Origin of the sequence: Sphingomonas sp., assembly GCF_019746665.1 — a bacterium.
Classification (GTDB): Bacteria; Pseudomonadota; Alphaproteobacteria; order Sphingomonadales; family Sphingomonadaceae; genus Sphingomonas.
In genome coordinates, this window is record NZ_JAIERS010000015.1 from 55,447 (window position 1) to 98,164 (window position 42,718).

Below are 42,718 nucleotides of genomic sequence, written 5' to 3' on the forward strand. Positions count from 1 at the left end.
GCCGACCGGCGCGTGCTCGCCGGCGTTTCGCTCGGCCGGCTCTATCCGGGCGAGGCTGCGTTGGAGCACGGCCTGGTGGTCGCCGTTACCGAGACGGCGGCGCCCGAAGACATCGAAACCATGGCGACCGCGCTTGAGGAGGTGCTCGCATGACCCTGAACCCGTCCGGCTGGCGCCCCGAGCGCCCGGCGACTCCCGCCGACTTCGCCGCCACCACCACCGGCAACCGCGCGCTGATGCTGGAGGAAGCGCTGATCTTCGAGATTGGCAGCATCGAGACCTGCGGCGTCGATCTGGAGGAGGCTCCCGACACCCCTTCAAAGCTCGGCGGGCTTGAGCGCCGCGCCCCGATCGGTCTGCCGGGCCTCTCCGAGCCCGAGACGGTGCGGCACTATACCCGCCTCTCGCGCCAGAATTACGCGATCGACCTGGGGCTCTTTCCGCTCGGCAGCTGCACGATGAAGCATAATCCGCGCCTCAACGAGAAGATGGCGCGGCTCCCCGGTTTCGCTGATATCCACCCGCTCCAGCCGGTCGATAGCGTGCAGGGTGCGCTTGGAGTGATCAACGAACTGGCGGTTTGGCTGATCGAGCTTACCGGGATGCACGGTGTCGCGATGAGCCCGAAGGCAGGCGCGCATGGCGAACTGTGCGGCATTCTGTGCATCCGCGCGGCGCTCGAAGCGCGGGGCGAGGGGCATCGCAAGGTGATCCTGGTGCCCGAATCGGCGCACGGCACCAACCCCGCCACCGCCGCCTTCGCCGGTTATAGCGTGGAAGACATTCCGGCGACGCCCGAGGGCCGGGTCGATACCGCCGCGCTCAAGGCGCGATTGGGGCCGGACGTGGCGGCGGTGATGATCACCAACCCCAATACCTGCGGCCTGTTCGAGCGCGACCTGAAGGAGATTTCAGACGCGGTCCATGCCGCCGGCGGCTACGTCTATTGCGATGGCGCTAACTTCAACGCGATCGTCGGGCGGGTGCGCCCGGGCGATCTCGGCGTCGACGCGATGCACATCAACCTCCATAAAACCTTCTCCACCCCGCATGGCGGCGGTGGGCCGGGTTCGGGGCCGGTGGTGCTGTCGGAAGCCCTGTCGCCTTTCGGCCCGCTGCCTTTCACCGAGCGCTATGCCGATGGCCATATCACGCTGGTCGAAGAGGAAAGCGTGGGGGACCGCCATCCGCACAGCTTTGGGCGCATGACCGCGTTCCACGGGCAAATGGGCATGTTCACCCGCGCCTTGACCTACATTCTCAGCCACGGCGCGGATGGCCTGCGCCAGGTGGCGGAGGACGCGGTGCTCAACGCCAATTATGTGCTGCGGAACCTTGAGGGTGTGCTCGACGCGCCGTTCGCCGCTTCAGGCCCCTGTATGCACGAAGCGCTGTTCAGCGACGACGGCTTCCCGGAAGGCTTTTCGACGCTCGATGTCGCCAAGGGGCTGATTGACGAGGGTTTCCACCCGATGACGGTCTATTTCCCGCTCGTCGTTCACGGCGCGATGCTGGTCGAGCCGACCGAGACCGAGAGCAAGGCGGCGCTCGATCAGTTCATTGGGGCTTTGCGCTCGGTCGCCGAGCGGGCGAAGGCGGGCGACCCGACGCTCAAGAGCGCACCGCACTTCGCCCCGCGCGCGCGGCTTGACGAGACGCTCGCGGCGCGCAAGCCGGTGCTGGTGTGGAAGGAAGCGGTCGCGCAAGCGGCGGAGTAGGCGCTCAGCCGATTTCCGCCCGCAACTGTTCGATCAGTGGCTGCACGCTCGTCAGCCGCTCAACTTCCTCGTCGAGGATGGCGTGGAACGCCGCGCGCTTGATCTGCGCGATCCGACCGGGCTTCATCCGCATCCCGCCTGGTAGCGCGGAGACGATGATGTCGATCAGCCGCTCGGCGCCGTGGAGGCGACCCCAGAGATAATCATTCTCGCGGTAAGCGCGGCTGAAGAATGCGCCGAACGCGCCGAACTGAATGCCTTTCAGCGTTGCCTCGGCGCCACCGGCGCGAATGGAGGTAGCGTCGTCGGGCGCGATGCGATCGACCTTGATTGGGTCGAACTCGTCGAGCCCCTCGCCCTGGAGCAGCGGCAGCGTCGCCACGTCGAAGAACGGGAAGCCGAGATAAGTGAGCAGCAGCGCGCGTCGCGCCTCCTTGTTCGCGCTCGCGAGCGCGACCGACAGGCGGATCTCGGTTTCGTCGTCGAGCGTCTTGAGGTTGAGCGAACGCGCCAGCTGCTGGAGCAGCACGCTGGCATCGCCACGCAAAGCGCGCACGTCGCGGCGCAGATGCGCGTGCGGCTCGGTGCGCTTGGCGTCGAGATAAGTGGCGAGCGAGGCGTAAACCGCCTCGCGCAGCGGGGCGAGCGTCGCCTCGTCATGCTGCGCCTCCAGCTCGGTCAGCCGGCGCGCGAGCAGGCGCAGGCGGCGGATGCGAAAACCGAGATCGTAGTTCCGCAGGAAGGCGATCATCTCCGCGCTCGTGCCGCCGGTGAAGCTGGGGCGGTTCTCCGCCATGCCGAGCGCATCGACCGCGCGCTGGATCGCGGCATGAATGTCGTGCCAGCGCTGCTGGCTCGCCTCGCCGCCGACCGTGAACAGCATGTGGGTGAGCGTCTCGATCACCCCGGCGAGCTTCAGATGACCATAAGCGGCATAACCATAGCCCGCCTTGCTGGCCGCCGCTGTCTGCGCGCGGCGGCGCCAATTGGCGAGGCGCTGGACGGTCGGGTGATCGAGGAACAGCGTGTAGCCGAACAACCCCTCCACCTGCCGCTCCACCTCGGGGCGGATGTGCGCGATGATTTCGGCGAGCCGCTCGATCCGGCGGCTGCGCGTGGCGATCGACTCCAGATTGTCACGGATCGGCTGCTGGCGCGGCAGTTCGGAAATCGCGCCGATGATCGTCTGGAAAAAGCCGGGCAATTGCTCCGGCCCCGGCGCGCGGCCCATTTTGCCGCCGGGATAGGGTTCGATATAGACGAAGCGGCGGTCAACCTGGCGCCGCGCCGGGCGTTCACGCAGGGCGCTGATCGCGGGGCCGAAGGGGGCGTTGACCAACACCGACCCATCGATCAACGGGGTGTGCTCGGCGGCACCCGCCGCGCTTTGCCGGGGAAGTGCCTCGGTGATGAAGGCACCGCGTTCGGGCCAGCTATGGTCGCGCGCCTTTAGCACGCGGTCGAGCTCGGCGACCGTCGCCGCCGGAAAGGCGCCGGGAAAGCTCGATGTAGCCCGCGCGGCGAAGGCGAGCTCGGGGATCGGTGCCAGCGTTGGCCGCGCCTCGCCGTGATCGCTGAACGAGAAGATCAGCCGGTGCTCGGTCTCCATCACCTCGCATGGCGAGTTTAGCGCCAGGCGCTCGGGATGACCGTGAAAATCAGTGACGGTCACGAACAGGTCGAGCGGTTGCCCCTCGGGCAAGAGCCGCGCCTCGACCGGGGCGGCGGCCATCGCCTCGAACGCATCGAGCACGAGATTGAGGAACCGCTCGCCGCCAAAGGGGGGCTCGAACCAGCGCGAGCGGACGAATTTGCTGAGCTTCGCGCGCACCTCGTTACGCGTCGCAGGCTCGACCAGGCTGTCGACCGGATCACCCGCGCGCCGCTGCGCCGCCCAGGCGATCGGGAGCGCCCACATTTTCGAGAGGGCGCTGGCCGGCGCCTGCGCCGGATCGAGCAGCTCCTCGACATCGGCTGAATCGAACCAGAGCTGGGTCAGCGGCTCGAGCGACTGGCCGGTGGTGATGGCCTGCGCCAGGAAGACGCCGTTGATCCCGCCCGCGCTCGCTCCCGCGATGATGTCGACCAGCACGCGCAGCTTCAGCTGGTGCTCGTCCTCGATCTCCTGGAGCAGCGCGCGGTACACGCCTTGGCTGCCCTTGGCGGGGGTTGTACCTTCGAGAAACGCCTTGCTGGCGCGCGCCAAGCGCCAGATTTCCTTGGTGATGCCGTGCATATAGACGGCAAGGCTGATGCCGCCGTAGCAGACGAGCGCGAGCCGCAATTCCTTTTCGCGCATGGCATCCTCTCGCCGTTGCGTGGCAAGCCTAGGGCGTTGAGCGACGGGGTTCAATATTCTCGCCCAGAGGGGGCTGCGCGCCTCCATCCCCCTCCCTCTTCCCCGGCGCAGGCCGGGGCCGAGCATCCCGCGGTTTATCGCGTCACGCTGGCCTAGCGGGCGTTCCGCGACTGGGCCCCGGCCTTCGCCGGGGAAGGGGTAAGTTTTAAGCGTGGCTGGGGTCTGGTGCCGGTTGCAGGGATCGAACCCGCGACCTTCGGTTTACAAAACCGCTGCTCTACCAGCTGAGCTAAACCGGCGTCGGGCGGCTCTTGCGTCAAACCACGCCGAAGGTCCAGCCCTCGGTCGCGGCGATCGCGGGGTTTAGGCCCGCAGGATGCCACAGTGCCTCGCGGCTGGCGGCCGCGCGCAGCCAGGCGGCGCTGAGCAGCGCGTCGCTGCGATGATCGTCGATCGGCCCGTGGCCAGGCACCGGCGCGCTGCCGAGCGTGGCGAGGGCGGTGTTAAGCTCGGCGAGCGAGCGCATCTTGGCGCGGTGCGGCGGGCGGCCTGCGTCGCGCGCGGCGAGCGCGGTGTAGATTTCGACCAGCGCCGAGCCGCGCTCGGGCAGCGGATCGAACGGCCAGAGTGGCAACCGTCCGCCGAGCGCGTGGAACAGCCGCATCCCGGCGAGGCTTGCCTTGCCCACCTGCGCCGCACCAACGAGGTTGAGGTTGCTATAGGGCTTCAAGCCCTGCGCTGCCTGGGCATATTCGGTCACGCGAAAGCGGCCCCGTCCGCCACCGAAAGCTTCGCCGGTACGTCCGCCATGCCGTCGAAAATGCGGTGCGGCCCCAGGGTGGTCGGCAAAGCCCGCCGCGCCGAGATCGGGTTCGCCGCCGCATAGCGTCTCGACGAGCGACCAAAGGCCCCGCGCATCGCCCGGACTGGCATCCCAGCCCGGGAAGAAAGCGCCACGGTCAGCAAAGGGCAGCGATGGGCCGAGATCGAAACCGATCAGCGCGTCGGGCGGCGCCGCGCGCAGCAGCCAGTCGAGCACCGCCATCCGCGACCAGAGCCCGTGCGGCGGCGAGACAAGCCGCGGCGCCGCGCGCCCGATGCCACACCAGGCGAGCGCGATGCCCCGGTGCCGCGATCCCCGCGCGCCCGACCAGTCGATCGCGACGAAATGCGCGAAGCGGCTCACCGTTTGGGGCGGACCGGGCGCTTGGCGGCGGCCTGATCGCGCGCGCGTTCGATCATCGCGGCCACGCGCTCGGGATCGTCGCTGCCATAGCGAACGAGCACCGCCCCATAGCCCGCATAATGGGGCGTCTGGAAAAAGCTATCGGGGTCGGTTTCGAGCAGCAGCGCGATCGTATCGGTATCGAGCTGGAGGCAGAAGCTTTCCGTCGCCTCATGCCCGGGCGAGAGGAAGGCCCGGCCATTGGCGCTTACCTTCGCTGCTTCGTGCCCATAATGCCGCCCAAGCTCGACGCCGGGCAGCGCGAGGGCGAAGGCGAGGGCTTCTTGCCAGTCCTTCACTTCGCCTCCGCCAGCACATCGGCGGTGAACTTGCCGATATCGAAATTGCTGTTCGCCGGGTCTTCGCCGCGCCGGACGATCACGATGCCGCGGGTGGGGACGATCACGACGAACTGTCCGCGATTGCCGTTGGCGGAGAAGGCATCGTCGGGTACCCCCGGCGTGCCGCGCATCAGCCAGAAGGTCGCGCCATAGCCGAAGCCGCTCGCCGGCTGCGGGCCGCTCGGGCGCGTCACATAGCTTCGCCAGCCTTCGGGGAGCAGCCGCGCGCCGTTCCACACGCCGTCATTCAGGTAGAGCAGGCCGAAGCGGGCGAGGTCACGCGTGGTGGTCCATATCTGGCTGGAGGAGACGTAGTTGCCGCGCCAATCCACTTCCGCGACGGTATGGCGCATCCCGAGCGGGCCGAACAACGCGCGTTGCGGGAAATCGCGATATGCGTCCTCGCCCAGCGCGGTGCGCAGGCTGAGCATCGCGAGCAGAATGTCGTTGTTGGCATAGCGGAAGCGGGTGCCCGGCTTCACCTCCAGTGGCCATTGCGTCATCTCCTCGGTCACGCTGGTGCCGCCGAAATAGATCGCGTCGGTGCGGTTGCCGGCGGTCGCGCTGTGGAGGCCGGAGGCCATCCGGAGCAGCTGATCGAGCGTGATCGCCGAGCGCGGGTCGCCGGGAGTGCGCCATTCGGGCACTTGCGCCGGCGCGTCCACCTTCACCGCGCCCGCTTTCACCGCGATCCCGGCGAGCGTTCCGGTGATGCTCTTCGCGACCGACCAGGTGCGATTGGCGGTGAACGGCCCGAAACCGGCTGCGTAACGCTCGGCGATCATCCGGTTCTCGCGCAGGATCACGACGCCGGTGGTACGCCCCTGATAGCCACCAGCAAAAGCGCGCTCGACCGCCGGGATCGCTTGGAAAGCGATCTTCGGCAGCGCGTCGCCAAGCGGCCAAGGGCGCGGATCGGCGGGGGCCGGGGCGGGCGGGGTCGTGCCTACGGATGGGACTGTGGCGCCGATCGGCAGGTTGGTGCAGCCGGTCTCGCCACGATAGGCGGCGACGCGCGGTGGCAGGTTGGGATCGAAGCGTACCGTCACCATGCCGGCGGCGCGGTTCACCTCGGCGGGGAGGGTGGGGACGATCTTGTCATATTCGGGGTAGATGCCGGTCAGCTCCAACGCTTCTACGTCTGCTTGGGCGCGACCGCCGATGAACATCGCCGAGCAGAGCACCGCCGCCTTGTACCCCGCCGCGATCGCCCGGGTGTAGGGGGCCGGGGCTTGCGCCTGTTGCGCAAGTGCCGGGGTAGCGATCAACAGCGCTGCCAGACTAATCCCGCGCATTCTTCAGCCCCTCCCAATAAGCCAGCCGCTCGGCGATCTTGCGTTCAAAGCCGCGATCGACCGGCGCGTAAAAGGTCTGCGGCGCCATGCCCTCGGGCCAGTAATCCGCCCCGGAAAAACCGGCTTGCGTGTCATGATCATAGGCATAGCCCGCGCCATAGCCGATGTCCTTCATCAGCTTGGTCGGCGCGTTGAGGATGTGCGCGGGGGGCATCAGCGAGCCCGTTTCCTTCGCCGATCGCCATGCCGCCTTCTGCGCCTCGTACGCGGCATTCGATTTGGGCGCGGTCGCGAGGTAGAGGCACGCCTGGACGATCGCCAATTCCCCCTCGGGCGAGCCTAGGAACTCATAGGCATCCTTGGCGCCGAGGCATTGCGCCAGCGCCTGCGGATCGGCGAGGCCGATATCCTCGCTGGCGAACCGCGTCAGGCGGCGAAGGACGTAAAGCGGTTCCTCACCCGCCACCAGCATCCGCGCGAGGTAGTAGAGCGCAGCCTGCGGGTCCGATCCGCGCAGCGATTTGTGGAGCGCGGAAATGAGGTTGTAATGCCCCTCGCGGTCCTTGTCGTACACCGCCACGCGGCGCTGGAGGAACCCGCCAAGCCCGGCCGGATCGAGCGGCGCTGGTAGGTCGACCGAAAAGAGCGTCTCGGCCTGGTTGAGCAGGAAGCGGCCATCGCCATCGGCCGCCGCGATCAGTGCCCCGCGCGCTTCGGGGGTGAGGGGCAGGGGGCGCCCGATCAGCGCCTCCGCCCGGTCGAGCACGGTGCCCAATGCCTCGGGACCGAGCCGATGGAGGATGAGCACCTGCGCGCGGCTGAGCAAGGCGGCGTTGAGCTCGAACGAGGGGTTCTCGGTCGTCGCTCCCACCAGCGTGACGGTGCCCGCCTCGACATAGGGCAGGAAGCCGTCTTGCTGCGCGCGGTTGAAGCGGTGAATCTCGTCCACGAACAATAAGGTGCGCTGGCCGCGCCGGGCGTGCGCTTCGGCCTCGGCAAAAGCCTTTTTCAGATCGGCGACGCCGGAGAACACCGCCGAGATCGCGACGAAGCGCAGGCCAACCGCCTCGGCGAGCAGCCGCGCGATCGTCGTCTTGCCGGTGCCGGGCGGGCCCCACAGGATGATCGAAGCCAAGCGACTCGCCGCCACCATCCGCCCGATCGCGCCTTCGGGGCCAGTCAGATGCTCTTGCCCGACGACTTCATCCAGTGCCTGCGGGCGCAGCCGCTCGGCGAGCGGCGCGGTGTCGGCGGGCGGGGGTGTGGGAGGATCAGCGAAGAGGTCGGGCATCGTCGCGCCAGTTTAGGCGGGATGGGCACGGTTGCCAGCCCCCAACGCCCGCGCCTGACTCAGCCGCCGCGCCGCGCGATCACCTCTAGATATTTGTCGAGCACCGCTTTGTTGATCGCGTCCCAACTGAACGCGCCAGCCTTGGCTTCGCCCGCCATGCCGTGATCATCGGCGAGATCGCGGTCCAGTGCATAGGCCTGGAGCGCGTCGGCATAGCCGGCGATGTCATCGGGCGCGACGAGCCGGCCAGTGACGCCGTCCTCGACCAAACTCGACGTTCCCGTCGCGATCGCCGCCACCACCGGCACCGCGCACGCCATCGCCTCCAGCGTCACATTGCCGAACGTCTCGGTCGTGCTGGGGTTGAACAGCACGTCCATCGAGGCGACCGCGCGGCCCAACTCGCTATTCGCCAGAAAGCCGGTGAACACCGCGCTCGGCACGCGTTCGGCGAACCAGGCGCGGGCCGGGCCTTCGCCGATCACCATCACCCGGTGCGGCACTTGCCGGCGTTCAAGCTCGGCGATGACATCGGCGAACACGCCAAGTCCCTTTTCGAGCACCAGTCGGCCCAGAAAGCCGATCACTACTTCCTGGTCGCCAATCCCGAGCGAGCGGCGCCAAGGCAGCGAACGCACGGCGGGGCTGAAGATCGTCCGATCGACACCTCGTGACCAGATGCCGATATCGAAGTTCATCCGTTCGGCGCGCAGGATTTCAGCCATCGACGGCGCGGGTGCGAGGATCGCGTCGCAGCGGCGATAGAAGCGGCGCTGGATCGCTACCGCCGCCGGTGCGAGGAAGCCGAGGCCGTAATAAGCGACATAGGTATCGAAGCGGGTGTGGACCGAGGCGACCGCCGGCACGCTGCCGCCTCGGGCCCAAGTGAGGGCGCGGTGCCCTAGAATGTCGGGCGCGGACAGATGCACCATGTTCGGCCCGAAGGCCTCTAGGTCACGCCGCGTCTTGGCGGGAAGGCCCAGCGCGAGCCGATATTCACCGCGGCCCGGCACGCCCAGCGCCGGCACGTCGACCAGATCGCCGGTAGGTGGAAATGCTGGTGTCTTAGTGGTCGGAGAATAGACCCGCACCGTCGCGCCCTGGCCGAGCAGATAACCAACCAGCCGGTTGAGCGCCTGATTGGCGCCATCCCGCACATAATTATAGTTGCCGCTGAACAGCGCGACGCGCAGGCGATCGGGGGTCATCGCGCGCGCCCTAGCGAGCGATTGCGGCAAAGACTAGCCCGCTCGCCTTGCGTTCTTTCTTCGTTCCTGCGAAAGCTATTGAGATGGCGAAACCCCAGAAGCGTTATGTCTGCCAGGCGTGCGGTTCGGCGACGCACCGCTGGGCGGGGCAATGCGGCGATTGCGGCGAGTGGAACAGCCTGGCCGAGGAAGCGGCGCTGGCGGCGACGCCGTTCCAGGCCAAACATCATCTGCGCAGCGGCGGGCAGAAGGTGACTTTGGTCGGTCTCGATGCCGAAATCCCGCTTCCCGCGCGGCTCGCGACCGGGATCGCCGAGTTCGATCGCACGCTGGGTGGCGGGTTCGTCGAGGGATCGGCGACCTTGATCGGCGGTGATCCGGGGATCGGTAAATCGACGTTGCTGCTCCAGGCGGCGGCGCGACTTGCGCAGGGTGGGCACCGCGTCGCCTATGTCTCTGGCGAGGAAGCGGCCGATCAGGTGCGGCTGCGCGCGCGGCGGCTGGGGCTGGGCGCGGCGCCGGTGCAACTCGCCGCCGCGACATCGGTGCGCGACATCCTCACCACGCTCGGCGACGGGCCGGCGCCGCGCCTGCTCGTGATCGATTCGATCCAGACGATGCATTCGGACATGATCGAGGGCGCGCCGGGCACCGTCAGCCAGGTGCGGGCGAGCGCGCAGGAGCTGATCCGCTTCGCCAAGGAGCGGGGCTCGGCGCTGGTGCTGGTGGGCCATGTCACCAAGGATGGCAGCCTCGCCGGGCCGCGCGTGCTGGAGCATATGGTCGATACCGTGCTCGCCTTCGAAGGCGAGCGCAGCCATCAATACCGGCTGCTCCGCGCGATCAAGAACCGTTTCGGTGGCACCGACGAGATCGGCGTGTTCGCGATGGCGGACAGTGGCTTGAGCGAGGTCGCGAACCCAAGCGCCTTGTTCCTCACCCAGCGCGATGAGGGGGTGAGCGGCACGGTCGTGTTCCCCGCGCTGGAGGGTACACGGCCGGTGCTCGTCGAGATGCAGGCGCTGGTGGTGCGGCTGGCGAGCGGCGCGACGCCGCGCCGCGCGGTGGTCGGCTGGGATTCGGGGCGGCTGGCGATGATCCTCGCCGTGCTGGAGGCGCGGTGCGGGCTGAGTTTTTCGTCGGCGGAAGTCTATCTGAACGTCGCGGGCGGCTACCGCGTGCAGGACCCGGCGGCGGACCTGGCGGTGGCGGCGGCGCTCGTCTCGGCGCTTAGCGAACGCCCCGTGCCGGTGGGCGCGGTCGCGTTCGGCGAAGTCGCGCTTTCGGGGGAAATCCGCCCGGTCGCCCATGCCGGGCTGCGGCTGAAAGAGGCGGCGAAGCTCGGCTTCGACCGCGCTTTGCTGCCTGCCTCGGCGGCAGGAGAAAAGAGCGCGCTCGCGCTCGCCGGTTTCAAGAACTTGCTGCGCTTCGTTGACCATCTGCTCGGGCGTGGCTAGCGCTGGGGCGGGTTGCCGACCGAGGGAAAGATGGGGCTGACCGCACTCGACATTATCGCGCTGGTGCTGATCATCGGCGCGGCCGTTCTGGGGGCGATGCGCGGGTTCGTCACCGAAGTGCTGTCGCTCACCACTTGGCTGTTCATGGTCCTCGCGTTGCGGGTGCTGCAAGGACCGCTGTCCGGGATGCTCACCGGCACGATCGGCACCAACGCTGGCGCGGCGGTGCTCGCCTTCGTGGTGATCGCCGGGCTCACCTATTTGGGCGGGCGCTGGGTGGCGCGCGCGATCGGCGAACGCACCCGCACCTCGATCCTGGGGCCGGTCGACCGCGCGCTCGGCTTCGGCTTTGGCGGGCTCAAGGGATTGATCTTCGCCAGTCTTTTGTTCCTGTTGATCACACTGATCGTCGATACGATCAGCGGCGGCCCGTTGCGCCGGCCGAGCTGGATCACCAGTTCACGCACCTATCCGTTGCTGAGGGTGACGAGCGCCGGGGTCGCCGATTTCGTCGATCGGCGGCGGCGCGGCGGACCGGTGTTCGGCAATGAGGCAGCGCCGGGGAACGAGAATGATGAACGCCCCGCTCTATAACCAGCAAATCCTCCGCCTCGCCGCGCGGGTGCCGCCGGCGCGGTTGGCGGCGCCGATGGCGACGGTGGAGAAACGCTCGCCGATCTGCGGCAGCCGGGTGACGGTCGACGTGGATGTGGACGGCGAGGGACGGCTGCGCGAGCTGGGGATGTTGGTGCGCGCTTGCGCGCTGGGCCAGGCATCGGCGGCGCTGTTTGCCGAGCATGCCGGGGGCAAGGACGCGGCTGAGCTCACCACGGCGCGGGACGCGCTCATCAGGTGGCTCGCTGGTCAGGGCGGGATACCCGATTGGCCGGGAATCGAGGTCTTTGAACCCGCCCTGCCGCACAGCGCGCGCCACGCCTCGATCCGGCTCGCGTTCGAGGCGGGGGCCGAAGCCGTCGCCGCCGCGCGCCTTGCTGCCGCTGCATGAACGAGCATCTGCTCCGCGACGGTGTGACGCTGCTGGGCTTCGCGCTCGTCTTCGTCCTGCTGTTCCGCAAGCTGGGGCTCGGGGCGACGCTCGCCTTCCTGGTCGCCGGCGCGGTGGTGGGGCCGCAGGGACTCGCGCTGGTCGGCGATGTCGAGGGCAAGCGCGGCGCGGCCGAACTGGGGATCGTGCTGCTGCTGTTCCTGGTCGGGCTCGAACTTAACCCGTCGCGGTTGTGGCGGCTGCGCGAGGAGATTTTCGCGGTCGGCACGCTGCAGGTCGTGGCGTGCGCGGCGGCGTTGACCGGGGTGGTGGCCTGGTATGGTGGCTTTTCCTGGGCCGCGGCGGTCGCGGTAGCGCTGCCGCTCGCGCTCTCGTCGACCGCGCAGGTGCTGCCAATGCTGCAATCGGCCGGGCGGCTGCGCACCCCCTTTGGCGAACGTGCCTTTTCGATCCTGTTGTTCCAGGATCTGTCGATCGTGCCGCTGATCACGATCATCGCCGCCTTGAGCCGGGCGCCGGCGCCCCCCGGGGCTTCTCCGGGCTGGCTGCTCGCGCTTTACACCGTGCTGGCGGTGGGCGGGTTGGTGCTGGCGGGTCGCTTCCTGCTGCGCCCCATGTTCCGCCTGATCGGTAATCTTGGCGAGCGCGAGATGTTCATCTTCGCCGCGCTCTTCACGGTGATCGCCGCCGCGACCTTGATGGAGTCGTTAGGGTTGTCGACCGCGCTCGGCGCTTTCGTCGCCGGCGTCATGCTGGCGGACAGTCCCTATCGGCACGAGTTGGAGGCTGACGTCGATCCGTTCCGATCGATCCTGCTGGGGCTGTTTTTCCTGAGCGTCGGCATGATGCTGGATCTCGACGCCATTGCCAGCCGGCCATTGTTCGTGGGCGGTATGGCGTTGCTCTTGGTCGCGACCAAGGCGGGGGTGATCGCCGCGATAGGCCTCGCGTTCCGGATGGAATGGCGCGCCGCGCTGAAGCTTGGTTTGCTCCTGAGCCAGGGCGGCGAGTTCGGCTTCGTGCTGTTCGCCCAGGCGCAGCAGGCGATGCTGATCGCGCCCGCCGCCGCAAGCTTGTTCGGCGCGGTGGTGACGCTGTCGATGGCGACCACGCCTTTCCTGATGGCGTTCACCAAGCGCGTGCTGAGCGCGCCGCCCAAGCGGACCGACGGCCTCGACGGACCCCAAGCCGATGGCGCGAGCGCGCTGGTGATCGGCTATGGCCGCTTCGGCCAGACGGTCGCTCAGATGCTGATCGGCCAGGGCGTGCGCACGACCGTGATCGACCGGAACCCCGAGACAATCGAGGTCGCCGGCAGTTTCGGGATGAAGGTTTATTTCGGCGACGGCTTACGCCTCGATCTGTTGCGCCAGGCGGGCGGGCACGAGGCGCAGTTGCTGGTGTTTTGCATCGATGGTGACCAGATCGACCGGGAGTTTCTGGTATCGATCAATCATGCCTTCCCACAGGCCGCGCTGTTCGCGCGCGCCTATGACCGGCGCAGCCTGATCAAGATGGCGGGCGCGCCACTGGCGGGCACGGTGCGCGACGTGTTCGAATCGGCGATCCAGATGGCCCGCCAGGCGATGGAGCTGCTCCAGATCGACAGCGAGCAGATCGCCCGCACCGAGGACGAATATCGCCGCCGCGATGCGATTCGGCTGAAGGCGCAATCCGAAACCGGCGATTTGCGCGCGGCGGTCGATCATATGTTCTCGCACCGCACCCTGGCTGAAGCCGTCGCCGCGCGAGCGGAGGAGGAGCGATGATCCTGGTGCTGGCGGCGCTTTCGGGCGCGCTCGCCGTGGCGGCGGGAGCGTTTGGGGCGCATGGCGCGGAGGGGAAGGCCGCTGAGTGGCTTCGCATTGGCGGGCAATATCAGCTCGCGCACGCGCTCGCGGCGATGGTCGCGGTGCAGCTGCGCGCGGGTGGGGCGGCGTGGTTGTTCGTCGCGGGCGGGGCGCTGTTCGCCGGGACGCTCTATCTGATGGCGCTGGGCCTGCCGCGCTGGCTGGGGGCGATCACCCCCATCGGTGGCGCGCTGATGATCGCCGGCTGGCTGTGGCTCACGTGGAGCCTCTGGCGCGCGGGATAGCCGCTAACGCCCTGTTTTTCGGCACTTGTCCGAGCAATAGACGACATTGTCCCAATCGCGCGCCCATTTCTTGCGCCACGCGAAGGGGCGCGCGCAGACCGGGCAGGTCTTGGTCGGCAGGTCGCGCTTATGGACGCCTTGGGGCATCGCACACCTCCCGCTCTTCATCGAGGAACGCCGCCACGTCGTCGAGCGCCACGTCGCGCGCGACGAAGGTCTGCCCGATGCCGCGCGCGAGGAGGAAGGGGAGGGTGCCGCCCACCATCTTCTTGTCGTGGCGCATATGATCGACGAGGCGGGTGCCGGGCGCATTCACCCCCGCCTCGGCGAGCCCCGCGGGCAGTCCCAGCGCGCGCAGGTGCGCTCCCACGCGCGTCCCATCCCCGCCCGGGCACAGCCCGCGCCGTGCCGAGTAGCGAAAAGCCAGCGCCATCCCCGCCGCGACCGCCTCGCCGTGCAGCAGCCGGTCCGAAAAACCCGCTTCGGCCTCCAACGCATGGCCGAAGGTGTGGCCAAGGTTGAGCAGCGCGCGCAGATCGCCCGTCTCGCGCTCATCGGCGGCGACGATGCGGGCCTTGGCACGGACCGAATGGGCGATGGCTTCCACCCGCGCCACCGCATCGCCCGCGAGCAACGCCGCGCCGTTCGCCTCACACCAGGCAAAGAAGTCGGCGTCGTCGATCAGGCCATATTTCACGACTTCGGCATAGCCCGCGCGCAGCTCCCGCAACGGGAGGGTGGCCAACGTGTCGGGGTCGATCAGCACTAGGCTCGGCTGATGGAAAGCGCCGATCAGGTTCTTGCCGCCGCGCGCGTTGATCGCGGTCTTCCCGCCGACCGACGAATCGACCTGGGCGAGCAAGGTCGTCGGCAACTGCACGAAGCGGCACCCGCGCTTCAGGATCGCGCAGGCGAGCCCGGCCAGATCGCCCACCACCCCACCGCCGAGCGCGAGCACATGATCGCCGCGCTCCACCCCGCGCGCGAGCAGCGCCTCGCACAGCGTCTCGAGCATCGCCCAGCTCTTGCTCGCCTCGCCCGACGGGATGGCGACCGGGTCGAGCGCCACGCCGTGTTCGGCAAGCGCCGCGCCGAGCGTCGCGAGATGCCCTTCGACCGCCGCGTCATACACCACCACCAGCCGCCCGCCGCGTGCGAGTGGCGCGAGCCGCTCGGCACCCGCCGCCCCGATCAGGCCGGGCGCGATCACCACCGGATAGGCGCGCGCGCCCAACTCCACCCAGATTTCGATCACGCCCCGATCGCCTCCAAAATCGCCTTCACCGTCACCTCGTGGGGCGCGTGATGGCTCGGCACCCGGATCGGCGCCAGCGCGTAGAAGGGATTGCGCTGCTGCGCCAGCTCGCGCAGCACCTGATGCGGATCGCGGTTACGGAGCAGCGGGCGGGTGTCGCGCCGGGTCACGCGCTCGGCGAGCACGGCTGGGTTGGCATCGAGCCACACCGCGAGCGCGCGATCGAGGATCAGCGCGCGCGTCTCCTCGTTCATGAAGGCGCCGCCGCCGGTCGCGATCACCTTGGGGGTGCCATCGATCAGCCGGGCGATCACCCGCCGCTCGCCATCGCGAAAATAGGGTTCGCCGAAGCGATCGAAGATTTCCGCGATCGTCATTCCCGCCGCCGTCTCGATCTCGGCATCGGCGTCGACAAAGGGCAGGCGCAGCCGCTGGGCGAGGCGCCGGCCGACCGTCGTCTTGCCCGCGCCCATCAACCCCACCAGCACGATCGGCTGGCCTTGCCAGTCTGCTTTTTGTTGATTTTGCAACATGTGGGCACAGGCTATACAGCGCGCCCACGCCTCGGGCAAAAGGCGCGTGGCGGGGATAGTCGAGCAGGGGCGTGAGGGTAGAGATGCGGTTGGTGATCGTTGCGCTGGTGGTGCTCGTGGTGCTGGGCGGCGGGATGGCGGCGCTCGGCGGTTTGGCGCGTGAAAAGCCGTTGCAGCCGGTGGAAAAGGTCGTCCCGCTTGCCAATCTCAGCTAAGCGCAAGGCCCTGCTGCTGCTGGTCGCGGGGGCGAGCGTGCTCCCCGCGCTGGCGCAGGAGCGGCCCGAATCGATCCTGCCGCCGGGCTTCAACGAACAGACCCCGCCGCCCAGCCCGACGCCCTCCGCGCCGGTCGTGCCGACGCCCGCGCCCGTACAGCCGAGCGCGCCGCTGCCGGGGACGCCGGTGCCCGACGATCTGGGGCTCGACAATTTGCTGTCGAACGATCTGGCGGCGACCGCCGAGCCCGATCCTGCGGCGATGCAGGCCTATGAGCTGCCGGCCTATGCCCGCCGTTCGCTGGCCCGCGTAGGGGTGGTCGGCACCGATCAGGGCGGGCTCGCGCCGGGTGCTTTCGGTCGTACCGATGGCCGTTTCCTCCAGATGCTGATGGCGCGGCTCGACGCGCCTTTGCCCTCGCGCTGGCTGTCGATCGCGCTGCGCCGCGCGCTTGCCTCGCAGGTCGATACCCCGGCGCAAGTGAACGGCGCCGATTTCGCCGCCGAGCGCGCCTGGCTGCTGGTGCGGATGGGCGAGCCGCACGTCGCCCGCGCGCTGATCGAGGCGGTCGATACCGATAACTATACGCCCAAGCTCTATGAGGCGGCGCTGCAGACCGCGCTCGCCGCAGGCGATCCGGGGCTGGTCTGCCCGGTGATCGGCCCGGCGCAGCGCCAGTCGGGCGACCGGGCGTGGGTGCTGCTCGACGCGGTGTGCGCGGGGCTTTCGGGCATCGCCGGGCAGGGCGGGCCGCAGCTGGAGGCGGCGCGCAAGCGGCGGGTGGCGAGCGGGGTCGATCTGCTGCTCGCCGACAAGGCGGTGGGCCTCACTAACAAACGCCGCGCGGTGACGATCGAGTGGGACAGCGTCGGCGAGCTGACCGCGTGGCGCTATGGCATGGCGATGGCGACCGGGGTCGATGTGCCCGCGCCGTTGCTCGCGACCGCGGCGCCGCGCGTGCAATTCTGGCGCGCGATGGCGCCGGCGCTGAGCCCGGTCGCGCGGCGCCCCTCGGCCGAGCTCGCCGCCGCGCAAGGCGTGCTGTCGAGCGCGGCTCTGGTCGACCTCTATGGCGCGATCGACCAGAGCGAAGACCCGTCGAGCCCCGATGCCGCCGCCGCGCGCGACCTGACCGCCGCGTTCAGCGCCGCCGCGCGCGAGGATCGGGTCGCGGCGCTGCGCCGGCTGTGGGAAGCGCCCGAAGGCCCACGCGCGCGCTATGCCCGGCTGGTACTCACCGCCCGCGCCGCCGCGCTGCTGCCGCCCGCCGCCGACGAGGCGACCGAGCGCGCGATCGCTGCGATGCTCAGCGCCGGTTACGATCAGGCGGCGTTGCGCTGGCGCGGGGTGGTGACGCGGGGGAGCGACGGCTGGGCGATGCTCGCGCTCGCCAATACCGGCTTTGGCGCGCGCTACAGCCGGGGCGAGGTGCGCGGCTATGGCGGCGGCCAGGGAGACAGCACGCTCAAGCGCCAGCTGTTCTTCGCCGCGCTCGCCGGGCTCGATCGGGTCGATGCCGCGACCGCGCAGTCGCTCGCCGGCGATCTGGCGGTCGATATCGCGCTCGACAATCCGTGGACCCGCGCGATCGACCAGGCGGCGCAGGCGGGCGAGCCGGGCACCGTGCTGCTGCTCGCGGGCGTGGGGATGCAGACGGGCAATTGGCACGGCGTACCGCCCGCCTATTTCTATCGCATCATCGCCGCGATGCACCGTGTCGGGCTCGATGCCGAGGCGCGGATGATGGCGATCGAGGCGCTTACCCGGCTTTGAGCGATGGGTTGAACGACGCGGGGCTGATCGACCGCTTCCTGGAGATGCTGAGCGCCGAGCGCGGCGCGGCGGCGAACACCATCGCTGCCTATCGCAGCGATTTGTCCCTGGCCTCGGGCGCGCTCGACGGCGCTCTGGCGGGGGCGGACGCGACCGCGCTCCAGCGGCTGGCGGACGGGTGGGCGGCGCTGTCCCGCGCGACCGTGGCGCGCAAGGCGGCGGCGCTGCGCCGCTTCTTCGCTTTTCTGCACGAGGAGGGGCACCGCGCCGATGATCCAAGCGAGGCGCTGCCCCGCCCGGGCACCGCGCGGCCTTTGCCCAAGACGCTGTCGGTCACTGATGTCGACAGGCTGTTCGCCGCCATCGCCGATCGGCTCGCCAAGCCCCAGCCGGCGCCGCGCGATCTGCGGCTCGCGGCGCTGGTGGAACTGCTCTACGGCTCCGGCCTGCGCGCAAGCGAGCTGGTGTCGCTGCCGCGCGCGAGCATCGCCCCTGACCGCCCCTTCCTGATCCTGAAGGGCAAGGGCGGGCGCGAGCGGCTGGTGCCGATCTCCGACCGGGCGCGCGCGGCGGTGAGCGCGTGGCGCGCGGTCGCGCCACCCAGCGCCTGGCTGTTTCCCAGCGGCAGGGCGCATCTGACGCGGATCCGGCTCTATCAGCTGCTCAAGGGGCTCGCGGTCGAGGCCGGGCTGCCGCCCGACCGGATCAGCCCGCACGTGCTGCGCCATGCCTTTGCGACGCATCTGCTAGCCGGCGGCGCCGATCTGCGCGCGCTGCAGCTGATGCTGGGCCATGCCGATATCGCGACGACCGAAATCTACACCCATGTCGATAGCAGCCGGTTGATCGAGCTGGTCAACCAGCGCCATCCGCTCGCCGAGTTGCGTTGACGCGTGGCCATGCGGCGCCTAACCGAGGCGCCCTGATGGCCAGCTTCCTCGATTTCGAAAAACCCGTCGCCGAACTGACCGCGCGCCTCGCCGAACTGCGCACGACCGCCGATCACGGCGCGATCGACATCGCCGCGGAGATCGCCCGGATCGAGGCCAAGGCCGATCGCTTGCTGCGCGAGACTTACGCGAAGCTGACGCCGTGGCAGAAAACGCAAGTCGCGCGCCATCCCGATCGCCCGCATTTCAAACATTATGTCGCCGGGTTGTTCGACGAGTTCATGCCGCTCGCCGGCGACCGCGCCTTCGCCGATGATCAGGCGATCCTGGGCGGCTTCGCCCGGCTCGGCGGGCGCCGGGTGGTGGTGATCGGGCATGAGAAGGGCGACGATACCGCCAGTCGCCTCCGCCACAATTTCGGGATGGGCAAGCCCGAGGGGTATCGCAAGGCGATTCGGCTGATGCGGCTTGCCGATCGGTTCGGCCTGCCGGTGGTGACGCTCGTCGATACCTCGGGCGCCTTTCCTGGGGTCCAGGCGGAGGAGCGCGGCCAGGCCGAGGCGATCGCGCGCGCGACCGAGCAGTGCCTTGCGCTCGGCGTGCCGATGGTGGCCGCGATCGTGGGTGAGGGCGGCTCGGGCGGCGCGATCGCGCTCGCCGCCGCCAATCGCGTGCTGATGTTCGAGCATGCCGTCTATTCGGTGATCAGCCCGGAAGGCTGCGCGTCGATCCTGTGGCGCACCGCCGAACGCGCGCCCGACGCGGCCGAGGCGATGCGGGTGACCGCGCAGGATCTGAAGACGCTCGGCGTGATCGACGCGATCGTGCCCGAACCGCTCGGCGGCGCGCAGCGCGACCCGGCGGCGGCGATCGCGGGCTTGCGAGCGGCGATCACCGGCGCGCTCGATGGCCTGGCGGGCCTCAGCCCCGAAGGCCTACGCCGCGATCGGCGCGCCAAGTTCCTGGCGATGGGTCGGCTTTAGCCAATAAAAAAGCGGCGAGCCGAAGCCCGCCGCCCGTTTTCGTCTGGGAGGACGAAAGAACTTAGCTCGAACGCAGGTTCGAAGCAACGTTCTGGAAGGTGAAGCGCAGGTTGTTACCCAGCGTGCTCATCGCGGCGATCGCGGCGACGGCGATCAGAGCGGCGATCAGACCATATTCGATGGCGGTCGCGCCCTTGTTGTTCTTCACGAACTTGCGGATAGCGTTCATTTCCGGTCTCCAATCTTACTTTGCTCAAACACCCGGCCGACCCGAATTCCGGTCCAGCAATCGTGTTTCTATCTGGTGAAAGTTGACAAATCGTTTTGGGTGAATGGTTAATTTAATCTTATCAGAGTGGCTCAGTGGTTGCTGGCCTGCGTCACGCGCGAGCTAACGCTGTTCCACATCCCGATCGTCTGGCTGGCGACGGCCTGAAGCGAGGCGACCATCGCGATCACGATCAGCGAGACGATCAGGCCATATTCAACGGCGGTGGCGCCGCGGCGGTCGATCAGCAATCGGCGAAGAATCGTGCGCATTGGTTAAACCCGCTCGTTGGTGCCCCGTAATTTTAAAGATCGATCGTTAACAAGTTGCTGCCGCCCGCATGATAGACCCGCATTTCCCTCGGCCGCCGCTGCCAACGGCCCAGGCCATCGGTTAAGATTCGCGTGACCAAAGGATGGCGCGCGCGGCGATGGCTTGTTAGGCGCGGTCGATATGGGCTCCGCTCTTTTTCCGATCGTGGCGGCCGCGCTGGTCGATGGCGATGGCCGCGTGCTGCTGCAACAGCGGCCGCCAGGCAAGGAGATGGCCGGGCTGTGGGAGTTTCCCGGCGGCAAGATCGAGCCTGGCGAGTCGCCCGAGGCCGCGCTGATCCGCGAGCTGCGCGAGGAACTGGGGATCGATACCGATGCCGCGTGCCTCGCCCCCGCCGCCTTCGCCAGCGCACCGCTTGGTGAACGCCATCTGTTGCTGCTGCTGTTCGTCTGCCGCAAATGGCGGGGGATGCCGCAGCCGCTGGAGGGCGGCGCGTTGCGCTGGGCGCGCCCGGCGGCGATGCACGCGCTGCCAATGCCGCCGGCGGATCGGCCACTGATCGGCCTGATCGAGGCGTTGATCTAGGGGGTGAATGTGTAAGCGACCGTTTTTCACGCGGCGACTCAATGGCTGTGCTGGGGTGGGAAGGGGACCGACGGTTATGCGGCCGACGCACGTTGTAAGCGGACCAGGACAAAACCGGCGATCGGGACGTGCATGAGGACTGCCGTTACTACTCCCGGAGCGTAGCCGCCAAGCAGAATGGCTGCAGGAACATGCGGGATGAACACATTCCCAAGCATCAGCAACGCCAAACCTCGGACGAGCATAACCGCGGCAGGACGCGAGGGGTTCAATCTTGCCCATATCATCGCCGCACTTCCAACTGCTGAGACAGCCAGCAAAGCAACATGGAAACTGTGAGTTGAAGGTGCGGAGTAAGAATGGAAGAATACAGTGCGGATCAAGGCTTGCGACAACTCCCGATAGGAGCTGTAGGAGATTGCTTCCTCCGCATTGTGCAGCAAGAACGCGACGAGCAAGACGATTGGAAAGATCCGAGTAGATTCATCACTTGGACCTTGCGCTGTGCTGATCATGGTTGCTTTTGTGCCGTTTAAAGCGTCCTTGCAATGGCCATTCTTGAAGGCGCTTGCCGCCTGCCCGCTTTCATGAGTTCACAGCTTTACCGCCCGGTCGCAAGGCCGCCGCGAGCGAGGCGGTCGCGCTGCCGCGCCGTGCTGGTTGCGGCTGATCGGGGCTCGGCGACCAGCCCGTCAGGAAAACGATCTCGAACCGTTCCGTAACGCGCCCCTCCGCGTCGGCGTGTGCCCCGAAGCTGTCGGCGAGGCGCGCGAGCGTCTCGCGGCGGAGCGGCACGCGGCCGGGCATCACATTGCCCGCCGCCATTCCGCGCAGATCGCCGAGCAGCCGCCACAGGTCGCGGTAGCGCACCGTCAGCGTCTCGCCATCGGCGACGGGCAGCGCGAAGCCGGCGCGGGCGAGGAGGTCGCCGCCGGCGCGCACGTCGATCTGCGGATGGAGCCGCGCGGCGGGGCGATCGCCCTCGGCCTCGCGCAAGGCACCGCGCAGCGTCGTCAGACTCCCGGCACCGACAAAGGCCGCGAGGAACAACCCGTCGGGCCGCAACGCGCGCCGCGCTAAGGTAAGCGCGCCGGGTAGGTCGTTGACGCTGTCGAGAACACCCGCCGACACGATCAGATCGAACGCCCCGTCGGCGAAGGGCAGCGCGTCTTCGCGCCCCTGCACTCCGCCGCTCGCCCGCGCGAAGTCGAACCCCGCGTCGAGCCGTGCCACCCGTGCGCCCTGGGGCGCCACGAACGCGCCATCGAAACAGCCGAGATCGAGAATGTCGCGGAAGGCGCGCTTCACCCCGGCCAGCCGATCGGCGATCCCCTCCAGCATATAGGCGCGCAGGAAATCATGCGCGGCGAAACGGGGCGCGGCGCGGTCGCGCGCCCTGGCACGGGCGGCGGGATCGAAAATCTGGGCCGGGCTCACGCGGTGCCTTGTGGGGGCGGCGCGGGGCGGCGACAAGGGGGCGATGCGCGCGCTGCTCGCACCCTGGCGCTTCGCGGTCGATGCCGCGCTGCCGCCGCGCTGCCCGGGATGCGGCGCGGTGAGCGGCGCCGATCACCTGTTCTGCGCCGCCTGCTGGGGAAGCCTGCGCTGGTTAACCCCGCCATGGTGCGCCAGCTGCTTCCACCCCCTGGCCGATAGCGAGGTTCTGTGCGCGCGCTGTACCGAGCATCCGCCCGGCCATGACGGGGTGCGCGCGGCCGTCGGCTATGATGCGATCGCCCGGGCGATGGTGCTGCGGCTGAAGCATGGCGGGCATATCGCCTATGCGGAAACGATCGCCGCTCACCTCGCGCGGCTGGTGCCCGACAAGGCCGAACTGCTCGTGCCGGTGCCGCTCCACCGCTGGCGGCTGTGGCGGCGCGGCTTCAACCAGGCGGCGCTGATCGCCGACGGGGTGGGGCGGCGGCGCGGCGTTCCGGTCGCGCGCGGCGTGCTGCGCCGGGTTCGGGCGACGCCGATGCTGCGCGGGCTGGGGCGGCGGGCACGGGCACGGGCGGTGGCCGAGGCGTTCGCGCTGGCGCCGGCAAGCGTTCAGCGACTCGCCGGGCGCCACGTGCTGCTGGTCGATGATGTCTACACCAGCGGAGCGACCGCCGAGGCGTGCGCCGGGCTGCTGCGCGCCGCGGGAGCCGCCCGGGTAGAAATTCTATGCTGGGCGCGGGTATTGGACGGGGCGCAGAACGATTGACATTGGCGGCGCGTCGCCACACCTCCACCGCATGAGCAAGGTCGAAATCTACACCAAGGCGTTCTGCCCCTATTGCGCCCGCGTGCTGAAGTTGCTGCGCGGCAAGCCCGTCGAGATCGAGGAATTCGACATCACCCTTGGCGGCCCCAAGCGCGCCGAGATGCTTGAACGCGCGCCGGGGGCGACCACCGTGCCGCAGATTTTCATCAATGGCCGGCATGTTGGCGGCTCCGATGATCTCGCGGCGCTGGAACGCGCGGGCGAACTCGACGCGCTGATCGCGGCATGAAGCTCGCCATTTTGCAGATGACCAGCGGGATCGACCCCGCGGTCAACGCGCAGACCATCGAAGCGGCGATCGCCGAGGCGGCAGCGGCGGGGGCGGTGATGCTGTTCACCCCCGAAATGTCCGGGCTGCTTGATCAGGACCGCGCCCGGGCGGCGGACAAGTTGCGCGCCGAAGACGAGGACACGGTATTGGCGCGTGTTCGCGCGGCGGCGGCGCGGCACGGCCTGTGGGTGCATCTCGGTTCGCTCGCGCTCCGGGGCGAGGGCGACAAGCTGGCCAATCGCGGCTTCGTGATCGATGCCGCCGGCCAGATCCGCGCGCGCTATGACAAGCTCCACCTGTTCGACGTCGATCTGCCGACTGGCGAGAGCTGGCGCGAATCGGCCAGCTACGCGGCGGGCGACGGAGCGGCGGTGGTCGAAACCCCGATCGGCGCGCTGGGCCTGTCGATCTGTTACGATCTGCGCTTCGCCGACCTCTACCGCGCACTGAGCGACGCGGGCGCCGAGCTGCTCGCGGTGCCCGCGGCCTTCACCCGCCCGACGGGTGCGGCGCATTGGCACGTGCTGCTCCGCGCGCGCGCGATCGAGGCCGGCGCCTTCGTGATCGCCGCGGCGCAGACGGGCGAGCACCAGGACGGCCGCGCCACGTTCGGCCACAGCCTGGTGGTGGACCCCTGGGGCGAGGTGCTGCTCGACATGGGCGAGGCGCCGGGGTTGGGCTTCGCCGAGATCGACCGCGCCCGCCTAGCCGAAGTGCGCGCGCGGGTGCCGGTGCTGCGCCACCGCCGCCCGATCCCGGCGGTGACGCGGGCATGATCGTTTTCGACCTGTGCTGCGGAGGCGGGCACAAGTTCGAAGCCTGGTTCGCCTCCACCGCCGCCTATGAGGCGCAGCGAAAGCAGGGTCTGCTCAACTGTCCGTGCTGCGGCTCGGCCGAGGTCGAGAAGGCGGTGATGGCGCCGAACATCGCGGTCCGTCGCGAAACGCCGCCCATGACGCCTGCCTCATCCGAGGGTGAGGCATTGCTGCGCGCGCTCGCCGAGGCGCAAGCGCGGCTGCTCGAACAGTCCGAATGGGTGGGGCAGGGCTTCGCCGCGCGGGCGCGGGCGATGCATCTGGGCGAGGAAACGCCCGCCATCATCCACGGCCAGGCGAGCCTTGCCGAGGCGCGCGAACTGGTTGAAGAAGGCGTGCCGGTCGCGCCCTTGCCCTTTCCCGTGATACCGCCCGACGCGCTCAATTGACCCTCGGCGCCACCCCGGCTAGGCCAACGCCACGCCCCCGTAGCTCAGCCGGATAGAGCGACGGTTTCCTAAACCGCAGGTCGGAGGTTCGAGTCCTCTCGGGGGCGCCATTCCCGAGCAGAAGAGGGCACCGCGCATATAGAGCGGTAAGGGCGACCGGCTTCGCCAGTTTCGGGGGCTGCGATCGGACCTGACACGATGATCGGGTTGTTGGACACAGGCACACCCGCGTCTGGAGTTCGTCGATAGGTTGACCGAAGCGTACGATCGTCGTTGCGCGGTGTGGCGTCATGGTTGATTGGCAAGATACGCCACCGACGGGCGCCGCCAAGGGGCCAGCACGCTCACGGTCAGCACCCGCTTGGGCGTGTCATTCTCAGGCTAGAGCCAATGCCGCCACCGTGCATGGGACACCTCCAACCGCCATGCTTCGCCTTCAGCTTGCAGAACTTCGCCGGGCTCAGCCGGTGCTTGCGGCACTTCGCGGCAGTCGGCAGCGGAGCCACCTGCTCCCTCGTCAGGGCAGACGCTACATCAGATCGAGGGGCCTAGCGGGAGCAGGGCAACGCCCTGTGGCCCCGTACCGCGCTCGCCCTGGCCTAAGTTCTTTGCCGCATCATTCCCATGATGACTTTGAGGCTCGGTCGGGCACCAGCGGCCAGCAGGTTCGCGCGGAAGACCCGGCCCAGAAGGACGACTTCAACGACGAGGAACGCGACCAGCACCGCACCAGAGCCGATGACTTGCCACGCGGGGATGCCCGACCCCAGTCGCCCCAGCACGGCGAACGGCGTGTAGAGTGGGATCCAGGTCATCACGTCGAGCAATAAGCCGCCTTTGCCTGCCAGGATCGATTGGAGCAGCAGCGTGAAGGGGATCATGATGACCATGATCACCGGGGTCAGATAACCCTGCGCGTCGCGCATCGATTCGCTCATCACGCCGATCACCAGAAAGATCATCGAAACCATCAGATAGCCGGCCACAAAGAAGAAGATAATCGTTGCGATGCTTTCAGCCGACGAAACCGGCTCAAGCGCGGGCCTGATCAACTCGGCGATCTCACCCTGCGTCGCAAAGGCCGCGAACAAGCCGCAGGCGACCCAGGTAAGGACCATCGTCAGCCCGATGCCGACCGTGCCGACCAACTTGCCGTACATCAATTCGTTGGGGGTGACACAGGCAAGCACGGTTTCGATCAGCTTGTTGCTGCGTTCCTCGATCGCCCCCTGCAGCATCCAGCTGCCTGACAACAGCAGGGACATCATCAGGATATAAGCGCTGGCAAGCGGCAGGATCGAGCGGATGATCACCCGTTCGCGCCCGCTGCCTTCCGGCGGCGTCGTCACGCTGATCGCGGGCGTGATCGCGCTGGCGATCGTGGCCGTATCGGCCGCGACCCCGTGCGACCGAAGAAAGCGCGTTCGCAGCTCGCCAGTCAGCACGCCCTGCAGCACAGCAATGAAGGACGATCGCGGCTGCCCATTGGCCCATAGTCGCACGACGGGCGAAGTGCCGAAATCGGAGGGGATCAACACAATATAGTCGATCGGCTTACGCCCGGATTTGTCGGCCGGACGGAGCAAAGGTTCGAGCTGCCTGTCGATTGTCGCCACGGGCGCGTGGGCGAGTTCAGGAGGCGCCGGAACGAGCCGGTAATCAGGTTCGGGAGCCTCGAACTTTCTTGCATCCTCAGGTGCGATCTTGGCAATGCTCGCGCGTGCCGCCTTGAGCCCGCCCGCGGCGACGAACGCATCGACATCGGCATCGCCGAACCAGCGGGCATCGCGGGTCCAGATCGCTTCGGGGGCTGCGCGCCGGAGGTCGTGGCGCTTAACATAGCTGGCGAGCTTGATCAGCACCTGACGCTGCTCGCCGACCTCGATCTGACGGCGGATCGCCGTCGCCACGCCGCCGCCGCTCTTGTCGATCAGCATCACCGTTTCAGTGTTGGACCGATCGGTGAAGCGCTTGGTCAACGGCGCGAGCACAAATATGCCGGGCAGCAGCAGCAGGGTGATCCAGAAGCTGCGGGTGCCGGCGATCTGGCGAAACTCGCGCGAAGCCACGAGCATGATGTGCTGGATCATTGCCTGCTCTCCGCGCTGCCGACGATATGAAGAAAAACGTCATGCATGCTGGCCCGATGCTGCTCGAAGCGTCGCAGCGCGAAGCCGTGCGCGGTGCAGTGTCGCAACAGGTCTCCAGGATCGCCGCCGGGGGCGAGCCGTACGTCCCACGCCCGCCAGCCATCGGCGTCAACGGCGCCAATCTCCTTTGCTCTTTCGACACCTGGCAATGACATCGGCGACTGCAAGGCTACCAGCGTTAGCCCTACTGGCAGCGTTCCGCGCGCGCCGTCCTGCGTTCCTTCGAACTGCTTGCGACCATGCGCAAGGAACAGCAGACGATCGCACAGCCTTTCGGCATGCTGCATGACGTGCGTGGAGAACACCACCGCCGCCCCGTGCTTGGCCGCCGCCAGTATTTCCTGCTCCAGCAAACCTTGATTGACCGGATCGAGGCCGGAAAAGGGTTCGTCGAGGATCAGCAGATCCGGTTTATTCACGACCGCGGTGGCGAGTTGAACCTTCTGCGCCATGCCCTTGGACAATTTATCGACGGTGGTCTTGGCGAACGCCCCCAGTCCGAACCGATCGAGCAGCGTCAGCCCTTCGCGCTTTGCATCTGGGGGAGTCATGCCCTTCAACCGGCCGAAATACACAATGGTGTCGATGGCGGTCATCGAGCGGTAGAGCCCGCGCTCCTCCGGTAGGAAACCCAGACGAGCACTCGCTTGGCGTCCTGGTGGCTTGCCAAGCACGGCGATGCTGCCCCTATCGGGCCGCAATATGTCCAGCACCATGCGCAACGACGTCGTCTTGCCCGCGCCATTGCCGCCCAGAAAACCGAACACCTCGCCAGGCGCGACGGCGAAGCTTAGGTCATCGACAGCCGTGAAGTCGCCAAATCGCTTAACGACACCGTCCAACCGAAGTGCATCCACCGCGATTCCCCCTTTTGCACAGGATACTTAGCTTGGTGCTTTAGCGACATGCAACAGTGATTGTCTGACAGTAGGTCTGCTGCACAAGTGAGTGGCAAGCGTACACAGGCGGGAAAATTCGCCGTCTGGAGACGTGCATCTTGGGCGCCGTCAGTCGGAGAAGGCGAACATGGAATTCGGCAGGCGCTTCCGCGAAAGAAAAAATCACGGCTTCGCGACCGAAAAGTGGCCGATCAGCGATGCCCCGGTGCTTCCGCAAGTGCTTATTACGGCGCCCATTTGTATATTAAAAACCCGATCCCGTAAATATTGTTTCCAGCAGTACAATGGTATATCCATCTAGTGAAAGTCGGATAGGGGTCTTTAACTATAAATCAACCATAGTGTATAAATTAAGATGACACGTCACAAAACGGGATCAAGACTAAATGGGAACCGCAGCGCCGGTCGATACCAGGGGCTTCGTTAAACTCCAAGGCCCTGGGCGTTCTCAACCACCTTCGGATGATGCATCCGCTCGTTTTGCTAATGTTCTGCGTTCGACATCCGGACCCATGCCAAAGACCGCTGATACGGGTTCCTCCTCGAACGGCGACATCTCGGTTATTCTGTCCGCTATTTCCCCGGTCGACGTGAAGAGCGCGCTCGCGGAGCGACGCGTGCAGGCCGAAAAGGACGGCGCGAGCGCGGATTATTTGGAAATGCTCGATCACGAATTGCCGAGGTTCGTGGATATTTTCGACAAGTTCCTAAATTCGGGGCTCGCCGACGATCCCCGGTCATTTCTCGCGCGGCTCAGCGCCGCCGAGTTGACGACGCTCCAGTCGGTGCAAAGTCTTGCCGACCCGATCAGGCCGGAATCACTTTCCGTCGAGGGAGCCGTCAACCTGCTATTGCCGCGCAGCCTGTCGCAGGATGTCGACAAGAACGGCATGACGTCCGTCGGGACCGCGCAAACCTTCGTTTTCCCGTCGACCAATGCCCCGGCGGATTTCAAGGCGGCCTGGGAAGCCAAGACGGCGAATCTGAGTTTCGCCCAGCGCGCCGATCTTGAATCCGCCCTATGGCAAGAAAGTCTGCGCTATCAGCAAGACGTGAAGCTTAATAAGGCCGATGCCTTGAGCAGCGCCGACCCTCGCTACTTGGCGACTTTGGTGGATCGCACCATTTCATTCGCCATGTTCAGTCTGAATTTCCAGCCTGGACCAGAACAAAGAGCGAATGTTCAGGCGCAGATTTCCCAACTCCGAGACTTGCGCGAATTGATATAGGTCGTGTGAAGAGGCGTTGCCCGGGCCTGCCGAATAGGTGCGCGAACCGGTCGCGGCGGATATGGTAGTGGCAGCCCGGATGCGCGGACAACTTGCGATGCGGCCGCGTCAATCCTCGCCGCCGCCGGCTCTGAATTAACGCATTGGCGGCATTGCCCGATATTTCCGTAAAAGGCGTTTGACGTCAGCAGTACACCGATGCATGTAGCGGCCGGGCGGCGCCGTCCCGGCGCCTCGCGAACGCTGGCGGTGCGTGAGCTTCCGCCGGCCCGATCGGGGGATGGTCCAAGTGCTTCGACGTGACTTCTTGGCTCTGAGTGGGCTTGGTCTGGGCGCATCGCTGCTGCCCGCGGGTTGGGGACGCGCGATCGCGGCCGAAGCGCTCGACAGCGCGATCGATCCCGCGCTCAAGAAGCGCCTGGCGGATGTCGCGCTCAACGCCGCGACCGGCGCCGGCGCCACCTATTGCGACGTGCGGATCGGCCGCTATCTGCGCCAGTTCGTCATCACCCGCGACGCGCATGTCGAAAATGTCGTCAACACCGAATCGACCGGTGCCGGCGTGCGCGTGATCGCGGGTGGTGCCTGGGGGTTCGCGGCGACCAACGACCTTAGCCCCGATGGCGTCGCCAATGCCGCGCGCCAGGCGACCGCGATCGCGAAGGCCAATGCCAAGTTTCAGGCCGAACCGGTGCGCTTGGCGCCAACCCCAGGCGTTGGCGAAGTCAAGTGGCGGACCCCGATCGCCAAGAACTCGATGACCGTGCCGGTGAAGGACAAGGCGGACCTGCTGCTCGGCGTCAACGCTGCCGCGCTGGCCAACGGCGCCAACTTTGTGAATTCGCTGCTGTTTCTCGTCAACGAGCAGAAGTATTTCGCCTCGACCGACGGGTCTTACATCGATCAGGATGTCCACCGCATCTGGGCGCCGATCACGGTGACGGTGGTCGACAAGGCGACCGGCAAGTTTCGATCGCGCAGTGGTTTGTCGGCGCCGATGGGGATGGGGTTCGAATATCTCGACGGCACGCCATCCGAAAAGATCGTGCTGCCTTCGGGCACCACGGTTTACCGCAACAGCTACGACATGAAGGAAGACGCGATCGCCGCCGCGAAGGATGCGGCCGCCAAGCTGAAGGCGCCTTCGGTCAAGCCGGGCAAATATGATCTCGTGCTCGATCCCACCCATTTGTGGCTGACGATCCATGAATCGGTCGGCCACCCGCTCGAGCTCGATCGTGTGCTGGGCTACGAAGCCAATTACGCGGGCACCAGCTTCGCGACGATGGATAAGCGCGACGCGCGCTTCCAATATGGCAGCGCCAATGTGAATATCGTCGCCGACAAGATTCAACCCAACTCGCTTGGCGCGGTCGGCTATGATGACGAGGGGGTGAAGACCAAGCGCTGGGATCTGATCGCCCAGGGCAAGCTGGTCGATTACCAAGTGGTGCGCGACCAGGCGCATATCCTGAGCAAGGCGGCGTCGGACGGTTGCTGCTATGCCGACAGCTGGTCATCGGTGCAGTTCCAGCGCATGGCCAATGTGTCGCTGCAGCCCGGCAGCAAGAAGATAACCCCCGCCGAAATGGTCGCGGGGGTGGAGAACGGCATCTACATTGTCGGCGACGGCAGCTTCTCCATCGACCAGCAGCGCTATAACGCACAGTTTGGCGGGCAGTTGTTCTTCGAGATCAAGAACGGCAAGATCACTCAGCAGATCGAGGACGTTGCCTATCAGATCCGCACGCCGGAATTCTGGAACGCGTGCAGCGCCGTTTGCGATGAGCGCGACTATCGCCTGAACGGCAGCTTCTTCGATGGCAAGGGTCAGCCGCCGCAAGTCTCCGCCGTGTCGCATGGCGCCGCCACGGCGCGGTTCGACGGTATCAACGTGATCAACACCGCGCGCTCGCTGGGCTGATCGGGAGGCATCAAGACATGACCATCTTTTCCGAAGAACAGGCCAAGGCGATCCTCACCAAGGTCGTTCGCATGTCGAAGGCCGATCAGTGCTCCGCGGTGATGAGCGGATCGACCGCGGGCAATATCCGCTTCGCGCGCAACAGCGTATCGACCAGCGGCATCGTCGATGATTGCTCGCTGGTGGTGGAAGTCGCGTTCGGCAAGCGGGTGGGGATCGCGACGATCAACCAGTTCGACGATGGCTCGCTGGAGCGGTGCGTCCGCCGCGCGGAGGAGCTTGCGCGCCTGGCACCCGAAAATCCCGAGTTCGTGCCGGCGGTCCCGAAGCAGAGCTACAAGCCGACGCCGACCTTCAACGCCAAGACGGCCGCGATCACGCCCGAGTTCCGCGCCAAGGTCGCGGCCGATTCGATCACCCCGTGCAAGGCGTCGAAACTGGTCGCGGCGGGCTTCTTCCAAGATCAGCACCGTTTCGTGGCCGTCGCCAATTCCAACGGCAATTGGGGATATCAGAAGGCGACGGGGCTGGAATATACCTGCACCGTGCGCACCGATGACGGCCGCGGATCGGGCTGGGTCGGCGCCTCGGTCACCGATCCCGCCGATTTCGTCGCCGATCAGGCGATCCGGATCGCGATGCGCAAGGCATCGGCCTCGGCCGAGGCGAAGGCGCTCGAGCCGGGCAAATACACCGTCATCCTGGAGCCGGTGGCCGCCGCCGGCCTGATCGGCTTCATGGCCGGCTTCTTCGATGCGCGTTCGGCCGATGAGGGCCGCAGCTTCCTCGCCAAGAAAGGCGGCGGCAACAAGCTGGGCGAACAGGTGTTCGGCCCGCAGGTGAACATCTATTCCGATCCCGCCGATCCGGTCGCGCCGGTATATCCGTGGGACGACGATGCGCTGCCTCGCGAGCGGCAGGATTTCGTCAAGGACGGCAAGGTCGCGAACCTGATCTATTCGCGCTACTGGGCGCAGAAGCAGGGCAAGACCGCCAAGGGCGCGCCGGGCAATCTCATCATGCTGGGCGGCACCAAGTCGACCGCCGAGCTGGTGCGGTCGACCGAACGTGGCATTCTGGTGACGCGGACCTGGTACATCCGCCTGGTCGATCCGCAGACCGTGCTGCTGACCGGTCTGACCCGCGACGGCACCTTCTATATCGAGAATGGCGAGATCAAATATCCGATCAAGAATTTCCGCTTCAACGAGAGCCCGGTAATCATGCTCAACAATATCGAGGAGCTGGGCCGCCCGGTGCGGGTGCCGCCCGATGAAGTATCGGTGGAAATCGTGGTGCCGCCGATGAAGCTGCGCGACTTCACCTTCACCTCGCTTTCCGACGCGGTGTAGGCCGCGCCGCGTGCTGCGATGACGCGCGCCGAATTTCTGCGCCTGTTGGCGGGCGGGCTCGCGGCGGCGACCCTGATACCCCGCGCCGCGCGCGGGGCTGGCGGTTATGATTTCTGGTTCACCCGGTTACGCTATGATTCGGGTGACTGGAACGTCGATGAGCGGATGCCGAGCAACCTGATAACCTCGTTGATCGACTATACCAGCTTACGGGTCGATCCGAAGGAGCATGTCGTCGCGCTGGCTGATCCCAAGATGCTCACGGCGCCCTTCTGTTATCTGGCCGGCCACAAATTGGTGGAGTTCTCGGCCGCCGAGCGGCGCAATTTCGCGACCTACGTACGCAACGGCGGCTTCGTGCTTGTCGATGATTGCAACCATGATATCGATGGCCTGTTCGCTAAATCGTTCGAAGCCGAAATGGCGAAAATGTTCGGCAGGGACGCTCTGAAAAAACTCCCGAACAATCACCCTATATTCCGTAGTTTCTTCAAATTCGATGGGCCACCCAATACCAGCCTTGAGTTGAATGGCTGGGGTGATGACCTTGTGCACGATTATGTGAAGGGCATCACGATCAACGGCCGGCTCCAATTGCTCTATTCGAACAAGGATTATGGTTGCGAATGGGATTACGATTGGCGCAACAAGCGATTTCTGGCGCAAGACAATACGCGCTTCGGGGTGAACATTGTCATGTATGCGCTCGCCGCGTGATGCCGGATCGGCGGGCATGAGCGTGGCGATCGGCGAGGCGGAAATCGCGCGGCGGATCGAGCAGCTTGGCGCGCTGAAAGCCGCGATCGGCCAGGCGATCATCGGTCAGGACGCGGTTGTCGAGCAGTTGTTGATCGGGCTGTTCGCGGGTGGGCACTGCCTGCTGGAAGGCGTGCCGGGGCTGGGCAAGACCTTGCTCGTCCGATCCTTGGGCGCGGCGCTGGAGCTGACTTTCCGCCGCGTTCAGTTCACCCCCGATCTGATGCCGTCGGACATTCTCGGCACCGAATTGCTCGAAGAGGATCATGGCACGGGCCATCGCTCGTTCCGTTTTCAACAGGGGCCGGTCTTTACCAACCTGCTGCTCGCCGACGAACTCAATCGTACCCCGCCCAAAACCCAGGCCGCGTTGCTCGAGGCGATGCAGGAACGCACCGTCAGCTATGGTGGCACCACCTATCAGCTGCCGGCGCCCTTTCTCGTGCTGGCGACGCAGAACCCGCTCGAACAGGCCGGCACCTATCCGCTGCCCGAAGCGCAGCTCGACCGGTTCCTGCTCCAGATCCGGGTCGACTATCCCGACGAAGCCGAGGAAATCGGCATTCTGCAGCAGACAACGGGCACGCGATCGCCCACGGTGCCGCCGGTGATGGACGGCGACGCGGTGATCGTGCTGCAGGCGATGGTGCGCGACGTTCACGTATCGCCCGACCTGACCGCCGCGATTGTCCGGCTGGTGCGCGCGACACGTCCCGGCGACGGCGCGCCCGACATCGTAACCCGCTATGTCCGCTGGGGAGCAGGGCCTCGCGCCGGCCAATCGCTGGTGCTGGCGGCGAAAGCGCGGGCGCTGCTGCACGGGCGGCTCGCGGCGACGCGCGAGGACGTGGCGGTGCTCGCGGCACCGGTGCTGCGCCACCGCCTGTTGCTGTCCTTCGCCGCCGAGGCGGAGCAGATGGAGGCCGACGCGGTGATCGCGGCGCTGGTCGGGCAGCTGCGGGTCGCTTGACCACCGCCCGCCGCCGATGGACATGCTGCTTCCCGCCGACCTTCGCAGCCGCCTGAAGCGGCTCGCCCTCGTCACCCGCCATGCCGCCGGGCATCGCGGCGTCGGCTGGCATCGCAGCACCAGCCGTGGTGCCGGCCTGGAGTTCGCGCAATATCGGTCTTACGAGCCGGGAGACGACCTGCGCCAGATCGACTGGAAGCTTTACGGGCGATCCGACAAGTTTTTCGTGCGCGAAAGCGAGCGTGAAAGCCCGGTGGCGGTGTGGGTGTTGATCGACGCAAGCGGATCAATGCGCCAGGCGGACCAGGCGCGCCCCGATTTGACCCGGCTCGACGCGGCGCGGCTGCTGACGCTGTGCATCGCCGAGCTGGCGATCCAGCAGGGGGATGGGTTCGGCTTCGCGACGCTGGGGGGCGCGGCGCCGGTAGTGCTCGCCCCTGGTACCGGGGGGCGCCAGCGCGATGCGCTGCGGCTGGCGCTGCAAGCGGTGACGGCCGAGGGCGGCACGCCCGAGCCGCAGGCGCTGGCGCCGCTGTGGAACCGCATCCGCGCGCGCGACCTGGTGATCGTGCTGAGCGACTTTTTCGATGAAGGCACGGCGGCGCTGGCCGAGCGCCTCGCCGCCGCGGGTCGCGAGACGCTCGCCATCCGCCTGCTGACGGTCGAGGAGCGCGACTTCCCCTTCACGGACGGGCATCGCTTCCGCGACCCGGAGACCGGCGCCGAACTGCTCGGCGACGGACGCGCGTTGCGCGACGCCTATCTGGCCCGCTTCGCCGAAGCCGAAGCCGCGCTTAACGCGCGTTTTGAGGCAGCCGGCATCCGCCATGCCGTGTTGACCCTTGACCATCCCGTAGACGCGCCGCTGCGCGAGCTGTTCGCGCGCGGCGCCGCATGAGCTGGCGCCGATGACCCTCGGGCTCGCCACGCCCGCCGCGCTCGCTGCATTGGCCGCCCTGGTGCTGCCGCTCGTGATCCACCTCGCGCGGCGCAGCGACCCCGATCTCGTCTGGTTCGCGGCGCTGCGCTTTCTGGAGCAACGACCACGCCCGCGTAGCCGGCTGCGCTTCGACGAATGGCCGCTGCTGATCGTGAGGCTGTTGCTGATCGCGCTGATCGCCCTGTTCCTGGCGCAACCGCTGCTCGACGGTGTCGCGGATCGCCGTCCGCGCGTCGCGGTGCTGCCCGGCGCCGCTGCCGCGCTGCCCGGAGCGACGCGGGGCGATGTCCGTGGCCTGTGGCTCGCCGAAGGCTTTCCTCCGCTCGACCAGCCCGCGCCGCCGCCGCCCGTCAATTTCCCCAGCCTGTTGCGCCAGCTCGACGCCGATCTCCCGCCGGGCACGCCGCTGACGGTGATCGTGCCGGCTACGCTCGACGGGGCGGGCGCCGAGCGGGTGCGGCTGTCGCGCCGGGTGACATGGCGGATCGTCCCCGATGCCGCGCCCCGCGCCGCGCCGGCACCGGCAACGCCACGGATGCCGCCCCTGGTACTTCACGTCGCCCCTGGTCGGGAGGCCGAGGCGCGTTATTTCCAAGCGGCGGCGACGGCCTGGGGCAAGCCGGCGACGCGGCTCGCGTCGGTGGCGCGCCCCGCCCGGGATGCGCTGCTCGTCTGGCTCGATCGCGATGCCCTGCCGCCGGTGCTGCGGGAATGGGTGGCGACCGGGGGCACCGTGCTACTCCCGCGCGATGCCGCCGAGCCACTGCCGCCGGGACAGGTCGTGTGGCGCGACGCGCAGGGGCGTTCGATCGCGACCGCCGCGATGATTGGCCAAGGGCGAGCGATCCGCTTCGTGCGGCTGCTCCGCCCTCTTGATCTCCCGCTGCTGCTGGAACCGGCCTTTCCGGCCGCCTTGCTCGATACGGTCACGCCGCCACCACCCGCGCCGGGCCGGGTGGCCGCCGCCGCTTACGCCCCCGAGCTGGGCGGACCGCGACCCGATCGACCGCCGGCGGTTCCGCTCCAGCCGTGGCTCGCGCTGGCGATCGCCGTGCTGCTCCTGATCGAGCGCTGGCTCGCCACCACCCGACGCCGGACCATAGCGCCATGACCGCCGAGTTCCTGCTGGGCCGCGCGCTAGAGCGGGCACGACGGCGAACCCTGATCGTCACGCTCGCGCTATGGCTGCCGGGCGTGCTGGTGTTGGCGGCGATGGCGCTGCGCTTTTCGGGATGGCTGGCCGCGTCGCTCATCGGGCTGGCGGGAGTCGGCCTGGCCAGCATCGTGGCGTGGCGGCGCGCGCGCGACCGTGATCGGAACTGGCTGGTGCGCCGGCTGGATGCCGAACGGCCCGAGTTCGAGGACAGCAGCGACCTGTTCTTCGCCCCGGTCGAGACGCTGTCGCCGCTCGCGCGGCTGCAGCGCGCGCGGCTGAGCGACCGGCTGACGGCGGCATCGGTGGTCGACCTGGCACCGGCTGTCCCGTGGCGCGCGCTGCTGATCCTGTGGGGACCGGCGGCGTTGGCGGTGGCTGGCTTGGCGCTGGTCCCGGGCGAGCGCCGCGTCACGCCGCCGCTCGCGCCGAGCGACGAAGGGGACGCGGCGATCCCCGGCGTACCGCGCCTGGTGGGGCAACGCCTGCGCATCGTCGCGCCCGCTTATACCCGCCTGCCCGCCCGCGATACCGGCGCGCTCGATGGGCAGGCCGTTATCGGCAGTCGGCTCGAATGGACGCTCGCCTTCGATCCCGAACCGACCGCGGCTGCGCTGCTTCTGCTCGATGGGCGCCGTATCGCGCTGCGCCGGGAAGGCGCGCGGTGGTACGCGGCGCTGACTCTCGACCGGACGATGCTCTACCGGGTGGCGCCGCGGGGGGGAACGGCGCGCCCGAAGCTCCACCGCCTCGCCGCCGTGCCCGACGCACCGCCCGCGGTGCGCGTGATCGCCCCCGCGCAGAGCCTGACGATCGCGACGCCCGGCCAGAAGCGCTGGGCGCTGGCATTCGAAGCCACCGACGATTTCGGCGTTGCCCCGACGGCGCAACTGCGCGTCACGCTCGCGCAGGGCCAGGGAGAGAATGTCCGGTTTCGCGAGCGGATCATCCCCATTAGCGGCTCTGGGCCGGCGCGACGGCGGCGCTTCACGCCGTCGATCGACCTTGGCGCGCTCGGCTTCGCGCCGGCGACCGATCTAGTCGTGCAGCTGATCGTCCATGATCAGCGCGCGCCCGGCCCGCAGGTGGCGCGCAGCTCCAGCGTGCTGCTGCGCTACCCCGCCGCGCGCGACGCCCAGGGCACCGGCGTTGAGGGCCTCGCCGCGCGTACCCTGCCGGCCTATTTCCGCAGCCAGCGCCAGATCATCCTCGATATCGAAGCCTTGCTGAAGGATCGCCGCCGGATCGCCGCCAATATCTTCGCCGAGCGATCGGACGCGATCGGCGAGGATCAGCGGCTGCTGCGAGCCCGCTACACCCAGTTCCTGGGGCAAGAGACCAAGGAAGAGAACAATGCCCTGCCAGTAGCGGAGAGTGGCGGCGAGCACGCCGGTGAGGCACCGCCCACCGCCAGCCCAGGCGGGTTCGGGCGGAGCGACGACGTGCTGGCCGATTATGGCCATGCGCATGACGAGGCCGAAGCCGCGACGCTGTTCGATCCCGAAACCCGAGCGACGCTGAAGCGCGCGGTCGACGCCATGTTCCAGGCCGAACGCGCGCTACGGCAGGCCATGCCCGCCGCCGCGTTGCCCGAGGCGCATCGCGCGCTCACGGCGATCAAACAGGTCCAGCAGGCGACGCGGATTTTTCTCTCGCGGGTCGGCCCTAATCTGCCCCCAGTCGATTTCACCCGGCGCATGACCGGCAAGCGCGAGGGCATCGCGGATCGCGCGCTGCCGCTCGCGCCGCGCCCAGATGTGGCGGCGACGGCGCCCGAGGTTGCGCTGGCGGCGCTGTCCGATGGTCGCCTGCCCGATCTTCATGCGTTGCAACGCTGGATCGCGGCGAACCCCGGGGCGCTCGCCAATCCGCTGCCGCTCGCCGAGGCGATCGACGCGCTCGCGGCCCAACCCGAATGCTTGCGTTGCCGCGAAACGCTGCGCGCGCGGCTGTGGGGCGCGCTGCGCGAGCCGAGCGCCGAGCCGCTACGCCGCGCCCCGCCGGACCAGATGGGCACGCGCTACCTGCGTGCCATCGGCCCATGACGACGATCGCGGTGATCCCACACGCGCTGATCGTGCTGGCGACGGTGGTGGCAATGGCGCGGACCGTTCGCCACGCCCGGCGCATGACACCAACCCGGCTGGCGATGCTGGTGGCGCTCCAGCTCGTGAGCGCGCTGCTGCTCATGGCGCTGCTGGCGCCCGAAACCGGCGAGGAAGGCGCGGAAGAGTTGACGATCGCGACCGAAGGGACGCCGGCCAGCAGCTTGGTCGGCGCCAATAAGGCGATTATCGCGCTGCCGAACGCACTGCCCGGCTGGAGCGGGGAACGCGCGCCCGATCTGGCGACGGCTCTGCGCCGCCATCCCGGGGCGCGACAGCTGCGCATCCTGGGGTGGGGGCTGACGCGCGACGATCGGGCCGCCGTCCGCGGAATGGCGGTGATCCCGGCGCTGACGCCGCCGCCGCCCGGGATCACGGGCATCCATGCGCCCGACGCGATCGCGCCGGGGATGCCGTTCACCGTCGGCGTGACGACCACCGGCTTGAAAGGGGCGTCGATTGAACTGCTCGATCCCGCCGGGACGCGCGTCGAGCGCGTCTTGGCGGGCGACGACGCCGCGCCGGTCGCGCTGCGGGCAACCGCGCGCACCGCTGGCAACTACCGCTTCGCCCTCCGCGTGGTACGGTCGGGCGAGGTGGTGGAGACCGCCGACGTTCCCGTTCGCGTCACCACGAGCCAAGCTTTGCGGGTGAGCATGTCGGGCGGCGCGCCATCGGCCGAATGGAAGTTCCTGCGCCGTTGGGCGGCCGATGCGGGCATGACGGTGAATGCCCGCTTCGCGACCGGTGGTGCCATCGCCATCGGCGATCTTGATGCCGACAGACCCAGCGACCTCACCATGCTCGACGATCGCAGCTGGGCGGCGCTGGATGGCGGCGCCCGCGCCCGGCTGATCGCGCTGGTGCGCGGCGGCATGGGGCTGATCCTGCGGGCAAGCGGCCCGATCCCTGCGGATGTGCGCGCCAGTTGGGTGCGGCTGGGATTGCCAGTCATGGGTAGCGGACGGCTCGTGCCGGTACGCATCGACGGCACGGCCTCAACCGATCACGAACGGGCCGATCTGGGCTTTGGCGGGGGCGCGGTGCCGATCGCGCGCGCGGCGGACGACGCGGTCCTCGCCGCGTGGCGCCCCCTGGGCATTGGCCGCGTGGCGATCGTGTCGCTGACCGACAGCTATGCCTGGGTACAGACCGGCGACCCGGCGCGCCATGCCCGTTTCTGGAGCGATATTGCCGCGGCGGTGGCGCGCCCGGGCTCGGCGACGGCCGACCCGCCCGCGATCGGCCAAGTGGGAACCCGGGTCGCGCTCTGCGGGCTCATCTCTGGCACGGCGCGTGTTGTACCGCCCGAGGGGGCGCCGGTGCCCGTGCTGCGCGATCGCGCCACGGGGACGCGTTCCTGCGGCGGCTATTGGCCTCGGTCAAGCGGGTGGCATCATCTCGATCGCGGAGAGGAACCGGCGATCGCATTCTTCGTACGGCCTGCGGGATCGCTTGTGTCGGCAAGCGCGGCGGAACGTGGCGACGCGACCCGGGCGCTGGCGGCTTTGGGCGATCGCGAACCCGCCAGGGCAGATACGCCGGCAACCGTCGCTTCGGCAGCGCTCGCAGTGCCGCGGTGGCTCTGGTTCCTAGGGTGGATGGTGGCAGCCGCCTCGCTTTGGTGGCTGGAGCGAAGCCGCTTGGGACGGCGCTGAACCGGCGATGCGGCGGGGGCTTGGCGAAGGTGGCGGCCGCCGCCCGTTGCGTAGGCAAGTGCCCGTCCACCTTCACCATTCTGTCCCCGAGCCCGTTGCCGAAGCGGGCTCGTGTCCTTGGTTGGCAGCGTCTGGGACCGCGATGACAATAGCTTCGCCAAAACAACCAACCGCGTCCGCAAGGCCGAAGCGATCCGCTGGCCTGGATCGTCGCCCGCATTCGGGGCGATGTGGCTCAAACCCCTAAGCCTTCGGTGAAGCCGGCGCCGCTCAGAGCCATTCGCCATGGCATACGCGCTTGCGGCAGAGGCGGCGAGCTATACCCAGCTGATCCGCTCGATCCCGTCGAAATTGACCGTGTGGCCGTCTGCGAAGTGGATCGTGCCTGATGCATCATTCCCCGTCTCGAACGTGCCCGTTGCCGTGTGGGCCGCAAGCTGGGTGCCGTCGCCGAGCTCGACATACCAACCGGTGGGGGCGGTGGGCGCGCCGACGTCGTGTAGTTCGATCGTATCGATCCAGCCGCCGCCGGTGCCACCGCTCACCACGTCAGAACCGTCCGCCAGGCCAAGCACGATCACGTCATGGCCAGGGCCGCCGCTGAGATTGTCAGCACTCGGCCCGCCGACGAGCACGTCATTGCCCTCGCCGCCGGAGATGGTTTCGCTGCTGCTGTTACCCACCATGTAATCTCCCGAAATTGTTCCCGACAAAGACGGACTGGAACCGTTGTTCACCACCAGGTTGAAGGTTCCGTCCGCGAACTTTACTTGCTCAATGTTAACAAGAATATCAGTGCCGTCGCGGTCCGCGACCCGATCGGTCACGACCACCTGGCCATCGGCATTCAGGCGGAAGTCGTAATCGGCGCGGTTGCCGGTGAACACGGCGATGTCGGTTCCGGCGCCGCCATCCAGCAGATCATTGCCGCCATTGCCGCGCAGCGTATCGTCGCCTTCATAACCAAGCAGATTATTCTCTTCGCGGTCTCCGATCAGCGTGTCGGCCGCCGTCGTGCCGGCATAGGTGGCCATCTCGTTGTTCACGCCGATGGTGATGCGTTCGTCGTGCGTCAGCCCGGCGGCATCGGTGACGCGGACGGTGATCGCGAGGCTGGTCGTGCTTTCATAATCGATGACCGCACCATTCGCGACCGTGATCCGACCGGTCGTCGCATCGATCGCGAAGCGCCCGCCCGCATCGTCGAGCAACGCGTAGGTCAGGCTGTCGCCGGCATTGGCGTCGATCCCGGTAAGGGTGCCGACAACCGTACCCCCCGTCGCATTCTCGTTGATCGAGAGCTCGGGTGCGGCGGCGACCAGCGACACATTGTCCAGCCGGGTCGCCGCCCAGTTGCCGTCGGTGCCGATCTCGCGGAACTCGAGGACATTGGCGCCCGCGGCGGCGGTGAGGTTTAGTTGCTCGTGCGTCCAGGTGCTGAACTGGCCGGTCGAGTCATAGGTACCAACCACCACACCGTTCCAGATGACTTGGACGATGGTGTTGCCTTGGTTAACATGCCCGCTGCGATCGAAGCTGAGCGTGTAGGTGTCGCCCGCCTTAAGCCCGTCGATGGATTGGCGGATCGTGCCATTGGTTGTAGAAGAAGCCAGCTCAACTTGATACTTGCCGTCGGTAGTCGTCCAATATCCCAGGCCGCCACTGTAGTTGTTGGCGACAATGTCGATCGTGCCGGCCGTGGTTTGCCAGCCGGTCGCCTTGGGCGTGATGTAGGCGTAATTGTCGCCATACCAGATGATCCCGCCGCTGAAATTCTCGAAACTACCGTTGACGATGTGGTTCAGCGGGGTCGATGCCTGAATGGTGAAGCCGGTGGGCGCGACATTGTCCGGGTTCGCCGCCGCAAGCGTCGAGAAAGTGCCGTTGGCGAAGCGCAGCTGCTCGACATTGACGACGATATCGGTCCCGTCGCGACCGTTCACCAAATCGGCGACCGTCACCCGCCCCTGCGCGTCCCGGGTGATCAGATACTGGCTGCGGTCGCCCGAGAAGACGGCAATATCGTTGCCGGCGCCACCGTTGATGAAGTCATTGCCCATCCCGCCGCGCAAGATGTCGTTCCCGTCATACCCCAGGAGCATGTCTTCCTCGGCGGTGCCGGTCAGCGTGTCGGCCCCGGCGGTTCCGGCCAATGTCGTCGCCTCATTGTTCACGGCGATCGCGATCGTTTGATCGAAGCTTTGGCCCGCGGAGTCGGTAACGCGGGCCGTGATCGACAGATTGGGCGTGCTCTCGAAATCGATTGTCGCACCTGGCGCCACGGTGATCCGGCCGGTGGCGGGGTCGATGACGAAACGCCCGCCAGCATCGTCGAGCAGCGCATAGGTGAAAGTTTCGCCGGCATCGGCATCGCGACCGCCAAGCGTTGCGACCAGCGTGCCCGCTGCCGCATTCTCGTTGATCGACAATTCGGGGGTCCGGCTGACGAGGCTCACATTATCAAGGCGGGTCGCCGCCCAATTACCGTCGGCACCGATTTCGCGAAATTCGAGCACATTGTCGCCGGCGGCGGCGGTCAGGTTTAGCTGCTCATGGGTCCAGCTGCTGAACTGTCCGGTCGAGTCATAGGTGCCGACGACCTGGCCGTTCCAGACGACCTCGACAATCGTGGTGCCCTGGCCGACCTGCCCCGCGCGGTCGAAGCTCAGGGAGTAAGTTTCGCCCGCGCGCAAGCCGCTGATCGTCTGGCGGATAGTGCCGTTGCTCGTGGCGCTGGCCAGCTCGAGTTGATACCTGCCGTCACTGCCGCGCCAAGTGCCTTCCGGCGAAACATAGCCATCGGCGACGATGTCGATCGAGCCCGAGGTCGTTTCCCAGCCGGTCGCGACCGGGTTGAAATAGCCGCCATTGGCGATGCCCGAGACCGTGCCTTCGGTGAAATGTTCGAAGCTGCCGTTGGCAATATGGTTGAGCGGGGTCGCCGCTTGAATGAAGAAGCCGGTGGGCGCCTCATTCTGGTTGGTGACCGCGATGGTCACCGGCCTGCTGCTGGCGATGCTCCCGTCGCTGGCGTGAACGATGATGCTGTAGATGTTGTCGCCATCGCGGTCGCGCGGGGTCTCGTAGTCGGGGGCGGCCTTGAACCGCACCTCGCCGGTCGCGGGGTCGA

Annotated in this window: 41 protein-coding genes and 2 tRNA genes (1 of these 43 cut by a window edge); 26 read left to right on the plus strand and 17 right to left on the minus strand. The window is 67.6% G+C overall.

Translation table 11 applies throughout. The features are described 5' to 3' along the window. Both gcvPA and gcvPB read left to right on the plus strand, forming a co-directional pair. Window positions 1-153, plus strand: the final stretch of a protein-coding gene (gene gcvPA / locus K2X73_RS10680) for an aminomethyl-transferring glycine dehydrogenase subunit GcvPA (RefSeq protein WP_294110696.1). It extends 1,206 nt beyond the left edge of the window; 153 of the gene's 1,359 nt are visible here — the last part of the coding sequence; the start codon falls outside the window, past its left edge; its stop codon occupies window positions 151-153. After that, window positions 150-1,718, plus strand: coding sequence for an aminomethyl-transferring glycine dehydrogenase subunit GcvPB (gene gcvPB, locus K2X73_RS10685; RefSeq protein ID WP_294110698.1), 1,569 nt, complete (start codon window positions 150-152; stop codon window positions 1,716-1,718). Before gcvPA ends, gcvPB begins: the two co-directional genes overlap by 4 nt. Window positions 1,719-1,722: 4 nt before the next feature. On the opposite strand, the gene K2X73_RS10690 is transcribed toward gcvPB, so the two are convergent. From K2X73_RS10690 to K2X73_RS10720, 7 genes are all read right to left on the minus strand, one after another. Further along, complete coding sequence (locus K2X73_RS10690; protein WP_294110700.1) at window positions 1,723-4,017, minus strand: patatin-like protein; 2,295 nt, start codon at window positions 4,015-4,017, stop codon at window positions 1,723-1,725. Window positions 4,018-4,240: 223 nt separating this feature from the next. After that, window positions 4,241-4,316, minus strand: a tRNA-Thr gene (locus tag K2X73_RS10695). A 17-nt stretch (window positions 4,317-4,333) separates the two neighbouring features. Beyond that, window positions 4,334-5,203 (minus strand): hypothetical protein, encoded by an 870-nt coding sequence (locus K2X73_RS10700; RefSeq protein WP_294110702.1) that lies wholly within the window; start codon window positions 5,201-5,203, stop codon window positions 4,334-4,336. Then, a complete protein-coding gene (locus K2X73_RS10705; protein WP_294110704.1) occupies window positions 5,200-5,541 on the minus strand; it encodes a hypothetical protein in 342 nt (113 codons plus the stop codon). Before K2X73_RS10705 ends, K2X73_RS10700 begins: the two co-directional genes overlap by 4 nt. After that, the gene (locus K2X73_RS10710; RefSeq protein WP_294110706.1) at window positions 5,538-6,878 is read right to left on the minus strand and encodes a serine hydrolase; all 1,341 of its coding nucleotides are present in this window, start codon (window positions 6,876-6,878) and stop codon (window positions 5,538-5,540) included. The genes K2X73_RS10705 and K2X73_RS10710 overlap by 4 nt, the downstream gene beginning before the upstream one ends. Next, window positions 6,865-8,169 carry a replication-associated recombination protein A gene (locus K2X73_RS10715; protein WP_294110707.1) on the minus strand — a complete coding sequence of 435 codons (1,305 nt, stop codon included), beginning with the start codon at window positions 8,167-8,169 and terminating at the stop codon, window positions 6,865-6,867. Before K2X73_RS10715 ends, K2X73_RS10710 begins: the two co-directional genes overlap by 14 nt. A gap of 59 nt (window positions 8,170-8,228) precedes the next feature. Next, the gene (locus tag K2X73_RS10720) at window positions 8,229-9,377 is read right to left on the minus strand and encodes a glycosyltransferase family 1 protein (protein ID WP_294110708.1); all 1,149 of its coding nucleotides are present in this window, start codon (window positions 9,375-9,377) and stop codon (window positions 8,229-8,231) included. 83 nt (window positions 9,378-9,460) lie between these two features. Here K2X73_RS10720 and radA point away from each other — a divergent pair, with 83 nt between their 5' ends. The 5 genes from radA to K2X73_RS10745 are packed head-to-tail and all read left to right on the plus strand — an operon-like array spanning window position 9,461 to window position 13,935. Continuing rightward, a complete protein-coding gene (gene radA / locus K2X73_RS10725) occupies window positions 9,461-10,834 on the plus strand; it encodes a DNA repair protein RadA (protein WP_294110710.1) in 1,374 nt (457 codons plus the stop codon). 30 nt (window positions 10,835-10,864) lie between these two features. Further along, the gene (locus K2X73_RS10730) at window positions 10,865-11,428 is read left to right on the plus strand and encodes a CvpA family protein (protein WP_294110713.1); all 564 of its coding nucleotides are present in this window, start codon (window positions 10,865-10,867) and stop codon (window positions 11,426-11,428) included. Beyond that, window positions 11,409-11,840, plus strand: coding sequence for an iron-sulfur cluster assembly scaffold protein (locus K2X73_RS10735; RefSeq protein WP_294110714.1), 432 nt, complete (start codon window positions 11,409-11,411; stop codon window positions 11,838-11,840). The genes K2X73_RS10730 and K2X73_RS10735 overlap by 20 nt, the downstream gene beginning before the upstream one ends. Then, window positions 11,837-13,609: a cation:proton antiporter gene (locus K2X73_RS10740; RefSeq protein WP_294110716.1), complete on the plus strand. Its 1,773-nt coding sequence runs from the start codon at window positions 11,837-11,839 to the stop codon at window positions 13,607-13,609. Before K2X73_RS10735 ends, K2X73_RS10740 begins: the two co-directional genes overlap by 4 nt. After that, window positions 13,606-13,935: a DUF423 domain-containing protein gene (locus tag K2X73_RS10745; protein ID WP_294110719.1), complete on the plus strand. Its 330-nt coding sequence runs from the start codon at window positions 13,606-13,608 to the stop codon at window positions 13,933-13,935. Before K2X73_RS10740 ends, K2X73_RS10745 begins: the two co-directional genes overlap by 4 nt. 3 nt (window positions 13,936-13,938) lie before the next feature. Here the strand turns inward: K2X73_RS10745 and K2X73_RS10750 are convergent, their stop codons facing one another. From K2X73_RS10750 to K2X73_RS10760, 3 genes are read right to left on the minus strand one after another with little or no spacing between them, the layout of a single operon-like run. Further along, complete coding sequence (locus tag K2X73_RS10750; RefSeq protein ID WP_294110721.1) at window positions 13,939-14,082, minus strand: DUF2256 domain-containing protein; 144 nt, start codon at window positions 14,080-14,082, stop codon at window positions 13,939-13,941. After that, entirely contained in the window at window positions 14,063-15,190 is a 1,128-nt protein-coding gene (gene aroB / locus K2X73_RS10755) for a 3-dehydroquinate synthase (RefSeq protein WP_294110723.1), read from the minus strand. Before aroB ends, K2X73_RS10750 begins: the two co-directional genes overlap by 20 nt. Beyond that, window positions 15,187-15,723, minus strand: coding sequence for a shikimate kinase (locus K2X73_RS10760; RefSeq protein WP_294110725.1), 537 nt, complete (start codon window positions 15,721-15,723; stop codon window positions 15,187-15,189). The genes aroB and K2X73_RS10760 overlap by 4 nt, the downstream gene beginning before the upstream one ends. 92 nt (window positions 15,724-15,815) lie before the next feature. On the opposite strand from K2X73_RS10760, the gene K2X73_RS10765 reads away from it, so the two are divergent. The 4 genes from K2X73_RS10765 to K2X73_RS10780 are packed head-to-tail and all read left to right on the plus strand — an operon-like array spanning window position 15,816 to window position 19,585. Continuing rightward, window positions 15,816-15,938 (plus strand): hypothetical protein, encoded by a 123-nt coding sequence (locus K2X73_RS10765; RefSeq protein ID WP_294110727.1) that lies wholly within the window; start codon window positions 15,816-15,818, stop codon window positions 15,936-15,938. Beyond that, window positions 15,922-17,712 carry a hypothetical protein gene (locus K2X73_RS10770; protein WP_294110729.1) on the plus strand — a complete coding sequence of 597 codons (1,791 nt, stop codon included), beginning with the start codon at window positions 15,922-15,924 and terminating at the stop codon, window positions 17,710-17,712. The genes K2X73_RS10765 and K2X73_RS10770 overlap by 17 nt, the downstream gene beginning before the upstream one ends. Continuing rightward, window positions 17,709-18,602 (plus strand): tyrosine recombinase, encoded by an 894-nt coding sequence (locus tag K2X73_RS10775; protein WP_294110730.1) that lies wholly within the window; start codon window positions 17,709-17,711, stop codon window positions 18,600-18,602. Before K2X73_RS10770 ends, K2X73_RS10775 begins: the two co-directional genes overlap by 4 nt. A 35-nt stretch (window positions 18,603-18,637) precedes the next feature. Further along, complete coding sequence (locus K2X73_RS10780; protein ID WP_294110733.1) at window positions 18,638-19,585, plus strand: acetyl-CoA carboxylase carboxyltransferase subunit alpha; 948 nt, start codon at window positions 18,638-18,640, stop codon at window positions 19,583-19,585. A 61-nt stretch (window positions 19,586-19,646) separates the two neighbouring features. Here K2X73_RS10780 and K2X73_RS10785 read toward each other — a convergent pair whose 3' ends face one another. Both K2X73_RS10785 and K2X73_RS10790 read right to left on the minus strand, forming a co-directional pair. Beyond that, complete coding sequence (locus K2X73_RS10785) at window positions 19,647-19,814, minus strand: Flp family type IVb pilin (protein WP_294110734.1); 168 nt, start codon at window positions 19,812-19,814, stop codon at window positions 19,647-19,649. A 131-nt stretch (window positions 19,815-19,945) separates the two neighbouring features. After that, a complete protein-coding gene (locus K2X73_RS10790) occupies window positions 19,946-20,125 on the minus strand; it encodes a Flp family type IVb pilin (RefSeq protein WP_294110735.1) in 180 nt (59 codons plus the stop codon). Window positions 20,126-20,306: 181 nt separating this feature from the next. On the opposite strand from K2X73_RS10790, the gene K2X73_RS10795 reads away from it, so the two are divergent. After that, window positions 20,307-20,711 (plus strand): (deoxy)nucleoside triphosphate pyrophosphohydrolase, encoded by a 405-nt coding sequence (locus tag K2X73_RS10795; RefSeq protein ID WP_294110737.1) that lies wholly within the window; start codon window positions 20,307-20,309, stop codon window positions 20,709-20,711. Window positions 20,712-20,785: 74 nt separating this feature from the next. On the opposite strand, the gene K2X73_RS10800 is transcribed toward K2X73_RS10795, so the two are convergent. Together K2X73_RS10800 and K2X73_RS10805 are read right to left on the minus strand one after the other, a co-directional pair. Continuing rightward, entirely contained in the window at window positions 20,786-21,226 is a 441-nt protein-coding gene (locus tag K2X73_RS10800; protein WP_294110739.1) for an HXXEE domain-containing protein, read from the minus strand. 70 nt (window positions 21,227-21,296) lie between these two features. Further along, the gene (locus K2X73_RS10805; RefSeq protein ID WP_294110741.1) at window positions 21,297-22,148 is read right to left on the minus strand and encodes a methyltransferase domain-containing protein; all 852 of its coding nucleotides are present in this window, start codon (window positions 22,146-22,148) and stop codon (window positions 21,297-21,299) included. A 43-nt stretch (window positions 22,149-22,191) separates the two neighbouring features. On the opposite strand from K2X73_RS10805, the gene K2X73_RS10810 reads away from it, so the two are divergent. The 5 genes from K2X73_RS10810 (at window position 22,192) to K2X73_RS10830 (ending at window position 24,562) form a co-directional block, all read left to right on the plus strand. Further along, window positions 22,192-22,917: a ComF family protein gene (locus tag K2X73_RS10810; RefSeq protein ID WP_294110743.1), complete on the plus strand. Its 726-nt coding sequence runs from the start codon at window positions 22,192-22,194 to the stop codon at window positions 22,915-22,917. Between the two features lie 31 nt (window positions 22,918-22,948). Next, entirely contained in the window at window positions 22,949-23,206 is a 258-nt protein-coding gene (grxC, locus tag K2X73_RS10815) for a glutaredoxin 3 (protein ID WP_294110746.1), read from the plus strand. Beyond that, a complete protein-coding gene (locus K2X73_RS10820; protein ID WP_294110748.1) occupies window positions 23,203-24,024 on the plus strand; it encodes a carbon-nitrogen hydrolase family protein in 822 nt (273 codons plus the stop codon). The genes grxC and K2X73_RS10820 overlap by 4 nt, the downstream gene beginning before the upstream one ends. After that, window positions 24,021-24,452, plus strand: coding sequence for a DUF1178 family protein (locus K2X73_RS10825; RefSeq protein WP_294110750.1), 432 nt, complete (start codon window positions 24,021-24,023; stop codon window positions 24,450-24,452). The genes K2X73_RS10820 and K2X73_RS10825 overlap by 4 nt, the downstream gene beginning before the upstream one ends. A gap of 33 nt (window positions 24,453-24,485) precedes the next feature. Further along, a tRNA-Arg gene (locus tag K2X73_RS10830) sits at window positions 24,486-24,562 on the plus strand. 489 nt (window positions 24,563-25,051) lie between these two features. Here the strand turns inward: K2X73_RS10830 and K2X73_RS10835 are convergent. Together K2X73_RS10835 and K2X73_RS10840 are read right to left on the minus strand one after the other, a co-directional pair. Beyond that, window positions 25,052-26,542 carry an ABC transporter permease gene (locus K2X73_RS10835; RefSeq protein WP_294110752.1) on the minus strand — a complete coding sequence of 497 codons (1,491 nt, stop codon included), beginning with the start codon at window positions 26,540-26,542 and terminating at the stop codon, window positions 25,052-25,054. After that, complete coding sequence (locus K2X73_RS10840; RefSeq protein WP_294110756.1) at window positions 26,539-27,459, minus strand: ATP-binding cassette domain-containing protein; 921 nt, start codon at window positions 27,457-27,459, stop codon at window positions 26,539-26,541. The genes K2X73_RS10835 and K2X73_RS10840 overlap by 4 nt, the downstream gene beginning before the upstream one ends. Window positions 27,460-28,013: 554 nt before the next feature. On the opposite strand from K2X73_RS10840, the gene K2X73_RS10845 reads away from it, so the two are divergent. From K2X73_RS10845 to K2X73_RS10885, 9 genes are all read left to right on the plus strand, one after another. After that, on the plus strand, window positions 28,014-28,730 hold the full coding sequence (locus K2X73_RS10845; protein ID WP_294110758.1) for a hypothetical protein: 717 nt from the start codon (window positions 28,014-28,016) through the stop codon (window positions 28,728-28,730). Between the two features lie 280 nt (window positions 28,731-29,010). Then, on the plus strand, window positions 29,011-30,654 hold the full coding sequence (locus tag K2X73_RS10850) for a TldD/PmbA family protein (RefSeq protein WP_294110759.1): 1,644 nt from the start codon (window positions 29,011-29,013) through the stop codon (window positions 30,652-30,654). Between the two features lie 17 nt (window positions 30,655-30,671). Next, the gene (locus tag K2X73_RS10855; protein ID WP_294110760.1) at window positions 30,672-32,006 is read left to right on the plus strand and encodes a TldD/PmbA family protein; all 1,335 of its coding nucleotides are present in this window, start codon (window positions 30,672-30,674) and stop codon (window positions 32,004-32,006) included. 18 nt (window positions 32,007-32,024) lie between these two features. Continuing rightward, the gene (locus K2X73_RS10860) at window positions 32,025-32,723 is read left to right on the plus strand and encodes a DUF4159 domain-containing protein (RefSeq protein ID WP_294110762.1); all 699 of its coding nucleotides are present in this window, start codon (window positions 32,025-32,027) and stop codon (window positions 32,721-32,723) included. Continuing rightward, on the plus strand, window positions 32,707-33,732 hold the full coding sequence (locus tag K2X73_RS10865) for a MoxR family ATPase (protein WP_294110764.1): 1,026 nt from the start codon (window positions 32,707-32,709) through the stop codon (window positions 33,730-33,732). Before K2X73_RS10860 ends, K2X73_RS10865 begins: the two co-directional genes overlap by 17 nt. Window positions 33,733-33,748: 16 nt before the next feature. Further along, window positions 33,749-34,630, plus strand: coding sequence for a DUF58 domain-containing protein (locus tag K2X73_RS10870; RefSeq protein ID WP_294110766.1), 882 nt, complete (start codon window positions 33,749-33,751; stop codon window positions 34,628-34,630). Window positions 34,631-34,640: 10 nt separating this feature from the next. Beyond that, window positions 34,641-35,783 carry a BatA domain-containing protein gene (locus K2X73_RS10875; protein ID WP_294110768.1) on the plus strand — a complete coding sequence of 381 codons (1,143 nt, stop codon included), beginning with the start codon at window positions 34,641-34,643 and terminating at the stop codon, window positions 35,781-35,783. Further along, entirely contained in the window at window positions 35,780-37,870 is a 2,091-nt protein-coding gene (locus K2X73_RS10880) for a DUF4175 domain-containing protein (RefSeq protein WP_294110770.1), read from the plus strand. The genes K2X73_RS10875 and K2X73_RS10880 overlap by 4 nt, the downstream gene beginning before the upstream one ends. After that, window positions 37,867-39,588, plus strand: coding sequence for a hypothetical protein (locus K2X73_RS10885; protein WP_294110772.1), 1,722 nt, complete (start codon window positions 37,867-37,869; stop codon window positions 39,586-39,588). The genes K2X73_RS10880 and K2X73_RS10885 overlap by 4 nt, the downstream gene beginning before the upstream one ends. Before the next feature lie 317 nt (window positions 39,589-39,905). On the opposite strand, the gene K2X73_RS10890 is transcribed toward K2X73_RS10885, so the two are convergent. Beyond that, a partial coding sequence (locus K2X73_RS10890; RefSeq protein WP_294110774.1) for a cadherin domain-containing protein occupies window positions 39,906-42,718 on the minus strand: 2,813 nt, incomplete at its 5' end.

Coding starts and splice junctions, on each gene's coding strand:
- gcvPB (WP_294110698.1), top strand. CDS start 150: ATGACCCTGAACCCGTCCGGCTGGCGCCCCGAGCGCCCGGCGACTCCC.
- K2X73_RS10690 (WP_294110700.1), bottom strand. CDS start 4,017: ATGCGCGAAAAGGAATTGCGGCTCGCGCTCGTCTGCTACGGCGGCATC.
- K2X73_RS10710 (WP_294110706.1), bottom strand. CDS start 6,878: ATGCGCGGGATTAGTCTGGCAGCGCTGTTGATCGCTACCCCGGCACTT.
- K2X73_RS10715 (WP_294110707.1), bottom strand. CDS start 8,169: ATGCCCGACCTCTTCGCTGATCCTCCCACACCCCCGCCCGCCGACACC.
- K2X73_RS10720 (WP_294110708.1), bottom strand. CDS start 9,377: ATGACCCCCGATCGCCTGCGCGTCGCGCTGTTCAGCGGCAACTATAAT.
- radA (WP_294110710.1), top strand. CDS start 9,461: ATGGCGAAACCCCAGAAGCGTTATGTCTGCCAGGCGTGCGGTTCGGCG.
- K2X73_RS10730 (WP_294110713.1), top strand. CDS start 10,865: ATGGGGCTGACCGCACTCGACATTATCGCGCTGGTGCTGATCATCGGC.
- K2X73_RS10735 (WP_294110714.1), top strand. CDS start 11,409: ATGAACGCCCCGCTCTATAACCAGCAAATCCTCCGCCTCGCCGCGCGG.
- K2X73_RS10740 (WP_294110716.1), top strand. CDS start 11,837: ATGAACGAGCATCTGCTCCGCGACGGTGTGACGCTGCTGGGCTTCGCG.
- K2X73_RS10745 (WP_294110719.1), top strand. CDS start 13,606: ATGATCCTGGTGCTGGCGGCGCTTTCGGGCGCGCTCGCCGTGGCGGCG.
- K2X73_RS10750 (WP_294110721.1), bottom strand. CDS start 14,082: ATGCCCCAAGGCGTCCATAAGCGCGACCTGCCGACCAAGACCTGCCCG.
- K2X73_RS10760 (WP_294110725.1), bottom strand. CDS start 15,723: ATGTTGCAAAATCAACAAAAAGCAGACTGGCAAGGCCAGCCGATCGTG.
- K2X73_RS10780 (WP_294110733.1), top strand. CDS start 18,638: ATGGCCAGCTTCCTCGATTTCGAAAAACCCGTCGCCGAACTGACCGCG.
- K2X73_RS10785 (WP_294110734.1), bottom strand. CDS start 19,814: ATGAACGCTATCCGCAAGTTCGTGAAGAACAACAAGGGCGCGACCGCC.
- K2X73_RS10790 (WP_294110735.1), bottom strand. CDS start 20,125: ATGCGCACGATTCTTCGCCGATTGCTGATCGACCGCCGCGGCGCCACC.
- K2X73_RS10795 (WP_294110737.1), top strand. CDS start 20,307: ATGGGCTCCGCTCTTTTTCCGATCGTGGCGGCCGCGCTGGTCGATGGC.
- K2X73_RS10800 (WP_294110739.1), bottom strand. CDS start 21,226: ATGATCAGCACAGCGCAAGGTCCAAGTGATGAATCTACTCGGATCTTT.
- K2X73_RS10810 (WP_294110743.1), top strand. CDS start 22,192: ATGCGCGCGCTGCTCGCACCCTGGCGCTTCGCGGTCGATGCCGCGCTG.
- grxC (WP_294110746.1), top strand. CDS start 22,949: ATGAGCAAGGTCGAAATCTACACCAAGGCGTTCTGCCCCTATTGCGCC.
- K2X73_RS10820 (WP_294110748.1), top strand. CDS start 23,203: ATGAAGCTCGCCATTTTGCAGATGACCAGCGGGATCGACCCCGCGGTC.
- K2X73_RS10825 (WP_294110750.1), top strand. CDS start 24,021: ATGATCGTTTTCGACCTGTGCTGCGGAGGCGGGCACAAGTTCGAAGCC.
- K2X73_RS10835 (WP_294110752.1), bottom strand. CDS start 26,542: ATGATCCAGCACATCATGCTCGTGGCTTCGCGCGAGTTTCGCCAGATC.
- K2X73_RS10845 (WP_294110758.1), top strand. CDS start 28,014: ATGCCAAAGACCGCTGATACGGGTTCCTCCTCGAACGGCGACATCTCG.
- K2X73_RS10850 (WP_294110759.1), top strand. CDS start 29,011: ATGGTCCAAGTGCTTCGACGTGACTTCTTGGCTCTGAGTGGGCTTGGT.
- K2X73_RS10855 (WP_294110760.1), top strand. CDS start 30,672: ATGACCATCTTTTCCGAAGAACAGGCCAAGGCGATCCTCACCAAGGTC.
- K2X73_RS10860 (WP_294110762.1), top strand. CDS start 32,025: ATGACGCGCGCCGAATTTCTGCGCCTGTTGGCGGGCGGGCTCGCGGCG.
- K2X73_RS10865 (WP_294110764.1), top strand. CDS start 32,707: ATGCGCTCGCCGCGTGATGCCGGATCGGCGGGCATGAGCGTGGCGATC.
- K2X73_RS10870 (WP_294110766.1), top strand. CDS start 33,749: ATGGACATGCTGCTTCCCGCCGACCTTCGCAGCCGCCTGAAGCGGCTC.
- K2X73_RS10875 (WP_294110768.1), top strand. CDS start 34,641: ATGACCCTCGGGCTCGCCACGCCCGCCGCGCTCGCTGCATTGGCCGCC.
- K2X73_RS10880 (WP_294110770.1), top strand. CDS start 35,780: ATGACCGCCGAGTTCCTGCTGGGCCGCGCGCTAGAGCGGGCACGACGG.
- K2X73_RS10885 (WP_294110772.1), top strand. CDS start 37,867: ATGACGACGATCGCGGTGATCCCACACGCGCTGATCGTGCTGGCGACG.